We start from the raw sequence: 57,671 nt of genomic DNA on the forward strand, positions 1-57,671 counted from the left end.
AGATCATGCGCCAGCTCCTCGAAGCACCCGGCGTTGAGCCAGCGCTGGGCCTGCTGGTAGACGGCGGCCCAGGGTGGCAGGTCGTTCGGCATCCAGCGCCAGGGGGCTCCCGTCTTGATGATGTAGCGCAGGCCGTTGAACACCTCACGCAGGCAGTGCTCCCGCTGGCCGGCCTCTTCGGGCAGAAGCGTCAGGTAGGGCGCCACCAACGCCCATTCTTCATCAGAGACATCGGAGGGGTATGGTTTGCGAGGTGAGGTCATCAGGCCTCAACGAGACAACCTCAATCCAGGTCCATAACAGCCTCTAGAGACAGACCGATTACTCGGGCAGATGCTACCAGGGCGACATGTAAGCAATGCGACGCTCGTCAACTGATGATCAAGGGTTACCTTCAAATCAAACTGCGAAGTCCGCAGTCCTTGTCCATGACCTAGTGTTTCCTCCTTGAGTTGGCGTTCGCCCTAGTTCTGCTCAGTGCTACTACCGGAACCTTTTGGTTCCCGGTTCAGCGTCATGTGAGTGCAGTCATTGAACCGCGGCTCATGATTTCGTTCATCGTTGAGTCAGTTTGTGGAATCCGCGCAATTACCTTGATCTCAAAGTCGAAGCCGGCGAGCCAGTTCACTCCAACAGCCGTCCAATTGGGATAAGGCTTTTGAGGAAACACCCTGCTCTTGACAGCCATGACAGCGCCAAATTGTGTTTCAGGGTCGGTGTGGAATGTCGTCACGTCGACAATATCATCAATCGTGCAGCCTGCTGCTGCGAGGACTGCTCTCAGATTGTCGAAGGCTAGTTGGACCTGTCGCTCGAAATCGGGCTCTGGTGACCCGTCCTCACGGCTACCCACCTGCCCTGACACGAATAAAAGATCCCCAGTGCGTATGGCGGCCGAGTAACGGTGCTCGTCATAGAGAGTGTGTCGGCTGGCTGGAAAGATCGCCTGAGGTTTGGACATTCTCAAACTCCTGTTCAAATAAGATATAACCCGAAACAATTGCTCGTCCTGACTGAGCGTCGGGATTTGCCTTGCCGGAAGACAAGATAAATGCGCTTGGCGTGAATGATTAGACGTTGAAATTGGCATGAGTTGATGCGAAATCCCCATCAATGAACCGGCCGTCCCTCAACGATCTCACCGCCTTTATGGCCGTAGCCACCCATCGCAGCTTTCGCCGTGCCGCGGATGAACTTGGTATGGCTCCATCAACCCTGAGCCACACCATGCGTGGACTTGAGGATCGGTTGGGTGTGCGCCTCCTCAACCGCACGACCCGCAGTGTTTCGCCAACTGAAGCGGGGTTTCAGCTGTTCAGTCGTCTGCGAGTGACGTTCACGTCGCTGGGCGAGGCCTTGGACGCCGTATCTGCCTATCGAGGCAACGTGGCAGGCACGGTTCGGATCAACGCGCCGCGGGTGGCTGCAGCCGTTGTTGTCCGCGACATCCTCCCGCACATGGCGGTGAGGTTTCCCGATGTGGCAGTCGATCTTGTCGTCGAAGGGCGCTTGGTTGACATCGTGTCGAAAGGCTTCGATGCCGGTATCCGGCTTATTGAGTCAATTCCAAAGGACATGGTAACGGTCCCCCTCGCACGCCCGATTGGGTTTGTTTGTGTTGCCTCGCCAGCCTATCTCGATCGCGCCGGTGAACCGCTAACCCCGTATGATCTTCAGCATCATCGCTGCATCGGCCATCGCATGCCGAGTGGCAAGCTGTACCGGTGGGAGTTCCAGCGAGCTGGGCAGGAACTAAGGATTGATCCGAGCGGGCCACTGGTTCTCGATGACGAGGGCCTGATGACAGATGCGGCCGCCCAGGGTTTAGGGATTGCATATGTGGCGAGCTGGGCTGCCGAAACTGCGCTTGCAGAGGGGCAATTAAGGACAGTGTTGTCAACTTGGACGCACGAGCCGGAGCTAGCGGCTGTCTACTACCCGGGACACCGGGCCGTGCCACCGGCCCTGCGCGCATTCCTCGATGTCGTCAGGGACGTTAAACCATCTAAGTAGCAGGCTCCCTCATTCTAGCTGAAAGGCACCTACGAGGAACTGGACCATCTGCCACTAAGTTGAGGGAATACTCCGGATATTCTCTCCGCGTTAAGGAAGGTATTGCGTTTGCTGCTGGTCATCCGATTTGGATTTCCGTTCAAGAAGGGCCTATGTCCAGCTCGCTTTGATGGCAGCTGCGATGAAGGCCGCCAGTTGATCGATTTAGACTCAGTTGGCACGTCCATCCCTGATGATCATTGCCTGCCGGATCTATCGGACAATGGCCCCTGGATGGCAGCCGTGGGAGCCGAATTGCTCTCCGTCTCTCGCATCGTGACCAGAATCTAATCCCTGAAGATACACGCAATCTTGGGCGTCCGGTTGCGCAGCGTCAGCGTAGCCGCGACGTCGGGCTTCTGGTCGTATTACGCAAAGCAACGGGAGAAGACACCGTTTTCCTAGATCGGTTGGATCCAGTTACGTTCGACGGAGCTTCGGATGGGATCTCTGCCGTCTACCTCGTCCCGCCATCCGACGTCCCTAGATTGATGAGAGCGGTGACGCCGATTCTTGAGCGGACTCTGGAAGTTGGGGTTGAGCATTTCGCTATGTTCAGCGCGTCATACCTGGAAGAAGGTGAGCCAACGATAGGTCCGTTCACGATTGGCTTCTCCGTCACGCGCTCCTCTAGGTCGTGAAGAATTTCTTCGCGCAGCAATATCCTCTCACCGTTTTGGAGGACATCATGATCTACTCTGCCATGGAGACGAACGGTCGGGTTTATCGATGCAGACGACATCGCGGCGACTGCCGCTGAAGCACTCATAGTTCCCTACATTCCCAACGGGATCTCGTTCTAACGGTCTTGAGACCTTGTCCTACGACAACGTTGCAGCTCCTATTTCATCAGCATCTGGTCTTAGAGTGGGTCACCACATGCTATGCAATCAGGAACCTGCCGCTCGCTGGCCGGCTGGAGGAACGGTTCTGATTTATGCGCACAGCTTAGCGGCCATTAATACGGCGACTTCACGAGGCGCGGAGAACCGATTGACTGATGCGGTCTTGCGGACCATCAGAAGCACACTCATGCGCTTCAATTATCTTGCTAACCGTGAAGCAACGGCCGGAGACAAATTTTGGTTTGAACTGGCTCGGTCCCAGTTGGATAACAGGCGCAGACGGCTCATAAGGATCGGTCGCCTTAAGCGCCCAGACCATTCATGCGCTCCATCAGAACACGAAAGCAGGTGGGTTCCAGCTCAGATCGGAAACCTTTGCCTAGCAAGACCTAAGCCAGCCGTGCAGGCTTTCCGGTCGAGAAGGTTGTAACCGAACTTGTTGCAGTGACATCTTCAAGCCTTGCAACCCGGCCTCCGGCATAAAGCTCTATCACGCCCATCTTGCGCCACGACATCAACCTTCGTCTCGGCGTATTCGGCTAGATTCTGTCTGACGGCCTGTGAACTTGCGTAGGGCTGCGACTCGGGCATGATCGAATAGTGCCTCGCCTTCGAAACCTTTATCGAAATGCGCGTCCATCGTCCCGCCGCGAACGTACGGACGAGCAGATCGGGAAGCTGACGGCGCAGCTGGCTTCGAAGGCGGCGTGAGAGTCCCTCACTGAAACTCTTGAACAGGGTGTCGTCCTGCCGGCCAAGACGGTGGGCGACAGGTGTCCGATGCAGTGCTGGAAGTCACGCAGGTCAGAAATGGAACACCTGAATTTCTTCTTGGGGTCATTCCGAGAAGGTTGCTGGGTCCTTATGAAAGTCCGGTTTTGACTCCCCGAGGCTGCATCAACCTTCTTCCGTCTGTTGCCGCAATCGGACTATTTCGACCGAAACGACAGCACTTAAGTTGAGCCGGATCCGGTTGAAACGCGAGCGACAAGACCTGCCTTAGTTTGTTAAGCGTTTAAGATGTAAATCATCCTTAACCCGGCTCATGCTGCAAAGAGTAAGTGATTGCGATGTCGCCAAGCGACTCCAAACCGTGGATTTTGAATAGTCTCGAACGACCCGCTCGGGCACTTGTCGTCGGCGCGTCTGGCGCCATCGGATCGGCTGTCACCAAACTTCTTATGTCCGAAGGTTTCGAAACCGTTCATGCACTTTCCCGCTCGGGAGTCGATCAAGGCTTGGCTGACGTGGCGGTCGGACAGATCGACATTGAGAACGAGGCCAGCATTGCTGCCGCCGCCGAGCAAATAATCGAGGGCGCTCCCTTACGTTTCATTTTGGTGGCAACAGGACTGCTCCACGATAGCGCCCTCCAACCCGAGAAGACCTACCGCACCCTTGATCCTGAGCATCTCCTGCGAAGCTTCCAGATTAATGCGATTGGTCCAGCCCTTGTTGGCAAGCATATGCTCCCGCTTTTGCCGAAAACGGGTAAAAGTATTTTTGCCGTTCTTTCTGCCCGCGTGGGCAGCATCGAGGACAACCGGCTTGGGGGCTGGTATGGCTACCGAGCTTCAAAGGCGGCTCTGAACCAATTTGTGCGAACCTTTGCGATTGAACTGAACCGCCAGAGGCCGGATGCTGTCTGTGTTGCCCTCCACCCTGGAACCGTCGATTCACCTCTGAGCCACCCCTTTCAAGGCGGCATCGACGTCAACAAGGTGTTCTCACCCACGTATTCTGCCGAGCGCCTGCTTGCCGTTACGGACGCACTGACGGCGGCAGACACTGGGCAATTCTTCGCCTGGGATGGACAGCAAATCCGTTTTTGATGGCGAACCTGAGGCCTGTGTACGATCTCCTGGGCCACCTCAGGGGCAGGCTCTCACGTTGCAAATATTCGACGAATGTCGGCTCACGAGCGCCGACGCGAAACAAGCCCTTACGTTTCAGATGTGCCATGAAGAGACGTAAAGGAACTGCTTCTCCAAGGTGTGATTGCTGCATAACCTTCCGATGGGCGCCAGCCCGCCCTCGGTTTAAATGGGGCGCACGCCGCACGGGAATAAGTACAGATTAGCTCTACCCACGCCAAAACTGAGGTAAGAGCAGGATCAGCACGGTGAAGAGCTCCAGTCGTCCCAGGAGCATGCCGAAGCACAGGAGCCACTTGGAGGCATCCGGGAGCGCGGCGAAGTTGCCGGACGGGCCGATGACCGCTCCCAACCCCGGCCCCACATTCGACAGCGCTGACACGGCGGCGCTGGCACTGGTCAGGAAATCGAGATCGAACGCCATCATAGCGACCGTGAGCGCGCTATAGCAGATGAAGTAGAGAGAGAAGTACACCACCACCGATCCGATCACGTCGTCCGGCAGCAGTCGGCCCGCATAGACGCGCGGAAACACGCCGCGTGGATAGAGCAGGCGCAGGAACTGGCTCTGGAGCATGCGGACCATCACCTGGAAACGGAAGATCTTCATCCCGCCCGAAGTAGACCCAGTGCACCCTCCTACGAACATGAGGCCGAAGAACAGGCCGATCATCAGGTTACCCCAGAGCGTATAATCCGCCGTGGCGTACCCGGTTGTTGTCACTACCGACACAACGTTGAAGGCGGCCAGCCGGAGAGCGTCGGCAACGCTGTGCCCAGCCACCAGGATCAGCCATGCCGCAACCGCCAGGATCAGAACAGCTAGGAGAGTGACTAGGAACCGGACTTGGCTGTCGCGCAGGGCATCCCGCTGTCCCTGGACTAGCCGCAGGTACAGCACGAACGGCACGGCGCCTGAGAGCATGAATAGGGTGGCGATCCAGTGCAGGGCGGCATTGTCCCAGTGGGCCATCGAAGCGTCCGATGTTGAGAACCCCGCGGTCGAGACGGTTGTTAGCGCATGAGCGACGGCCTCAAACGGCGCCATTGCCACCAGCCAGTATGCAAGTGCGCAGGCCACGGTGAGCGCGGCATAGATCAGCACGATGCCAGCTGCGATCTCCCGCACGCGTGGCATGACCTTCTCGGAGCGGTCGGAGGATTCTGTTCGGAATAGTTGCATGCCGCCGACGCCGAGGGTCGGCAGGATCGCGATCGCGACACCGATGATGCCGATGCCGCCTAGCCATTGCAGGAGCGCTCGCCACAGAAGAATTCCCTTGGGAGCGTCGTCGAGTCCGACAATCACCGTGGCGCCTGTTGTGGTCAAGCCGGACATGGATTCGAAGAATGCATTGGTGAAGTGGTCCCTCAGCTGGGAATAGTCAGAGATGTAGAGTGGGATAGCTCCAAAGAGGGCGATGGTCGTCCAGGCAACTGGTGTGAGGAGAAACGCTTGGCGCAGGGTCAGCCCGCCGGACAGCCGGCATTGGGTTAGACGGGTCAGGGCCGCGCCGCAGGTGAAGGTGATGCCGCTTCCGATGAGAAAGGCCCGCCAGTCCGGATCGCCCGTGAAGGCGTCGACGCCTACGGGCAGGAGCATGGCCGCCGCCAGCGCGAGCAGCATGCGGCCCGTCAGGTGGAAGACCGGACGGATGTAAGGTGGAGCCCATCCGCCGGGGAACGATCTCTCGCGCATCGGTTAGCCTTAGTGCCCAGTGTCGGAGGATGGGCCGGCCAAGATCGCCTCGGCCTTGCGCAGAGCCCGGTAGGCCACCACGGCGATGACGTTATCGCCGGGGTGCACCCTGGTCGAGCTGGTCGGAATGATCACCTGGCCGCTGCGGACAATAGCCCCGATCAGCATGCCATCGGGCATCCCGGCCTCCCGCAGAGTGCCTCTGACCAGTCGTGAGCCCTCCTGAGCTGTTGCCTGGATCACCTCGCCGAAATCCTCCCGAAGCGTATAGAGCGCGGAGACCGAGCGGTGACGCACATGCCGCAGAATGGTCGATATGGTGATGGTGCTCGGGCTCACGACCGCATCGATCCCCAGAGCGGGCAGCACATGTTCGTAGGAGGTCTTGTTCACCAGGGTGATGGCCCGGGAGCAGCCCTCGCGCTTGGCCAACACTGAGGCGAAGATGTTCGTCTCGTCGTCGTTAGTCACGGCGATGATCGTCTCGGCACTCTGGACATTCGCCTCAAGCAGAACCTCTTTGTCGAGCGCGTCGCCTTGGATTACCACGGCGGCGTCCCGCAGCTCGCGGGAGATGTACTCGGCCCGCTCGCGCGAATGCTCGACCATCTTGAGCGAAACGGAGGGCGTATGACGGGCGATCCTGGTCGCCAGGTTGAGACCCACATTCCCGCCGCCCACGATGACGATGCGGCGGGCGACCTGCTCCTTGTGGCCCAGGAACGCCATTACGTGATCCACGCGGTCCGTTTCGGTGATTACGTAGACATCATCTCCCTGCTGCACCTGATCTTCGGCCCGCGGCACGAACGCATGACCATTACGAACGATGACACCGACAACAATACCGGAGCCGCCAGACGTGGAAAGCTCCTTCATCCGCCGCCCGACCAGAGAGCATCCACTCGTGTTGCAGTGAACCCCGAGGAGGTGAATCCGTCCATCTGCGAGCGCTACTGTGTCGAAGGCGCCGGGCGTCTTGAGCCGTCGTACGATGCCATTGGCAACTTCCACCTCGGGTGAGATGATCACGTCGATGGGCAGTTGGTCGGAGGCATAGAGCCCCTGCCAGATCGGCTCCAGATAGCCGTGATGCCGGACGCGGGCAATGCGTCGTCGGACATTGAACAAGGAATAGGCCACCTGACAGGCGACCATGTTGACCTCATCAGAGCGGGTCACCGCGATCAACATGTCGGCATCGCGTACGCCGGCCCGTTCAAGGACCTCTGGATGGGAGGCGTGGCCGACCATTCCACGGACGTCGTAGCTCTCGTCCGCTCGCCGGGCCTGCTCCGGCGACAGGTCTACCACCGTTACATCAATACCTTCAGTGGCCAGATGGCGGGCGATGGTCGAGCCCACCTGTCCGGCACCGCAAACAATTACTCTCATAGCCCCTCATTCATCCGAACGGGTTTGGCTCCAGAGTCATATAGAGCATCTTTCCCATCGATGGCCTGGATACAGTCAAGCCATTCGTGCAGGAGCCTTTCCTTTCGGGTGCGCTGCTCCGGGCGCCTTAAGTCGTAGCACTGTAGCACTATTGAGATCCTGCCAGCATATAACCGGTAGTAACGATCAACCCGCGGCCAAAGGGAAGCCGAATGGTTTGAGTTGATTCACGAGGAGAAGATCGAAGCTAGGCTAAGAACGTCCAGCTTACCTCGGTAAGCTGACAAAGGCTTTGAGATGGATGCTCAGCGTGGGTTTCCCGTCGGCACAACTAGCCAAGGTTTAGTGCGAGGGCTTCGTTTCAGGAGCACTGCAATGCAAGACACAATCGCCAACCATCCCAGCGGCACCACCACACCGTGGAACCAGGGCAAGCTGATCGGCCCTAGGTCGCTAATCGCATCCAGGATTTGGCCCTGTTTAACCTCGCCCTCAACAGTAAGCGGCGAGCCTGTGACCTCATTGCGCCCGCGTCGATGACGTGGCCCTCAATGGGCGGGTGCGATCCCGAGCCACGATCATGCAGCCGAAGACCGGCCGACCCCTTTCAGTTTGAGGTCACGGAGCAGACCCGCGAGGCCGTGGGACGCTGGATCGGTTGAATTATAGCATCCAAATTCCTCTGAGGGTTGACGGTCCTTTCGAATTCATTCGACTTCCGGAATGAGTCATCCAAGGAAATTGCAAGCGTTTTGGGAGTGTCTGTTATCCGCTTCGCCAGCACACAGTTGGTATAATTCGCAAATGTGCCAGAAGACCTTCCCGGATCGTCATTATCATATCTGCTGGTCTATTGCGCTCTTTGCCTCAAGCGCGACCATCGGCAACAACCGGACAGCCTAAGCGATGGCCAACAAACCTGATCATACCGCATCCGCCATGGATACGTTCGGGAGTGGGTCAGAGGCCTTCACGTTCTTCGTCACGACATACGTGAAGTACCGCTCGATGCCCAGTTCAAGCCGCAACAACCTGTCGATCAGCCTCTGATAGGCATCTATATCTTCGGAGACGACCCTGAGAATATAGTCTACGCCCCCACCTGTGGCATCACAGGAGACGATCGCCGGTTCCTTAAGAATTACCTCTTCAAAACGCTCGAAGTCAGACTGCTGATGGCTCCTGAGCATGATTTCCACGAGAACAGCGGTTTGGCGGACGAATTTATCCGTATTGATGCGCGCCGAATAGCCGGCAATCACGCCGCTCTTCTCAAGGCGGCTAAGACGCTCCCAACATGCTGTTGGAGACAAGTTCACGGCTTCGGCAAGTCGAATCTTGGTCATCCGACCATCGCTCTGGAGAGCAGCAAGGATTTTCAAGTCGATTTTATCGAGTTTCATGGCTATCTCGCAGCCTCAGCACAATGTAAGGGTTTAACCATTACAATCATCCGAGACAATCCCATGCGTGAACTTCCACGCCCGTCTGAAAGTCAAAGCACCTTGTTTCAGCATGAGACGCGGATCGCGGACTGGCGGCCGAAACTGACCAAACGGAAGGGGATCACGAAGCATAAGCTTCTGACCGAGCGGATCATCGCAGATATCGATGCGGATATCTTGCCGCCCCACGCGCGCATGCCGACGCACCGGGAGCTGGCCCGGCAGCTCGGAGTATCCGTGCAGACCGTGAGCCTCAGCTATCAGGAGGCCGAACGGCGGGGCTATCTGCGAGGCGAGGTCGGGCGGGGCACATTCGTCCGCAGCCGGGTGACGGAGAAGGCTGACCGCTTCATGCTTGATCGCGACCCCGGCGCAACAGTCGATCTTTCCATCATCCGGGCGATCTACACTGAAGCGCATGAAGACGCCTCCCGAACGGTCATGAGGCGCCTCGCTCAGAGCGATAACAGCGCCTTCATGCGCCCCTGCCGACCTATTGCGGGGCTGGAGCGCCATCGGGCCGCGGCGCAACTCTGGCTAAAAGGCCTTGGCGTCGAGGCCGCGACGGACCGCATCCTAATCACGAACGGCGCCGCCCACGGCCTCTTCCTGGCGGTCGCCGCCATCGTTCAGCCGGGTGAGACCGTTCTCACGGAGAGGCTGACGGATCATGGCATCATCGGCCTCGCCAATGTCCTGGGCTTCACCCTGCGTGGCCTCTCGACCGACAGCGAAGGCATTCTCCCTGAGGCTTTCGAAGAGGCCTGTGCGGCCGGTGGGGTAACCGCCCTGGTGCTCATCCCGTCCCTGGGAAATCCGACCAGCCATGTGATGGGAGCGGAGCGTCGGCGGGTGATTGCGGCGATCGCCCGCCGATACGGCATCTATGTGGTGGAGGATGAAGTCTACAAGCCGCTCCTGGAGACCCCCCTTCCATCTTTTACTGATCTGCTGCCGGATCTCGGCTTTTTCGTCACCAGCTTCACCAAATCGGTCCTGACGGGCCTGAGGGTCGGATATCTCGTGGTTCCGCCGCAATACTCGATCCGGGTCGCGAGTATCATGCGCGTGACGAGCTGGAGCGCCACGAATCTTCCTGCCGAGATTGCGAGCCTGTGGATCGAGGACGGCACTGCCCTCAACCTAGTTGATCTACAGCGCCGGGAAGTCAGGGCGCGCCAGGCGCTGGTGTCGGAGACCCTTGGGGAGCACATCGCCGGGACCCACTCCCTGTCGCTGTGTGCCTGGCTGAAAGTGCCGCCCCGGTGGACCGAAGAGGGGCTCGTGCGGATGCTGGCGCAGAAAAACATCGCCGTCACCCCATCCGACCCGTTCATGGCCGGGGCGGGCGGAGCGGGCGGCATCCGCATCTGTCTCGGTGGCCGTTTGTCCCACGCAACTCTTGGCCGCTCGTTGCGGACGATCTCCGAAACCTTCGACCAATTGCCGCCTGTCTTCGACACCAGTTCCATTGCGTAGGGGCAGGCAGATGATCATCAAGAAGTATCATTAACTTGGTAGACCAAGGGACAGAGGTCCACCCAAGAAGCCCTCGATTGTTTCATGACAATATAATGATTGACATGAAAATTGATGGGACACACCATCGCTTCTATTGGCAGGAGGTGGTGAATGGACTCAGCGCCCGCGCGAAGACTTCGCATCAGATCAGTTCAATTTCGCCGGATCCGATGTAAGAATGTGGGCGGCCTACATCGCGCCTCGTTCGTCCTCATCCTCAAGAGCCTGCGCCTATGACTGCGGTCGGGCTCGACAGGATCGTGCTGGCTCAGAAGCGCATCAGCAGCCACATTCGGCGCACCCCCCTCTCTGTCTCCGACACCCTTTCCACCCACTGCGATTTTCCCATTCATCTCAAGCTCGAAAGCCACCAGTCAACCGGCAGTTTCAAACTGCGCGGCGCTACCAACGCGGTCTTGTCTTTTGACAGCAAGGCGAAGAAGGCCGGACTAGTGACCGCCTCGACAGGCAATCACGGTCGAGCCCTCGCCCATGCTGCGCAAGCGGAAGGCGTAAGGGCCGTAATCTGCATGTCGGCCCTCGTACCCGACAATAAGGTTGAGGCGGTGAAGGCGCTCGGAGCCGAGGTGCGCATTGTCGGTTACTCTCAGGACGACGCCCAGGAAGAGGTCGAACGTCTCGTGCGCGAAGAAGGCCTGAACCAGATCCCGGCCTTCGATCATGCGGATGTCATCGCCGGGCAAGGAACAATCGGCCTTGAGATCGCTGAGGCTTGCCCCGATGCGGAACTCGTCCTCGTACCGCTCTCCGGTGGAGGATTGGCCGCGGGCATTGCCGCCGCGATCAAAGGAAGGCTGCCGCAGGTGCGGGTGATCGGCGTTTCAATGGAGCGCGGCGCAGCCATGTATGAGAGCCTGCGCGCCGGAAGGCCTGTCACGGTCGAGGAATTGCAGACCCTAGCCGACTCGCTCGGCGGCGGAATCGGTCTGCAGAACCGCTATACCTTCGCCATGTGCCGCGATCTGCTCGATGACGTTGTGCTTCTGACTGAAGAGGAGATTGCTGAGGGAATCCGCCATGCGTTCACGGCGGAAGGCGAGGTCGTGGAGGGCGCGGGCGCGGTCGGCATCGCGGCCCTCTTGGCGCAGAAGGTTGATGTCAGAGGGCCGACCGTCGTTGTCGTCTCGGGCTGCAACATCGATGAGGAACTCCACAACAGCATCTTAAGCAGCGGCAGCAATGCTGTCTCCGCCGCGGGAGGGCGAGGCCGATGAGCCGCATGCTCATTCTCACCGAACCCGACCTCCGTCGCGTCGTGCGGCTCGACGCAAGCGTGGTGGACTGCGTAGAGGATGCCTTCACGGCACTGGCCACCAAGCCCGTGGTGATGCCGCCGATCCTCCGGCTCGATATTGTCGAGAATCGCGGCGAAGTAGACGTAAAGACTGCCTACGTGCCGGGCCTCGATGGCTTCGCCATCAAGGTGAGCCCGGGCTTCTTCGACAATCCGAAACTTGGCCTACCCAGCCTCAACGGCCTCATGATCCTCTTCAGCACAAAGACTGGCCTTGTCGAGGCTCTGCTGCTGGATAACGGCTATCTCACTGATGTGCGCACCGCCGCTGCCGGCGCGGTAGCCGCGAAGCACCTGTCGCGCGCTGATGCGCAAAGCGCCGCCATCTTCGGCGCCGGCATTCAAGCCCACCTGCAACTCGAAGCCCTCACGCTCGTGCGGCCGATCAAGCGAGCCCGGATCTGGGCGCGGGATTGCGGCAAGGCGGAAGCTGCGGCGCGGGAACTCTCGGCATCGCTGGGGATCAAGGTTGAAGCCGCGCAAAACCCGCAAGCCGCCTGCGACGGAGCTGACATCATTGTCACCACGACTCCCGCCGAGCAACCGATCCTGAAGGCGGAATGGCTGCGGCCCGGCCAGCATATCACGGCCATGGGCTCAGATTCCGAGCACAAGAACGAAATCGATCCTTCAATCCTGACTCAGGTCTCCTACATCGCCGACAGCGTCACGCAGACACGTCGCCTCGGCGAACTGCATCATGCCATCAAGGGCGGACTGATCGCAGCGGATCGGCCGTTCCCCGAGTTGGGACAGGTCATTGCCAGGCAAGTTCCTGGCCGTGAAGGTCCGGACGCCATAACCCTGTGCGACCTCACCGGAATGGGTGTGCAGGACACCGCCATTGCCACTCTCGCCCATGCACGCGCGCGCGATGCCGGTGCAGGCAGAACCATTAATACAAAAGAAACAACCGGAGGCTTCTCGTGAGCGCGCCCAATCTCAATTTCAGCCGAGCAGAATATGCCGAGCGTCTCGTCAAGACCCGAAAGGCCATGGAGAAAGCGGGCATCGATCTTCTGATCGTGACCGACCCGTCCAACATGCATTGGCTGACGGGCTACGACGGGTGGTCTTTCTACGTGCATCAATGCGTGCTGGTTCCGCCGGAGGGCGAGCCGATCTGGTACGGCCGCGGCCAAGACGCCAACGGCGCGAAGCGCACCGCCTATCTCGCGCACGACAACATTCTCAGCTATCCAGACCATTTCGTTCAATCCACGGAACGCCACCCTATGGATTTCCTGTCCGGCATCATTGCGGAACGCGGCTGGGATAAGGGCGTCATCGCGGTCGAGATGGACAATTACTATTTCTCCGCTGCCGCCTATCTGTCGCTCGTCAAGCACCTGCCGAACGCGAAGTTTCAGGATGCCCTGTCGCTCGTGAACTGGCAGCGCGCGGTCAAGAGTGCAACCGAAATCGAATACATGAAAGTGGCGGGCCGCATCGTCGAGGCGATGCATCGGCGTATTGTCGAAAAGGCCGATCCCGGCATGCGCAAGAACGATCTCGTGGCGGAGATCTATGATGCGAGCCTTCGCGGTGTCGACGGCTATGGGGGCGATTATGCCGCCATCGTCCCGCTTCTCCCGTCGGGTGAGGAGGCGTCGGCCCCACACCTGACCTGGGATGACAAACCCATGCGCAACAACGAGGGCACGTTCTTCGAGATCGCAGGCTGTTACAAGCGCTATCACTGCCCGCTATCGCGCACCGTCTTCCTCGGCAAACCAACGCAGGCTTTTCTCGATGCCGAGAAGGCCGTTCTCGAGGGCATGGAGGAAGGGCTAGCGGCGGCCAAACCCGGCAATGTCTGCGAGGACATCGCCAATGCATTCTTCGCCGTTCTCAAACGTTACGGCATCGTGAAGGACAACCGAACCGGCTATCCCATCGGTCTCAGCTATCCGCCGGATTGGGGTGAGCGCACCATGAGCCTGCGCCCCGGCGACAGGACCGAACTCAAGCCCGGCATGACCTTCCATTTCATGACGGGGCTCTGGCTCGAGAACATGGGCCTTGAAATCACCGAGAGCATTCTTATCACCGAAACAGGCGTCGAATGTCTCTCCAACGTGCCACGCCAGCTTTTCGTGAAGCCATGAACGTCGCGACGCCTCTTCAGCGACCCTCCCCGATTAGCCCCAGCGTCGATTTCGATGCGGACGGGGTGCAGCACGGATTCCTGCGCTTGCCCTATAGCCGAGACGACTCGGCCTGGGGCTCAGTGATGATCCCGATCACCGTCGTCAGGCGCGGCGACGGCCCGACAGCGCTGCTCACGGGAGGCAACCACGGCGATGAATATGAGGGCCCGGTGGCTCTCTTCGATCTTGCGCGAACGCTCAAGGCCGACGCGGTGCAAGGCCGTGTCATCATCGTGCCAGCGATGAACTACCCAGCCTTTCGCGCGGGAACCCGCACCTCTCCCATCGACCGCGGCAATCTCAACCGCAGCTTTCCCGGACGCCCCGATGGCACGGTGACGGAAAAGATCGCCGATTATTTCCAACGCGCGCTGCTGCCGCTCGCCGACATCGTGCTCGATTTCCACTCGGGCGGGCGCACTCTCGACTTCCTGCCCTATGCGGCGGCTCATGAACTGCCCGACAAGGAGCAGGAGAAACGTTGCTTCGAGGCCGTCGCAGCCTTTTCGGCCCCCTACTCGATGCGAATGATCGAGATCGACGCGGTTGGCATGTACGACACCGCGGCCGAAGCGATGGGCAAGGTGTTCGTGACGACCGAACTGTCGGGCGGCGGCACGTCCTCGGCTAAAACCGTAGGCATCGCCAAGCGCGGTGTGATGAATGTTCTCAGGCATGCAGGCATCGTTGCCGGTGCACAGGCGCTCGGGCCGACGCGCTGGCTCGACATGCCCTCTAGCGAGTGCTTCCGGTTTGCCGAGGATGACGGCCTCGTCGAGTTCTGCGTCGATCTCGGCGACGCGGTGCGCGCAGGCGACGTGATCGCTCGCATTCATCCCGTCGGACGAACAGGACAGGCGGGAGCTGAATATCGGACAGCCCTCGATGGCGTTCTCGCAGCCCGGCATTTTCCCGGACTAATCAAGACGGGTGACTGCCTCGCGGTGGTCGCCACTGCGGAGGACAAGAACTGAATCAGACGCCGCCAGCGACAACGCTGCAAGCCGGACCAACCGGCACGCGGTTCTTACAACACCAGAGGAGAAAACCAGATGAAAACCATGATCAAGTATGGCGTCGCCATTCTCACCCTTGCTGTCGGAATCGGCGGCGCACAGGCGCTCACGCTGGAAGAGGTGAAGAGCAACGGCTATATTCAGGGCGCTACCGCCAATGAAGTGCCCTACGGCTACATGAAGGAAGACGGCTCGGCTGCCGGCATCGGCCCTGATGTCGCGGTTGCCGTGCTCAAGCGCATGGGCATCGACGAGGTGAACTGGACGGTGACGCCGTTCGGAACACTCATTCCCGGCCTGAAGGCCCGCCGCTTCGCCTTCGCGGCGGCCGAGCAGAACATCTCGCCCGAGCGCTGTAAGCAGGTAGCGTTCACCGAGCCGAATTCCAGCTACGGCGAGGGCCTGCTCGTGAAGAAAGGCAATCCGAAGAAGCTGACCACGTATGCTGATATCGCCAAGGATCCATCCCTCAAGGTGGCGGTGGTGTCGGGCGCCAACAACATCGACTTCCTGCGCGCTGTGGGGGTGAAGGACAGCCAGATCGTCATCATTCAGGCCAATGCCGATGCACCGTCTACCGTACAATCCCGCGTGGATGCCTATGCGGCTACCGAGCTCACCGTATCCAAGCTTGCGGAAGGCAGTCAGAATGTGGAGCAGGTGAAGCCCTTCACGGACCCCGTCGTCGAGGGCAAGCCGGTGCGCAATTACGGCGGCTTCGCGTTCCGTCTAGAGGACAAGGAGCTTCACGACGCCTTCAACAAGGCGCTGGTCGAGTTCCGCAAAACGGAGGACTACAAGAAGATCCTCATGTCCTACGGTCTGAGCGAGGAGAGCATTAAGGCGGCGGCTGGCAAGAATGTCGCCGATCTCTGCGCCGGAAAGTAATCCACGACGTCGTTCGAACTGCCCGGCCTAGGCTCATCTGTCCTGGCCGGGCGGAACGTCCGCAAGGAGGATCCGACGATGACATGGACACAATATCTGGCCCCTCTGCTGAAAGGGGCGCAGGTGACGGTGATGATCTCGCTCGCATCGATCACCTTCGGCGTGATCCTGGCCTTCGCGGCCGGAATCGCGCGCATGTCGAGCAACCGGTTTGTGTCGGGTCTCGCCTTCGTTTACATCGCGCTGTTCCGCGGCACGCCTCTCCTCGTCCAGCTGTTCTGGTTCTATTACGCGCTGCCGCTGATCGGCATCTCGTTCGACCCGATCACGACGGGCATCATGACCCTGTCGCTGCTGACCGGCGCATTTGGGGCCGAGGTGGTGCGCGGAGCCCTGCTCGCTGTGCCCAACACGCAGCTCGAAGCCGCACGGGCGCTGAACTTCAGCAAGAGATACACCCTCTGGCACATCTCCATGCCCCAGGCAATCATCGAGATGATGCCGCCCTTCGGCAATCTCGCCATCCAGAATCTCAAGGACACGGCCCTGGTTTCCCTGATTTCGATCGCTGATCTGACATTCCAGGCCCAATCCATGCGTAATATCACCCTGGACAGCGCCACGGTTTATACTCTCACCCTCGTCGGTTACTTCATCATCGCCCTCTGCCTAATGCTGATCGTGCGGTTCATCGAGATGAAGCTGAGGCGCGGACCGGCCTTCCCGAGGGGTGCCCATACATGATGTACGGTTATGCCTGGGATACAACGACGCCGCTGACCTTCGCGATCTCCATCCTGCCAATCCTCGGCATCGGATTGCTGGTCACCCTCAAAGCGGCAGCCGTGGGCTATGCGATCGCGCTCGTTTTTGGCCTCGTGCTGGCTCTCCTGCGCCGCAGCAAGATCAAGATCGTTGCCTGGACTGTGGCGGGCTTCACCGAGTTCGTTCGCGACACACCGCTGCTGGTGCAGCTCTTCTTCCTCTACTACGTGCTGCCGGATTTCGGTATCGTACTTCCCGCGTTCATGACCGGGGCGCTCGCGCTCGGGCTGCAATATTCCGCTTATACGTCCGAGGTCTATCGCGGAGGTATCGACGCGGTTCCGCGCGGGCAATGGGAGGCGGCGACCGCTCTCAACCTGAGCCGGCTTCACACCTACCGTAACATCGTGGTTCCACAGATGATCCCGCGCATCGTGCCGGCATTGGGGAACTATCTCGTCTCCATGCTGAAGGAGACACCGGTCCTGTCTGTCGTCACGGTGCTCGACATGCTCGGCCTTGCCAACATGATCGGCGAGCGGACGTTCGAGTATCTCGTGCCGCTCTCCATGGTCGGCCTAATCTTCCTGCCCATGACCCTCATCTGTTCGGCTCTCATCTACGCGGTCGAGAGGGCCCTGCCCAAAACTGGGATTCCCTTGAGATGAACCCGATCATACGCTTTCAGAATGTCACCAAGCGCTTCGGTGCGCTGACCGTGCTCGACAACTTCAATTTCGAGGTCCAGCGCGGCGAGAAGGTGACGCTCATCGGCCCCTCAGGCTCTGGCAAATCCACCGTGCTGCGCATCCTGATGACCCTGGAGCCTTTTCAGGACGGCCTCTTGGAAACCGACGGGATCAGCTACCACGAGCCCAACGGACGGGGACCGTTCAAGGCGAGCGAGAAGCATCTTCACAAGATCCGCTGCAATGTCGGCATGGTGTTCCAGAGCTTCAACTTGTTCCCGCACATGACCGTGCTGCGCAACGTCGTCGAGGCGCCGGTCGCGGTTCTCAAGATGAAGCGAGAGGAGGCGGAAAGTCGCGCCACCGAATTGCTCCGCATGGTCGGCCTTTCCGACAAGAAGGACCATTTTCCGAGCCAGCTCTCCGGCGGCCAGCAGCAGCGCGTTGCCATCGCCCGCGCTCTTGCCATGCGTCCGCGCGTGCTCCTGTTCGACGAGCCGACCTCAGCGCTCGATCCGCAGCTGGTCGGCGAAGTGCTCGGCGTGATCCGTGATCTCGCGAGCGAGCACGATCTGACCATGCTTCTCGTCACACACGAGATGCGCTTTGCCCGGGAGGTCTCGGACCGGGTCTGCTTCTTCGACAAGGGGCGCATCGTCGAGCAGGGAGAACCGGAGCGCTTCTTCAGCAATCCACAACAGCCGCGGACTCGGGAGTTCCTGAGCTCTATTCTGGGTGAGCAGGAACCGATACGAGAAAGTATCTCCTGCGCCCGGTGAAAACCGAGATAATCTCTGCCTGCGCGTCGAAGAACAGACACTATCTCGGCTCGCAGGACGATAGTCTCCCCTCCTGCATCTTCCCAGGAGGGCGACGCGTGAACGCAATGACAGAGACCAGTGCTCCCATACCGGTCAAGGGAGATATTCACCCGGGCTTAAGCCGCCTGCGGGATCCCCGCCTGCTCCGCGAAATGGCCTATATCGACGGGCGTTGGACGGCAGCTGAGGGCGATAGGCGCTTCGAGGTCAACGATCCAGCAACAGGCCTGACGGTCGCCCGTGTGTCGCACCTCGGCGCGGACGAGGCAGGCCAAGCTGTCGCCGCCGCCGCCCGCGCTCTCCCCGTATGGAAGGCCTTGCTGCCGCAGCAGCGCGCCGCCCGCCTGCGCGATTGGCATGCTCTCATTATGGAATCGCTGGACGACCTCGCTCTGATCATGACGATCGAGCAGGGAAAGCCTCTTGCCGAGTCGCAAGGCGAGATCGCTTATGCGCTCTCGTTCGTGGAATGGTACGCGGAAGAGGCCAAGCGCCTGAACGTGGAGAGCGTCTTGAGCCATCTGCCTGGCGCGGAGATGCTTGTACGCCGTGAGGCTCTAGGCGTGGCGGCTCTGCTCACGCCGTGGAACTTCCCCTCGGCCATGCTGACCCGCAAGGCCGCCGCCGCCCTAGCTGCGGGCTGCACGGTAGTAGCCCACCCGTCCTCCTACACGCCCCTCTCCGCGCTCGCGCTGGCGGAGCTCGCCGAACGGGCGGGCCTGCCGCGCGGCGTCTTCAATATAGTGACGGGCGATGCCGAGCCGATTGCTAACCGCTTCTGCGATGACGAGCGCGTGCGTGTCGTCAGCTTCACCGGCTCCACGGAGATTGGGCGCAAAATAGCTGCGCGCTGCGCATCCACCATGAAGCGCCTCGTGATGGAGCTGGGCGGCCATGCCCCGCTGATCGTGTTCGACGATGCCAGCCTCGACAAGGCGGTCGAGATTGCCCTTTCGGCGAAGTTCGCGACTTCCGGCCAGGACTGCCTTGCGGCCAACCGGATCTATGTTCAGCGCGGCATCTACCAAGCGTTCTGCGAAGCCTTCGGCCGGCGTATCGTCAGACTGAAAGTCGGACCCGGACTTGAGGCCGGCACGGAGATCGGGCCGCTCATGCATGCCAATGCCGTATCAAAGGCCCAGGCGCAGGTGTCCGACGCCCTTGCTCATGGCGCCCGCCGGGTGACGGCGGACGATAGCGCCCTGGGGCCGCTCTTCGTGACGCCGACCCTGCTGACAGACGTGCCGGATGTCGCACTCATCATGCGCGAGGAAACCTTCGCACCGATTGCCGCCGTGACTCCGTTCGACACCGAGGATGAAGTGGTGGCGCGGGCGAACGCGACGGAGTATGGCCTTGTTGCCTATGTGGTCACCGAAAACGGGGCGCGCGCCCTGCGACTCGGTCGGGCTCTCGAATACGGAATGTTGGCGATCAACCGCGTGAAAATCACCGGGGCCCCGATTCCATTCGGCGGCATGAAGCAATCAGGCCTCGGCCGTGAGGGATCGCGCCATGGCTTGGAGGCCTTCACCGACCTGAAATACCTTTGCATCGACGTACAATGATCCGGAGTCAGACATGTTGAACGAAGCAAACACCCTCGATAACGAACTCGACGCCTGGGACCGAGATCACTTCTTTCATCCGTCCACCCACATGGCCCAGCATGCGCGCGGGGAAACGCCCAACCGCATCATTACCAGTGCCGAGGGCGTCTACATTGTCGATCGTCACGGCAAGCGCAGCCTCGATGCTTTCGCAGGCCTCTATTGTGTGAACGTCGGCTATGGCCGCACCAAAATCACGGACGCCATCGCTGCACAGGCTGCCGCACTGCCCTATTACCATGCCTATGTCGGCCACGGCTCCGAACCGTCAATTCGCCTCGCGAAGATGATCATCGATCGTGCGCCAAAAGGTATGAGCCGAGTGTTCTTCGGTCTCTCCGGCTCGGATGCCAACGAGACCAACATCAAGCTCGTCTGGTACATGAACAATGTGCTCGGACGGCCTGAAAAGAAAAAGATTATCTCGCGCTGGCGCGGCTATCACGGCTCCGGCCTGATGAGCGGCAGCCTGACCGGCTTGGCCGCCTTCCACAACCTGTTCGACCTGCCGCGCGCGCCGATCCTGCACACAGAGGCCCCCTATTACTTCCGTCGCCCCGACCGCGCCATGAGCGAGGAGCAGTTCTCGCAATATTGCGCCGACAAGCTCGAGGAGATGATCCAAGCCGAACGCCCGGAGACCATTGCGGCCTTCATCGGCGAGCCGGTGCTCGGCACGGGCGGCATCGTGCCCCCTCCGAAGGGCTATTGGGAGAAGATCCAAGCCGTTCTCGAGAAGTACGATATCCTGCTTATCGCCGACGAGGTCATCACGGGCTTCGGACGCCTCGGCACCATGTTCGGCTCCGACCATTACGGCATGAGGCCCGACCTCATCACCATCGCCAAGGGCCTGACCTCTGCCTATGCGCCGCTCTCCGGCGTGATCGTGTCGGAGAAGGTCTGGCGCGTGCTGGAGCAGGGTTCGGACACTCACGGTGCCATTGGCCATGGCTGGACCTATTCGTCTCATCCGCTCTGCGCCGCGGCGGGCGTGGCCAATCTCGAAGTGGTGGACGAACTCGATATCGTTAACAACGCCCGCGAAGTCGGCGCCTACTTCAACAAGGCGCTGAAGGATGCCGTCGGCACGAACCGCTTTGTCGGCGAGGTTCGCGGCGAGGGCCTGATGGCCGCTGTCGAGTTCGTACGCGACCGCGACGACCGCGTGTTTTTCGACGCATCCGAGAAGGTGGGTCCGCGTATCACGGCGGCCCTGCTTGAGCGGGGTGTCATCGGCCGTGCCATGCCGCAGGGCGACATCCTTGGCTTTGCTCCGCCGCTCTGCCTGACACGGGAAGAGGCAGATACGATCGTGTCAGCCGCCAAGGACGCCGTGGAGGCCGTGACCGCCACTCTCTGAGGCATCGCCATATCGCTCGGCCCGACCCTGTATCGATGGGTCGGGCGGATGCATTTTCCTTGTCTGATTCCATAGAGTGGACAGCCGGTTTCGCTTTTGGGCGCGATGGGATAATTGACGCCGCCCCGCGACGGCATCACTGGATTCAGCAAGCTCTTGCATCCTAGGCTTACATTCAAAAGGATCTCGCATTGACCACCGCAGCTCCAACCAACGATTGTTCAGCGGCCAATCCACTTTCAGAAGCAGAGCGGGAGCGTATCCTTTCCGCCGTCGACAAGGCCTTCGACGCCCAGGTCGGCTTTCTCTCGGATCTGGTCGGCTGCGCCTCGCTGCGAGGGCAGGAGGCCGAGGTCCAAGCACTCGTCGAGGCAGCGCTTCTGGAACGCGGCTACCGCGTCGAGCGCCAATCGCTCGATCCATCGCTCATCGGAAAGCATCCGGCTTTTTCCCCGGCGAACGTGAGTTATGAGAATTTCTGGAATGTGATCGGGATCCGCGAACCGGCGGCCACGCAGGGTCGATCCCTCATCCTGAACGCTCATGTCGATATCGTACCCACGGGCGATCCGAAGCGTTGGCGATATCCCCCTTTTGAGCCGGCGCAGGACGGCGAGTGGCTCTATGGCCGCGGCGCGGGAGACATGAAGGCGGGTTTGTCGGCGGCGATCTTCGCACTCGATGCGATAAGGGCTGCAGGGCTTGAACTGACGGCCCCTATCCAGATCCACTCGGTGGTGGAGGAGGAGATCACCGGGAATGGCGCCGCAATGGCGTTGGCCAGCGGCAAGATTGCCGATGCGGTGCTGATCCCGGAACCGACCGACGAAAAGCTCGTCCGCGCGAATTCCGGTGTTATCAAGTTCGGCGTCGCGATCGACGGCACTCCTGCGCACCCGCGCGAGGTCAGCGGGGGCGTGAGCGCGCTTGATGCAGCCATGCGGCTTATTGAGCTTTTGCGTCGGCTCGAGGCCCGCTGGAACGAGGAGCGGCCGACGAAGCCGTTCTTCGAAGACGTGGACAATCCCGCAGCCCTGACGATTGGAACAATCAATGGCGGCGAGTGGATCGCATCGGTTCCGTCATCCTGCCGATTCGAGGGCCGCATTGGCTTTTATCCCGGCGATGACCCGCATGAACGCGTGAAGGAGTTCGAGGCCTTTGTCGCGGCTGCGGCAGTGGGCGATCCCTTGCTGAAGCGCTGCCCGCCTCCGATTGTGGAATGGGTTGGCGTCGTGCATGCGGGCTACACCCTTGCGCCCGGTTCGGATGCCGAGGCCGTCCTTGCCGAGGCTCACGCGGAGGTCAATGCACCCGGTACTGCGCCACTAACGGCATATGTCATGGCCTGCTACCTGGATGCCGCCGTCTATGCAGTCCACGCAGGAATACCATCGCTGGTCTATGGACCCATCGCCGAGAACATCCATGCCATCGACGAGCGGGTTTCCCTTCCTTCATTGCTCCGCGTGACCAAAGCAATCGCACTCTTCGCAGCGTCTTGGTGCGGCGTTCGCCCTCTTGAGACGACCGCTCTCACCTCTACCGGAGGGTTGGAGCTTGATCGCTAGGCTGTAGGGCAAGACCATCGAAAACGTACCGTCACGGTCACTATTATGGAGCAGATGGAGTTTACCGCTCGTGAGAGAGCGAGACAGTGCGCAACAGCCCTACGTCGAGCTGGGTTGCCGGATCGACTATTCTTGCGGCGCTCTACGGGCCGTATTCATGTTCGCTGCGTCGCTGGTACACTGTGACGGGTCTGACGATCCTGCCAGGTGTTTCGGTACATGAGGTGCAGCCCGAACTCTCGGAAGAGCGGGATGCGGCTTTTGCAAGGTTAGTGATATGAGAAGCGAAGTTCGGCCCAACTGACCGTATGTTGCCGTAACAACAAGAAAGGCCGTCCACACAGCCGGCCTTTCTTATGCAAGCACGAAACTTGACCCGGTTACCTTAGCTCGCAAACTAATTGGGAGCGACTCACATCTGAGGCTGCCCGGTTAGTTTAGGGGACCAGCATGTATAGAGCCAAGTCGCTCCATATTGATAGGTCGGTTGTGCGCTCTAGGCGGCCTTGACGCCTGAGAGGAAGCTGTTCAGCTCTAAGCTGAGCTCGTTGGAGTGGCGCGCCAGTTCCTGGGCAGCGCCCAGAACCTGGGTAGCGGCGGAGCCAGTTTCGCCTGCGCCCTGCTGCACATCCATGATGTTGCCGGTCACAGATTCCGTTCCGCGTGCTGCTTCCTGCACGTTACGGGCGATCTCGGCGGTGGCCGCGCCTTGCTCTTCCATCGCCGCTGCAATCGAAGTCGAGATCTGGCTCATCTCGGCGATCGTGTGGGCAATCTCCTGGATCGCGCTTACAGTCTGCTGGGTTGCCTGTTGCACACCGGCGATCTGCGCTCCGATCTCCTCTGTTGCCTTGGCGGTCTGCGAAGCCAATTCCTTCACCTCGGTGGCCACCACGGCAAAACCCCTACCGGCCTCACCCGCGCGGGCTGCCTCAATGGTAGCGTTAAGGGCGAGAAGGTTGGTCTGACCCGCAATGGTGTTGATCAACTGCACCACGTCGCCGATCTTGCCGGCCATAATAGCCAGCTCCTGCACCGTGGCGTCGGTCCGGTGGGCACCCTGAACAGCCCGATCAGCAATCTGCGAGGACTGGCCCACTTGATTTGCGATCTCGCGGATCGAGATTGAGAGTTCTTCGGTGGCAGCCGCCACGGTTTGCACGTTGGCTGAGGTCTGCTGGGCGGCCGAAGACACGGTTGCCGATTGCTGGGTGGTCTGGTTGGCGACTGCGCTCATAGACTGGGCGGTCGCCTCCATTTCAGTTGCGGCCGAGGACAGGCCGTGTGTGAGCGCGGAAACCTTCGTCTCGAAGGAGCGGGTGAGTTCATCAAGCATCTGTGCGCGACGCATCTTGGCCTCAGCCTCATGGGCTGCAGCTTCATCAGTTTCTTTCTTAGCTATCAAAGCGTCCTTAAAGATCGCCATCGCAGCCGCCATCGAGCCGACCTCATCCCGGCGACCGACACCTGGAATGACAATATGCAGATGATTTGACGCAAGGCTGTTCATCGCCTCAGTCATCAGCCTGATGGGATGAGCAATTGTCTGACTCAAGGAGAAGCCCGCCGCAATTGCGAGACCAATGAGTACGCCCATCCCAATTAGTGCTGTCATCATTGAGGACGAATGAGCCTGCTGCGACTCCTCTGCGCGCTGGCTGAGGAGAGTGCGTTCCGCCTGATCAATTTCTTTTGCTTTCTGACGGATGCCATCCATGGCAGCCTTGCCGGCACCACTTGCCTCCAGAGCCCGGGCTTGCTCGCGGGTGTCCGCGCTCGCCATCAAGGCAATCTCCTTCTCGGCTACGTCGGTGCGCCAAGCCAGTGCAAAACGATCGAGTTCTGCGAGGCGTGCTTGTTGCTGCGGATTATCGGCGGTCAACGCCTTAACCTCGTTGAATGCACGGTTGTAGCTCTCGACACCGTTCATGTAGGGGTCAAGGAATTTCGGATCGGCTGCAATCAGGTAGCCGCGGATACCAGTTTCCTGATCGACCATGGCAGCGGTAATCCCGTTCAGCTTCTCAAGCACCTGATAGGTATGGCTCGTCCACCTTTCAGCATCGCGAATGACATTCAGATTTTGGTAGTTCAACAAAGTCGTCGCAGCCGATATCAAGGTAATCAGTAAAAACGCGCCTAACAATTTTTTGCCAATGGATATGTTGTTCAACATGTTCATGATTATTGTGCCTGGTAATGATTCTAGTTTCGGCCGCATATCACTCCAGGCTGGTCTGGCGCTTTCTGATAAAAATCTTATGATCAGGAAATTCGGCCGGAGAGATGAATGGATAGCGCGCGCGGCAATCGAAGTCTTTGAGGGCAATTCCCAGAAACGGACCTATTCCTGCAAATGTCCGTTGTTCGTTTCTGGTGTGGACGCTTTGCCTTAGTTTCGAGCAGCGCCAGGATTTGTCATTCGCGACCATCCGGATCTGCTGCACATTGTCAGGCGAAGGCATGGCCGAATTAAAAAGCCCGAACTTCGGGCAAATGGACCGGACACATTCACATTTCTGCCTCGTGCACGCCGGGCCAAGGCTGATCGGGTACAGGTTATGCGCCTGTATCGTCAGGCGAGCACAGTAACAAACCGGGCTGGAGTACAATAATTTTGGAACGGCATCATCGGGGATGGCGCTGACGTCCAGCGCTTCGAATTCCGCATCCAATGTTCGTTGAGGTAAACCTGATATGGCGATCGAAATAAAATTGGCGAGAGGCACGGGGGCATTGCAGCCAGAATGGCCACTATAATGCTCATCGGAGCAACAGGCTTAGTCGGCGGGGCTGTCCTGCAGCAAGCGCAGGATGATGCCCGCGTGACCCGGATCGTTGCTCTGACCCGTCGCAAGCTCCCCCCGCACCCGAAACTTGAAAACCCACTCGTCGATTTCCAGAATTTGCCCGCCGATGCCGAATGGTGGTCGGTCGATGGCGTGATCTGCGCCCTTGGCACTACGATCCGCAAGGCAGGCTCGCAGGAGGCGTTCCGCCGAGTTGATTTTGACTATCCGCTGGCCGTGGCGCGCCTTACCCGGCAGCATGGCGCTCATGCTTTCGCGCTGAACTCCGCAACGGGTGCTGATCGCAGCTCTTATTTCTTCTACGACCGGATCAAAGGTGAGGTGGAAGAGGCAATCCGTGGTGTCGGATTTCCGTCCCTGACCATCGTTCGCCCAGCCCTAATCGGTGGCGACCGGGAGGAGTTCCGTCCCGCAGAGTTCGTGGCCATGCGACTCCTGCGGCTCGCCGAACCATTCCTCCCGTGGCGCTACCGGGTCGTGCCGCATGGGTGCATCGCGAGGGCGCTGCTGGAGGCGGCTGTCACTGCTCGAAGCGAGGAGCATATCATCGAGTCCGAAACCCTGCTCAGAAACGCTGTTAAATAGCCGAAACCTTTCCTGCATAATCCGCCACCACGTTTAACCTGGGTCATGGTCTGGCCGCCCTGGATGAGGTAGCCTTAAGATACTTCAGGGCTCTTCTTCCCTCTGGAACCTTCTTCCTCTCCGGGACTACCGGAGAGGAAGCTTTTTAGATATCGTGAGCTGCGTCGGCTCGGCACTTCAGCTTCACCGGGATCACCAGGTAGTGGACGCCGTTCGCTTTCGATGTCTGGAACTCGCCGGCCCAGACGTTGGTCTGGTGGACGGCAGGAGCCGCAGTTCTTCTCGTTCGCTCTAGCGTGACGCATCCGACCTGAGCACCTCAGCGATCCTCACTGGGTGCAAACGTGACCATAGGTTGGCTCGGGATGCCCATCAGGACATCTGCGCCTCTTCCATCAGCCAGTTCCGGAAAGTCTTCAGCCCTGGACGCATTGGGCGATCCTCCGGTGTTGTGAACCAATAGGCGTTGCGGCTTTTGAAGCCAAGACCTGCCGGATTGACCAATCGTCCTGCCTCGAGTTCTTCCTGTACGAGCCGGCGCGGAACGAGCGCAAGGCCCTGACCAGCTATCGCCGCGCGGATGACAAGGGAATAGAATCCGAACCGGGTCTTGTGAACTGGCATGAATTCCTCAAGCCCATGCGCTTCGGCAAACTCTCTCCAATGCAGAGGCGTTTGAAAATGATCAAGCACGGTATAGCGGCGCACATCCTCCGCCGTCCCGATGCCACCCAGGCGCGCAACGAAGGAGGCTGCGCCGACGAGAGCAACATCGCGGCCAAACAGGTAGCTGGCTTGGTGACCGGACCACTCGCCTTCCCCGAACCGAAAGACCCCATCAGCGGCTTCCGCCGTATCCGTGGTTACGAAAGTCGTGAATTGCACGTCGATCTCAGGATGGCGTTCGGCAAAGCGCGAGAAGCGCGGCACGAGCCACCGATCGCCAATGATTGGCAGCACATGGAGCCTAACTGACCAAGGCGAGGCCTTAAGAGCAGAGACCTGCGCATTGCCCGTTTCAAGTTCTGCCAGGGCCTGGCGAACATGCTTCACATAGATCCGTCCGGCTTCCGTCGGAACGAGACCGCGGTTGCTGCGAGCGAACAGAGAAATTCCCAAGGTTTCCTCCAGCCCGCGTAGATGTTTGCTTACTGCACTTTGGGTCAGGTTGACAGCCGCTGCAGCTGCGGAGGCCGTACCGTGCTCGGCAACGGCAAGAAGGACACGCAGAGCAGTCATGGAGCTTGGAAGGCGCTGAATCGTCATGGAACAAATTGGCTAGAAGAGAAGAGCTGAGATTTGCTTCTATTCTAAAAAGGAATACCAAGACGACACAATTTCAATTGCCAGTCGAGGTTCCCCTTGGGAAACCAAAAGGAAAGGAGATCGACATGGCATCGAACACCGTTCTGTGGGCCTCGCGCTTCCGCTCAGGTCCTGCCCCGGAGCTCATGGCTCTCTCACGCTCCGACGCCAGCCACTTCCGCCTCGCGGCTTATGATCTCGCTGCTTCCTTCTCCCATGCGCGCGAGCTTGTGAGAGCCCAGCTGCTCACCCCTGATGAGGGTGAAGCGATTGAGGCAGCCCTTGTCGAACTCCAGGCTGAAGTTGCAGCCGGAATCCTCAAGCCATTGGAGCAGGACGAGGATGTGCACACCTTTCTGGAGCGTAAGCTCACCGAACGGCTCGGGCCACTTGGCGGCAAGCTTCGCGCCGGACGCTCGCGTAACGATCAGGCGGCCAACGACCTTAAGCTTTATCTGCGGGATCAGGCCCGTCGCATCGTCATCGACTTACTAAGTTTGCAGGAGGCCCTCGCGCTGCAAGCGGACGAGCACATCGAAACCATAGCCCCAGGGTTTACCCACCTTCAGCCCGCTCAGCCGGTGAGCTTTGCGCACCAGCTCCTTGCACATGCGCAGGGCTTCACTCGTGACATCAACCGCATGCAGGATTGGGATCGGCGATCGGCGCGCTCCCCGCTTGGGGCGGCGGCTCTTGCAGGATCCGCCATTGCCAAATCACCCGAGATCTCCGCCCGTGAGCTCGGTTACGACGCACCTTGTGAAAATTCCATTGATGCGGTCGGAAGCCGCGACCATGTAACGGAGTTTCTATTCGTCACAGCAATGATCGGTGTAAACCTGTCACGCCTGGCCGAGGAGATCTTCCTCTGGTCTTCGCGCCAGTTTCGTTGGATCTCGCTAGACGATGCCTACGCAACAGGCTCATCCATTATGCCGCAGAAGAAGAATGCCGACATTGCGGAGTTGACTCGTGGCCGCGCCGCGCGCCTCATCGGTGCCGTCGGTACCATGCTGACGGCCCTCAAGGGCTTGCCCTTCGCGTACAATCGCGATCTCGCCGAAGACAAGCGGGCCGCATTCGAGGCCGTCGACACCCTCGCTTTGGTGCTTCCAGCCATGGCTGGAATGGTTCGTACTATGCAGGTCGATGTGGATGAACTGCGCCGGCAGGCAACGGATGGATTCACGCTTGCCACTGAAGTGGCCGATTGGCTTGCCCGACAGGGGGTTCCATTCTCGGAGGCCCACGAGATCACAGGCCGATTGGTTCGCTATTGTGAGGACCGCGATATCGGTCTCGAGGATCTGAGCGCGGAGGATCTGTCGACCGTGGATTCACGCCTGGACCCATCTCTCATGACAAGCCTGACGCCTGATGCAGCCATAAGAGCTCGTGATGGCTATGGTGGGACGGCTCCACTCCGAATAGCTGAACAGCTTTCCCGCCTACGCTTGGATTTCAATGCGCAGCGCGAATGGGCAGTGCATTATGACGGCCCGCGGGTCTAAACGGATAGGAATGGAGAGAACCGGAATGAGCACCACCGCACCCTCCCCAGTAGGTACAGGGCAGACCGCACACTTCGATCCGTCGATCGCGCACCTGACCCATGTGCCACGTCGTCATTACGGACGCTGGATCGCCAGCGCCCTGATCCTCGCGGCGTTTGCCCTTGTGGTGAAGGCATTCGCTGAAGGGCAGATCGACTGGGCCGTGGTCGGCCAGTTTTTCACGGCTCAATCCATCATTAGCGGCCTCGGCAACACGATCATCATGACAGTTTGCGCCATGGCCCTAGGCATCACACTCGGCGTTTTATTCGCAATCATGGTGATGTCGCCCAATCCCGTCCTGAAAGGCGTCGCCGTCTTCTACATCTGGTTCTTTCGTGGAACGCCGCTCCTTCTTCAGCTCCTGCTTTGGTTCAACCTTGCTCTCGTGTTTCCGCGCATTGGCATCCCTGGATTGTTCGAGGCGCGCATGGTCGATGTAATGACGCCGTTCGTAGCAACCCTGCTAGGCCTCGGCATCAACCAGGGCGCCTACACGGCCGAGGTCGTCCGATCAGGCATCCTATCGGTCGATGCGGGCCAGACGGAGGCTGCCAAGGCCATTGGCATGACGCGCCTAACAACCCTACGCCGCATCGTCCTCCCGCAGGCTATGCGTGTGATTATTCCACCTGTGGGCAATGAAGTGATCAGCATGGTGAAACTCACGTCTATCGCCAGCGTGATCGGCTTTGCCGAGGTGTTGCGCAACGCGCAAACGGTCTATTATGCCAACGCGCGAGTGATCGAGCTTCTGATCGTATCCGCCGGCTGGTATCTAATCATCGTGACACTGCTCAGCATAGGTCAGCATTTCCTTGAACGCTATTTCGCCAAGGGCACTGGCCGGAGATCTCGCCCTGCAATGCGACCGGCTGTGGAGGGTTGAGCCATGATGCCTATCGTCGTTACAACAGATGTGCGCAAAAATTTCGGCTCCGTCCAAGCGCTCGACGGAGTATCGATCCAAATTCCCGCTGGTCAGGTGCTCTGTATCGTCGGGCCCTCTGGATCCGGAAAGAGTACGCTCCTTCGCTGCATCAACCAGCTCGAGCGGATCGATTCCGGAGCAGTCTGGGTCGACGGCGAATTAATCGGTTATCGCCGCGTCGGCGACAAGCTTTATGAACTGACGGACGCCGAGATCGCTCGCCAGCGGCTGACGAGCGGCATGGTCTTTCAGCGTTTCAACTTGTTTCAGCATATGACAGCGCTTGAGAACATCATTGAAGGTCCAGTGACAGTGCAGAAGCGTCGTCGCACCCAAGCTATCGACGAAGCCTTGGTATTGCTGGAGCGCGTTGGGCTATCTGCAAAGCGCGATGCCTATCCGTCGGAACTTTCGGGCGGGCAGCAGCAGCGCGTGGCGATTGCCCGCGCGCTTGCCATGAAACCGAAACTGATGCTGTTCGACGAGCCGACCTCAGCGCTTGACCCGGAGCTGGTCGGCGAAGTTCTTGCTGTCATGAAAGATCTAGCCCGTTCGGGTATGACGATGATCGTCGTAACCCATGAACTTGGATTTGCACGTGAAGTTGCGAACGAGGTCGTCTTCATGGATCGGGGAGCCATTGTGGAACGAGGCTCGCCGCAAGAGGTGCTGGTGCACCCGAAACAACAGAGAACTCGCGATTTCATCGCAGCAGTTCTCGCCTGACAAACGTTCCCTAGAAAGGACCGACGGAAATGAAACTGACAGCAGGTTTGCTTGCGAGCGTGATCGCCCTGGGCTTTGCAGCCCCATCCCATGCAGCGGAACTTCCAGATCGTATCAAGAAGGCTGGCAAGATTGTCGTTGCGACGATGCCTAACTATGCGCCGATCACTTTCAAGGATCCAGCCACGAACAAGCTGACAGGCTTTGACATCGACCTAGGCGAAGCCCTCGCGAAGGAACTCGGTGTCGGCATCGAATGGCAAGAGATCGCTTTCGCTCAGATGATCCCGTCACTGCAGACGGGGCGCGTCGACATCGCGCTCGCTGGTATGAGCGATCTTCCGGCCCGTCGTGAGATCGTCGATTTCGTCGACTACATGAAATCCGGTGCGCAATTCTACACCTCGCCCGCGATGGCGGCGACTCTCAAGACTCCAGAAGACCTTTGCGGCAAGAAAGTCGGCGCGAGCCGCGCCACCAACTGGCCACGTCAGATCGGTGAATGGAGTCAGGCCAACTGCGTGGCGAAGGGAAAGCCCGCCATCGAGGCCATTGGCACAGAAGGGTCTGCTGATGCCCGCACTCAGCTGAAGACGCAGCGTTTGGATGCAGCAGTTCAGGGCAACGAGACCCTTCCATACTTCCAGTCGCAAGAGCCCAACAGCTATGTGCTCATCGGCGATGCCTTCACAGTCTCCCTTTCCGGCATTCCCGTGCTCAAAACCGAAACTCAGTTGCGCGACGCTATCAAGGAAGGCCTCGAGCGTCTTCAGCAGAAGGGCGTATATGACGAGATCGTAAAGAAGTATGGTCTCCAAGCCAATAAGTTGACGCCCATCGGCATTAATCAAGGCACAGATTAAACCCCGACAAAGGCTCGCGCAGTGGTGCGTGAGCCTTTCCTCTTGCTAGGTTCACGGTAGCGAATCTCTCTTATCGTTCAGGATGCTTTTCCGCTCCTGGGCCAGGAACGCGGGCAGATCATCCCAGACATAAAGATAGTTCTGAGAGCGCCATACAGGACCCGGATCGGTATAGCTCCCCACCTTTTCGCCCCCCAATTTTTCATAGAACGCAATAGCTGGATCGTTCCCGATAACGACACCAAGCCCTATGCCGTTGTAGCCGGCCTCCATCATACAGCGTGCAAGGTGAAGCAGCAGCTTACGACCGATGCCCATACGCTTGAAGACGGTTCCTACATAGAGGAACTTGATCTCGGCTCTGTCCTGATAGATCTCGTGCGAGGCTGGTCCGGCTGCACCGAAGCCTGCCAACTGCCCCTCCGCCTCGACAACCACTATAATCCGCTCGCTCTCAGCGTGTGAAAGCATGCTCTGCCAACGGGCCAGCCTGGCTTCCTCCGTCATCAAGTCATATGCCGTTTGCGGAGCAAGAGCACGATAGGTCTCTCGCCAGGTAAGATAGTGCAGCCGCGCAATCGGCAGAGCATCAACTTTCTGTGCTAGACGGATCGTGATAGACATTTTATCTCTTGTTATCCTATGGCGATTGTTGCCAAGGTTGATCTGGGATCTGCTGAAGGATCCTTTTACGAGCTGAGCGATGTTTATCGAGAGCTAAAGTCCGATTTGAGGCTAAGCAAGTGGAAAGCGAGCAGTTGGATAGATCCTGATCCAAGAAAATCTTGATTGGGCCAAAGAACGAGTTTCCGCACTTGCGAAGATCGGCTTGCTGTAATGGCAGGGCCAAGACGCGAGGTCCCATTTGCGGCGATAGGCGACCTTCCCATACGCACACCGCAACTCTTCATACGAGAGCTTTGGCTATGACTACAGGTTGGGATCGCTCGCTGGCTGCTTGGCGTCCGCCGCTCCGAGTTGCAGTGATCAGGGCCCTTTGCAGCTGAGTGCTGCCCTGCGCAACACCCGAGATAGCTCCTCGGCCGCATAGGGCTTATGCAAGAGCTCGAAGCCGTGACGGCCTTCCTCTGCCAGCACATGACTGTAGCCGGATGTCAGGATCACGGGCAAGCCAGGGTGGCGCCGCCGGATCTCCTCGCCGAGTTCCACACCGCCCATGCCTGGCATTACGACGTCCGAGAACACAACATCGAAGCCGTCCGCCTCGCCTAGAAGTTCGAGCGCTTCGCGAGCATTTGCAGCCCACGTCGTCACATACCCGAGGTCTTGGAGCAGCTGTGTGGAGAATCGCCCTACCTCGACGTTGTCCTCAACGACCAGCACCCGTCGACCTCTTCCCTCCGCTGATGCTCCCTCGTTGAACTTAGCACCCTGCTCCTCTGGCGCTTTTTCGACCTGAGGCAGATAAATCGTGAATGTCGCGCCGTGGCCAATCTCGCTCGAGACAGCAATATCACCGCCCGACTGCTTGACGAAGCCATAAACCTGGGACAGGCCAAGACCAGTTCCCTTGCCGACCTCCTTGGTTGTGAAGAAGGGCTCAAAGATCTGAGAGAGCTTGTCGGCTGGGATCCCTGCACCGGTATCGCTGACGGACACCGCCACGAATGGTCCCAGGCTGCCGGCATGGCCTCTCAAAGGTGGCAACATAGGGATGCTCCGTACCTTCACCGCAAGCCTGCCCTCGCCATTCATAGCGTCGCGCGCGTTCACGGTCATGTTGACCAACGCTGTCTCAAACTGGCTCACGTCCGCCTGGGCGAAACAGCCCTGCGCATCGAGGTCTGTGACAATCTCGATGCGCGACCCCACAACCGTACGCAGCATGTCAGTGACAGCTTCCACGCGCTTTGGTACGTCGAACACCTCAGGCTTCAGCGCCTGCCGGCGTGCGAACGCGAGGAGCTGACCGGTGAGCTTCGATGCTCGGTCAACAGTGTCAGAAATTGCGTCCATGTAGCGGCGCCTGCGCTCTTCCGCCAAGTCAGGCCGGCGTAGGAGGTCGGTCGAGCTCTTGATGATCGTCAATAGGTTATTGAAGTCGTGCGCCACACCGCCGGTCAGTTGGCCCACCGCCTCCAGCTTCTGTGACTGGCGCAACGCGTCCTGTGCGATGGTGAGCTCCCTCTCCCGTTGTTTCACGATGCTGACATCACGCCCCACCGCGATGAAGTTGACGCCCTCGGCCTCGGGCGCGACGGTCCACTCGATCGGCTTCCACCCACCATCCTGGGTCGCAATGCGATTCTCGAACCGCGTCGGCTGACCGGTTTCGCTCATGCGAGCCAAAGCGGCGAGAGTCGGGCCCATGTCGTCAGGGTGCATGAACGTTGCGTAGGGTCGCGTCAGGAGCTCTGCCTCGGACCATCCGAGCACCCGCGTCCAGGCGGGGCTGACCGCTGACATCATGCCCTGATAATCGGCACGCGCCAGCATGTCTTCAGAAAAGGTCCAGAGCCGGTCGAGCTCAGCCCTGCGTTCGGCGAGCTCAGCTGCTTGATCCTTTTCCACCGTTACATTACGCCCGCTGCAATAGAACTCCTCGCCCTCGGGAACAGCGACCCACGAGATCCAGCTGTATGTTCCATTCTTCGCTCGGTAGCGGTTCTCGAACCGCAACACCGGCTGGCCCTTCTTGAGCATATCAAAGGCGGCGAGCGTCGGCCCGACATCGTCCGGATGCAGCAGCTCTACGAAGGGCGTTCGGGCAATCTCCTCTTCTGTCCACCCGAGAGCTTCCTCCCAGGCAGGGTTGGTACTCGTGAAATACCCCGCACTGTTCGCGACGCCGAGGAGGTCCGGGCTCACCTGCCAGGTGCGGCTGCGCTGCCGCGTGCGTTCTTCCACCTGATGTTCAAGTTCCACATTGAGGGCTCGCAGGCGTGCCTAACTCTCGCGCAACGCCAGCTCGGCCTGCCTGCGAGCCGTGACATCTCGAAACACCACCGCGACCTGACGACGGCTCGCAGGCTCAACCCGGAAGGCGGCCAGCTCGAGATATCGGTGGGTGGCGACGAGCTCCCGCTCAAACCGAGTGGGCTCGCCGGTTTCCAGAACGCGGCGATAGAGCGCCACCCAGCCCTCCGCCTCGTCAGGCACCATCTCGCGCACATTTTGCCCGACGACATTCTGGATGCCAGCATGGACGGCGTAAGCTGAGTTTGCCTCGACATGAATGTAGTCGCTCAATGGGCCGTGAGGTCCATCGAAAAACTCGATGATGGCAAAGCCTTCGTCGATATTCTCGAACAAGTTGCGATAGCGCGTCTCGCTTTCGCGCAACGCTTCAAGCCGGCCCCGCGCCTCATATTGCCGCCGCCGCGCGCGCAGCGCCGAGCGAGCGAGGCTGACGAGAGTGGTTGGGTGAAAAGGACGCTCCAGGAACGAAACGTTGCCGAGCACGTCGAGATAACGTCTGGCTGCGGGATTGCGCTCAACTCCGCCGCCTCGCATCGTCAGGACGATGAAGGCAAAGTCCGACCAGGGTGGCTGCTGGTCAATCCACTGAGATAGATCTTTCAGATCGGCGGTGCGCAAGGCCTCGTCTGTGACAAGCACGAATCCTGCACCCTGAGCGATCTTGCTCACCAGCACCGGTAGGTCGGGGCAGATTTCTGCCGCCATCCCGGCAGCGTGTAGGATGTGTACTGCAATCGCCGCATCCCGCCCGTGCGGAGCCAAGATGAGCGCCCGCTCCGACTGGGATAGAAGTATGTCGCTCATAGCCAGCGATCTTCGAGGAGCCGGGCCCGGTCAGACTCGGCCAGGATGGGAGTACCACGCAGAACTCCTTGGAAACCCTCCAAGGGTTCGCCGATGACAATACCTCTACTATCGATCCGGATCTCGCGGATGGTATTCTCGTGCATGCCGAACCGCTTCTTGATGATCGAGATCGCTCTTCGAACCTGGCCGAAGGCCTCGAAATAGCGCAGCAGGATCACCGTGTCGGCGAGATAAGTGATGTCGACTGGCGACTTCATGTCGCCGACGAGCCCGTGTTGGGCAACCGTCAGGAAGGTCGAGGCGCCCTGACGGTTCAGGTACTGCAATAGCTCATGGATGTGGAGGATCAGGAAATTTTCCTCCGGCATAGCCGATTGGTAGCCGTTAAGGCCGTCGATCACGACTGTTTTGACGCCGCTGCGATCAACCCTAGCCCGAACCTTATGGGCAAATTCTCCCGGTGAGAGCTCGGCGGCATCGACTTGCTCGATAAACAGGCGGCCACTGGCGCACAGCGCGTCGAGATCGATCCCCATCAGCTTGGCCCGGTCAATGAGTAGACCAAGCTCCTCATCAAAGATGAACAAGGCTGCCTTCTCGCCCCGAGCCGCGGCAGAGATCGCGAATTGCACTGTCAGAAGGGATTTACCTGATCCAGCTGGTCCCATGACCAACGTGCTGGAGCCTTGCTCAATGCCACCGCCAAGGAGCGCGTCGAGTTCAGCGATGCCACTGGTGAGCACCTCGCGGGCAAAGCCCGTCTTGTGCTCGCCAGAAATCAGGCGTGGGAAGACCTGGACACCACCTTCAGCGATGATGAAATCATGAAATCCGCCCCGGAACGACTGCCCACGGTACTTGATAACCCGCAGGCGGCGGCGCTCGGACCCATAGCTCGGGGTAAGCTCCTCTAGGCGGATCACTCCATGGGCGAGGCTGTGAACGGTTTTATCATTGGTGTCAGTGGTCAGATCATCCAGCATCAGCACCGTTGCACCCTGCTTGGCAAAATAGTGCTTCATCGCCAGGATCTGACGGCGGTAGCGCAGGGAGCTCTGCGCTAGGAGCCGGATCTCAGATAGGCTGTCGATCACGATGCGAACCGGCTGGGTTTGGTCGATGGCTTCGAACACGGCCTTGGTAGTCTCACCGAGCTCAAGATCGGACGAGTAGAGCAGGCTCTGCTGGTGCTCGTCATCAAGAAGATTCTCGGGCGGGACGAGTTCGAACACCTGAACGTCTTTGCCGATGGTCCAACCATGTGAGGCTGCTCCCTCGCGCAGCTCACGCTCGGTCTCTGACATAGTAATGTAGAGCCCGATCTCGCCGATCTTGGCTCCCTCGAGCAGGAACTGGAGCGCAATAGTGGTCTTGCCGGTGCCGGGGCTGCCCTCCAGAAGGTAGACATGTCCAGGAGACAATCCCCCGATGAGGATGTCGTCCAGCCCTGCAACCCCCGTGCGCGCTTTTGAGGTGGGCTGTGGCTTAACATTCATAACGAGGTCCGATCTCTTTTTTGAAGAGCGGGTGGAAAAGTTTGGGCGTGGATCAACCCGACAACGTTAGCAAGCGCCTGCTCGGCGTGCCAAAGGCCATACTGCTGCTGGCGGCCAAGCCAGAAGTGGGGCATCGTGCATGATAGATGAGCCAGACGCTTAGCCATCTCGGGACTGACTGCGACCGTGCTGGCGAGAACCCAGTGGAGCGCCTGCCGTGCTATGCGCAGCTCCCGGGACGCTTGGCTGACGGAGAGGCCAAGGCCAGGTAAGATCCGAACACGTAAGAACCACCCTGGATGGGGTGGGGGCACCGGGAGGGCGTCTCGGGAGAGGGACATGCTCTTAACTTGGGCTAAGCCGACTGTAGCGTTATGGGCAACAAGGTCCCGAAAACAAGGTCAGCGGCATTCTGGGAATAAGCGATCGATCTATTTGCTCAGTTTTAGCCCTTCCGGATCCTCAGGTTTTCCTCATCTATCAAGGAGCACGAAGGTCGGCGGGTCATCCGAAGAAACTGCCAAGATTTCAGGAATGTCTGGTAGCGCCTTCGTTAACAGACACGATGACGGAGACAGGGGCCTCGCGATCTGGGTCAACCAGGCGTGGAGTAGGCTCGCTCAGATGCTAGCCGTCGAGCACGGCGAAGAGTTCAACCAGGATCCAACGATCAAGGCTGCTCTTCAAGGGACGCTTAGGGACTGACAATATTCAGGCCCATTCAAGGACACATGCTATCCTGCTCGCTTTCCTTATGAGCCCACCACTTCATGAACGTGCCTAACGAGGGTTGCAACATGGTACGTCTTCTGCACAAACCGGCCATCGTCGGGGATCTCATGAGGTTCGGGGACGTGCGTAATCCGAGGCGATCAGCAGCCGGACGTGCGGCCAGCGGGCATGGACCTGTCGGGCCAATTCCATGCCTTCCATGGAGCGGGCATAGGCACGTCGGTAAACAGCACCTGCACCTCATCCGAGCGCGCCTCCAGCACCTTGAGAGCTACGTTCGCATTGGCCGCTTCTATCAGTTGGAAGCCGGCCTCCTCCAGTTCGTCGATGGCGGTCATCCGCACCAGCAGTTCGTCCTCCACGAGAAGGACAACGGGTGGGTGGTTGCTTGCGCCGTGCCGCATGTCACGTCACCGGTGGCTGAGGGTGATGAATTGCCTTTTCGGCCTGCACAAGGACATCGAGCCCGCGCCAGGGCTTCGGCATGAAGGTGACGCACTCCGGCAGATCATCCAACTGGGTACCAGGATCACCGGAGGTGAGCACGATCCTGACCGTCGGCCAGAGCTTGCATGCGGCGCTTGCAAGCTGGACCCCGTCCATCTTTCCAGGGAGGCGCACGTCGGCGAACATCATGGCTATATCGCCTCCACGCTCCTGGAGGAGGTCCAGAGCTGCTTCCGCACTGTCGACTTCCACGACCTCGAGAGGCGTCTCTTCCAGCAAGGCGCCTGCAAGCGCGCGGACATCGGGATCATCCTCGACGATCAGTGCCAGATACGGCTCAGGATGGAGTGTGTTCACAGCCATTCCCTCTGATTTCCATCTGGCGAAGGATTGCGACAAGCGGGGCAGGAACAGGTGCCTCAAGCACGTCCCGGTAAGTCTCCGCGAAAGCGCGTGCGATCATGAAGGTCGCGACGTCCGGATGGAGGTCGTTGACATGGGGCAGACGCACATTGCCTGCGGAATCACGGAGCATCGGCTCTCTCCTTGATACTATCTCATGGATCCGGCGTGGCGGTTCAGGCCGCCTGCCGGTTATCTCAGGGTAGTGAGAGGAACCGCTGACCCCACCATGGGTTTCAGCGTGGCGGCAGAATGTCTCGATCGTTCACGGTGTTCGTGACGTCTACACCAAACACCCTGTGTCGAGACTCTCGATGGATCTGTGAGGCGTGATGAGTAAGTCCCTTCAGAACGAGAACCCTGAGCATGCTTTCGCCACTGCCTAGACCGACGGGTGAGCCAGACGGTCGACTGCATGCTCGTTAAGGCCGATGTACGAACTTGTGTCACTCGCCGTCAGGCGCCAGTAGGCGCCGTACATCATTGTCAGCAGCCGCCTTACCGGAGGGAATCGTACAGCCACGTCAGGCTGCGGTGATAAGCGGACGCGTCTCTCTTCGCCCGTGGTGTCACGCCATCGGACGGGCCTCTCACATACCGATAGGTTCGCTCCCACGTGGCCATCACTAACCCTCCTCACGACTTGCGCCGGTCGTATTTGAATCGACCAATTTGCTCCGCCTAGTCCCAAACATCGAGGGACTCGGCGCATTTACGAGGCGGGCAAACCCTAGTTACCTTCAAATATTCCGGCACTGAGACCATTCCCATCCTCGGATGGATCTCTGCCTCTGAGCGACTGCCCTTCTAGCTAGGCATGTCATCGGTTCAAGCTCGGCAGTGCTGGTTTGTCTCTTCTACCACGGATGGAATAGGAACCCAGCAAGCGGGACCACGTTGCTCCTCATCAAGGGAGGCGGGAATGTCAAAGCTCCGAAGCAAGCTCGCATCATTAGCGAGATCATGTAGCTTGATAGCCGTGGCTCTTACCCTCCCGCTTGCGAGCGCTGCCACTCCTGCCCAAGCGCAAAGCATCTTCGGGCTCTTCAGGGTCTTCTCCCAGCCAGCAGCCCCTACTCCGGTACCTCAGTCGTCCGGATATCAAACCGATCCAGGAGCCGAGAGGCCCCGACGCAAGGCCCCTCCGCGTCCCAAGCCTGTGGCTGTCGAGCGGCAGGAGATCAAAAAGCCCATAGAACCGAGACCTATGGGCGAGATCAACAACCCCGTTCCGGCGCTTCTCGCCGACAGCACGTTGCGTCGGGGCGACATGGTGATGTTTCCCGATGGGCTCCGAGTCTTTGCAGGACGCCCTGGAGGGCCACACAAACTTACGGACTTCAAGCCCCTGGCGCAGGCCGGAAAACTTCTCTCGCGTGAAACACGAAAGCTGGTCAAGCATCTGCTTCCGGCAGAGAACGTTGCCTGGAGCACGGATGCGATTAGGTCCGGCGGCAAACTTGCCGCCAACACGGACGATGTCGCCACGACCGGGAGCATAACCCAGCCTAAGGGTCGTAAGGGTTCAGGCTCCCGCTGATTGGCGCACGCGCCATGTCGAACAGGAATCGCTTGGTATCGTTTTCGATGGAGTGACTAACTCCCGATTGGGCTACCGCAGCGAGAGCGCTGCGCTGATACGGCCTTGAAGGCCGTCCCGCGCAACGGTCGTCTCGACTTCACCGTCCAACTGCCGTCGAAGGGCCTGTTGAACAACACCGAGCCGAACCCTTGCCACTTCGGTTCCTTGACGGTGGGTCCCCTCTGCTCTTGCCATTCCAAGGTCAGCTTGCACCCGCTTCTTGAGATCGACCCAAGCCGGCAGGGGCCAGTCCCTTGATTAGGCGCGCCCGATCCTAAAGGCGGAAGAAGGAAGATATAGAATTCTGAAGTTGTGCAGATTGCTGGATCAAGCCCTCAGGCGGCGACGGGGAACAGGGTTGCCAGATCCTCTGCCGTGTAAATCGGAGCTTGATATTCCTTCAGGTCCCCGCGCGCGACACGCTCCTCAAGCATCTCGAGTGCCACGGGGACATCCTCGAATGGAACGCCCGCCATATCGTAGAGCGAATAGCACCACCACCGCATGGTGAGGAGCCGCTCAACTATAGGCTCAGGAAACCGCTTCCGCACGGGCTTGGCCGGCGAGCCCGCGACGATTGTGTATGGTTCTACATCTTTAACAACCACTGAGCGCGCCCCGATTACAGCGCCATCACCAATCCTCACACCGGACTTGATGAACACGCCTTGGCCGATCCAGACATCGTTGCCAATCTCGGTAATCGGGCAAGCGTGGCTGAACGGCCGCCGCAACGCTGCGGTCACCTCAGGGCTGCCGTCGCCGCAGAACTTGTGCCATTCGTGCATCTGCGGGAAGTGGGTGATGCGCGAGGAGCTAAGCCAATCGACAGGATGGTTATGCATCCCAATCGTCACGCCGGCCGCTATCGAGACGTAGCGCCCGATCCGCACATTCCCCATCGTACCCCCATGCGCTAGTGACGCAAATGCGCCGACCTGGATGAGTGTAGAAGCGTTCAAGGATGGCTGTATCGATCCAGGTGCTTCGAAATAGCTACCTTCTCTGAGAGACAGTTCGCCACGCGCGGACGCGATTTTGAGCCCAATGGACTGAAGTTTGTTGGCCGCTGTTGGCCCAAAATTGATACGGATGACGCTCATGCCAGCCAAATACCCTTATAGATGCATTCACCCAAAAATATAAAGTTCAATTTTACTTATCCGATCGTGGGACAAATCCGTCGCTAAGACTGAATACAAAACATAGTGATGAAGGTGACTCGTGGAGCCAAATTGTTAATGAATCAACAGATCGTTCATCAACGCATCTCGCACTCCAGAACCTTACGCTTAGTCTATGAGATCTCGCTCGAATGTAAGCATTCTCCCACCGCAATCAGTCCACTGTGACTTTGAATCTTACCAGATCCCGGTCCATGCGGACCTTGGGGTTCTTCCAGTTGAAGCGGGTCAGGTATAGGTAAAAGCTGTCGCCTACGGTTTGGAAGATGGTTGACCGGCTGTTGTGGTCGATAGCCGAGGGATAGTCGTAGAACACGCCAATCTTGCCCGAGCCCCATGGGGGCTCAACCGCAGCGATTCTGGTGGCCGATGACCATTTTCTGAGGTCAGTTGACGTCGCGTAGAAGACGCCGACCTCCTTGGCTCGAGCTGTCCAAAGGAACAGCCATTGCTTCTTACTTTCGAGCCAGACCAGTGACCTCGCCTTTCCGGACATGCCGGGTCCACCGAGGCGGTCGCACTTGGCCCGGATTGGTTCTCGCCCATCGGTCGGATAGGGGTCCGGTGGTTGCACAAACCGGCCGCCGCTCAACATCTGCCAGCCATTCATCAGGTCGTCCCGAGGCGCCCTGAACAAGCAATTGCCGCGATGACCCGGTTCGGCGGCATCATCGGTCCATGCGATGAAGTACGCGTAGTCGCCATCGAAGACGGTATTGGTGACCGTCTGGAACCCCGCGGCCTTAATGGACGAGTCGAACTGGCGGTTGGACCCGGCGATCACGCGTTGATCGCGCGGCCGGAGTTTGAAGGAGAGATCGCGCTCGTTACCCTCCAGCCCTACGACGGAGACATACCAGCAAGTCGGAAACGCACCCTTCTCGCAAACGCCTGCGTGTCTGTATCCCATGTACTCATGGCTCGCGAGAGCCATGATGCGGCCGCCACCAAGCGGGATCAGGCTCTGGATCCAGAAACGGTCATCGAACTCGCTTGGGTCGCCAGATTCCGCTCCCTGCGAAATGACGTGGCAGTTCGGACTGAGGTGGTGGAAGTCACTCCCCTCAAGGAACCTGTTGTTGAAATGCGCAGCGATCATGACAATCGACCCGTCAGCGCGGCGATAGGCCCTGGCCGGCGAGTCGGGGATTGTGAGTGTATCGCAGCGCTGCCTCTGGTAGCTGTATACGACCTCTGGTTCACGTGAGACACTGAACTTGACGGCATCTCCTGCAATTGCCGACTTTCCGATCGAAAGCAGGAGCGCGGCCACACACGTCAAAAGACGCAAGATCGGGTAGTTCGAGAGCAGGTTTGCGGCATTGGTCATGCCCAATTGCTCCTTTCGTTCTAATGAGGTGGTTGGCTTACCTGCCTGCGGCGATGGCCTCCAGAAAGGGGGCGGCTTGAGCATTTCGCTTCAAGGAAGGCGAGATACTCCGTGGCTTGGTCGGCCTGATGGCGTGGTAGATACGATCGAACTCGGCATTCGAATAGTGGCCGAGCGACGGATACTTCCAGAGGATCGCGACACTCAAAGGTTTCTTCGACAGCGCCTTCGCCAATGTCTGTTTCTCGGAAGAGGCCGGGTGTGTGACACTCTCTGCATCTGCGTTCTCCGGTTCGGGAATGGCTAACGACTAGCGGTTGGAATAACCTAAGTTTCAACCGCCGCCGTCGGCATAGTTACGTTCAAGCCGCATTGCGGGTCTTGAGGCTTGCCTCCCACGCGAGAGCATGGGTGATGATGGTCTCAAGGTCGTCGAGGGTAGGTTCCCATCCGAGCGTGTTACGGATGCGGTCAGCCGCGGCAATCAGGGTCGCGGGGTCTCCGGCGCGACGGTCGCTGAGGCGAGTTTCGAAGTCGACGCCGGACACCCGCTTGACTGCCTCGATGACCTCGAGGACAGAGTAGCCCATGCCATAGCCGCAGTTCATGACAGTGCTTTCGCCTCCATAACGCAGGTAGTCGAGCGCCAGCATATGGGCGTTGGCGAGATCCGAAACATGGATGTAATCGCGTAAGCAGGTCCCGTCCGGTGTCGGATAGTCGGTACCGAAGACGTCAATGCCGTTCCGCCCGCCAAGGGCCGCTTGGGTCGCCACCTTGATTAGGTGGGTCGCCCGCTGGCTCGACTGGCCGCTGCGGCATTGCGGGTCGGCACCGGCTACATTGAAATAACGGAGCGCCACATAGCGCATCTGATGAGCAGCCGCGGTGTCGCGCAGCATTAGTTCAGTCATCAGCTTGGATGTGCCATAAGGCGAGACCGGGTTGAGCATCGCCGTCTCCACGATCGGACTTTCCTTGGCGTCACCATAGACGGCTGCGGTCGAGGAGAAGATGAAGTTGCTGATGTTGTTCTTGACGGCGGCGCTGATCAGGGCGCGCGACTTCACCGTGTTGTTGTAATAGTAGCCGAGCGGATCCGTTACCGAGTCTGGCACCACGATCGAGCCGGCGAAATGGACGATTGCGTCAAGGCAGTAGTCGCGGATGATTTCGGACACCAGACCCTCGTCTCCGATGTCGCCCTTCACGAACTGGGCTTTGGGATGAACCATCCAGGGGAAACCAGTGCTCAGATTATCGAGCACCACGACGTCCCGGCCAGCGTCAACCAGTGCTAGAACCATGTGGCTGCCAATATAGCCGGCGCCACCCGTTACCAATACAGTCATGATGTTCCCCTTGAGCCTGATCCTGTCGAGAACGAACGCAGACTTATGACCCGCCACCTAGAACAGGATGCTCAGGTGACGGGCAAAACTACGCTTTGAAGAGACGGACGACCGATCACGCTGCTTTAATGGCAACGGTCTTGTCGGCGGCCCTCGTGGGCTTCTTCATCACGTCGACCATCTTCGTGTCGGCGCCGTTTTCAACGAGGAACTGCCGCATCTCGCGATACATGAAGCGGTAGGCGCGGTTGAACTTGTCGAACAGCGACTGGTCCCAGTACTCCTCGAGTGAGAACGTTTTGCCTGAGAACACGTCGAAGCTCGGGATCTGGTAAGTTTCAGCAAATTCTACCGTGCGGCTGTCATAAGTAAAATAGACCGACGGCGTGCCATTGGCGAGCGCCATCAGATTTCCGTGCAGGCGATAACCGAGGACAAGGTCTTTCTGCTGCACGAGGTCCTCGTAGTCGGCCACGACGTCGGAGTAGAAGAGGCGCTCGCGGTGCAACTTTTCCATAGTTTCGTCTAGATACCACTTGCTGACCCACCCATTGGCCTTCAACTCGGCGATGCCTTCCTCGCGCTGCTCAGGGGTTCCGAAAACGATTTTCTTTTCCTCGACCTCTCCCTGCGCCATGAGCACTACGTCGAAGCGAGTGGCCATCTCCTTCACCATGTCGCGGTGGAAGGTCAGGTACTGCTCGATGTTGCGCGCGTATGTGCCCGACACTTCACGGCGAAGGGTAATGCCAGCTGTCCTGATCTGGTCAAGTGGACGCAGCTTGATCTCGAGGTCGGGTTTATTGCGGCGGAAGGCTGTCGGGCAACCGACGATGCGTACGTTCTTGATGCCAAGATCCCAGAGGATCTGCGCAGAGTAGGCACCGCGCACCCCGATGGACGTGGTGGAATCGGCCATCAGGCGAAGCATGGTTTTGGATTGCTCAGACAATTCCAGCTTGCCCTTCACCGGAGCCTGAGCACCGATTCCCCACGCGATCACCGGAATCTTCAGGCGCTTCAGGACCTCGACCGCGTTCTCCCAGTTCATGTCCTTATGAATGTAGTTGGAGCCGCGCAGGAAGACGTAATCGTACTCGGCGTTGATCCGATCGATGTCAGCCAGGTTCGGTTTGGCGATCTCGAGAGCATCGAGCTTATCGTAGTTCAACAGCTTGAGCGACGAGTCGAAAACGAAGGCGTCGCCGATGTTGTGGTAGTGGTTGATGCTGCGCTGAGTGTCCTTGTAATTATACCAGCGCACATTGTCGTGATCGTAGACTTCACCCGAGGGACTGATGACGAGGATGCGTTGCATGAATTCATCTCCTGGACGTGCCAGATTGGTTTTCTGTTGTTAAATCGTCTCACGCTGAGAGCGCAGCGGTGGGAAACTTTGACGCCTTCTCGACGGCAAGCTGGTGATAGAGGTCGAGGTGCTGCTGGGCGCATTCCTCATACGAGATCGGGCGCTTGATGCCCGCGCGAAGCTGCTCCCAGAGACCCGGTGTGGTCAGGGCTTCGGTGAAGCGATCAACGAGATCCTCCGACGAGCCTACACGGAAGTGCAAGCCGTCGACCCCGTCGGTGATTTTCTCGGCCATACCGCCGATGTTCGAGCAGATCATCGGGCGGCCGTGGAAAAACGATTCCTGGATCACAATTGGCGAGTTTTCCCACCAGATGGAGGGGATGATCGTCCAGTCGATGTTGCGCATCAGGCGCGGCATGTCGCTGTTCTGGTAGGCACCGTAGAAGCGAACCCGATTGCCAGCGCGCTCCACAAGGTTCTCGATCTTCTCCTGGAACTGCTTTGGCTGCCGCTCAAGGTTGCCACCAAAGATCATCAGCTGAGAGTCTTCTCCCCAAACCGAATCCGGAACGCGGGCCACGGCGTCGAGTAGGACGTCCACGCCTTTGAACTGAGTGATCTGACCGAAATAGGCGAAGCGGGAGCGGCGCGCCTTTTTGCCCTTCCCAACTAAAGGCAGGTCCCGTGGCGGCGTGAGCTGTCCGATGTCGAGGCCGTTCTCGATGACGATGAAACGCGAAGGATCAAGGCCCCAATCCACGTAACGGTCGACGAGGAACTGGCTCGGCGACACGAAGTAGTCCGCGACCTCCAGCAATCCTCGCACGAAGTGCTCGCGGCGTAGGAAGCGGGCCGGTGAAACCTCAGGGAAGCAGGCGTTGCAGTCCGACGGCGAGGCCCGATGGCAGAGCTTCGTGCCGCCTGTCTTCACCATCTGGCCGTGGTGGTGGCAAATGGATAGGAACTCGTGGAACGTGATCACGATCACACAGTTAGGGAGCGCTCGGCGAACAGCATAAATCGTCTCAAGCCCTAGCCCAATGAAGTGATGAAAATGCACCACGTCAGGCTTGAGGTCTTTCAGGACACGAACGAAGTCGCGCTCCAGCTCTTCCGTATTCCGGTTAGAGATAAGAAAATGGTCGTATTCGTCGGCGTGATAGAGGATGTCGCCGCCCTTCTGACGCAGGCTCATGAGGGCGGTGCCACTGTGACGCACGATTGGATAACCAACACGGGCGAGAAAGCGCGACTCCGCGGTACCGATCTTGTTGAGGCCCTTGTGCAAGTTGTAAGCGGCGATCTCGGCTCCTCCAAGCGAATAGCTGGGATGGCCGTGGGAGACGATCAGGACGCGAGGCTTCTTTTGTGTCATGGCAACATCACCGCATGTTGTTGACGAGGAGCGACCACTTACGGTCGAAACTCCAGCGATCAATTCGTTGGGCCAAGCGACGCATGGCAGGGCTGGAACCACCGCCGCTGTCCTCGGCCGAAATCATTTCCACGTTCGGCAGCCACACTGATGGGGTTCCAGCGAGCCGTAGCTTGAGACAGAGGTCTCGCCCCTTGTCGCTGGTGCCAAGATAGGAGCGAGTGAACCCGCCTGCGGCCTGGACGGCTGCTCGGGAAACGATGCAGCAGGCTGTCGATCCGGCCATCACCTCCCTGGGGTCGGATCCCTGTACGACGTCGCGTGGGTAGCCGATGTAGCGGTCGACTAGCTTCTGCTCTTCAGCGTCGAACCAAGTGCCGGCGAAGCGGATGGATTCGTCCTCGTAAACTAAGGTCGGGCTGACCAAAGCCTTTCCTCCGCGCTTCCGGTAAGCACGTTCAAGAGAAGACAACCAGCCTGACTGACGCGGCAGGACATCGGCGGAGAGGAAGACCAACGCATCGGCCGTCGATGCCTGAACCGCCGCTTCAAAGGCGTCGCAGGCGTCCTGCACCCCCTCGGATCCGATGACCCGAAGCTTGAGACCGTAGAAGTGGGCCAGCCGCTCGGCCTCCGGCGCGATGCTCCCGAAGGCTTCAATGGAGGTAGACAGGATCACCGGAACATTGCGCGTCTCGGCGTCGAGGGCCAGAAGAACCAACGCGCTGGCAGCCTCCTCGGCATCATGGACGGCGCCGACGACGAGCGCCTTCGTCGTGCCGGCCTCATCGAAGCTGAAGTCGCGCGCCTCAACTACCTCGGGGGCCGGAGCGGCAAGCGCCTGCATCATCGGGCCGATATGCCGCTCGATGGCGACGCCGGCTGCTGCCGTGCGCGGGTCCAGGGGCGCCACGAGGCGCTCGAAGGCACGCCGTGACAGGTTCCGCATAGGTGTCAGCGGGTAGTAGGCAACGCTGTCACCCACTGTGAACTCGAAGTACACAGGGACGTTGCCTGTGCAGGAGAGCCCCGGTACGAAGGCGAGGAAGCCATGGTCGATCCGGTGGGGATCGAGGCGTCCAGCGAACAGGTCATTCTGCTGGAACGCCGTCGCGACGTCCGGACGCGGTAACCGCGTCCAGCTGTCGTCCACGCGTGCTGTTTCCGCACCGGCCCGAAGGACGACAGACTCCGCATGCCCTTCCGGATCGAGCATCCAACCGGCAACAAGGAGGCCGCCACCCGGAACTTCGACGACCATATCCATGCCGATCCGGACCGGCTGCTTGAGGTTCGAGACGGTGTCGCGTCCGTCGAAGCGCTCTCCCGCACGGCGAAGGGTGCGCAGGGTCTCGGGATTTGCGGTAGCGCGAACCAGGCCGTCGCGAATATGGGCGGGAACATCGGTCGGCTCAAGGAGCACCCGCCGATCGTAGACCTCGAGGATCCGCCAGCCCTGTGTCGAACGGAAGAATAGCTTCTGAAGTTTCTCGGTTTCAACGGTGATCTTACCTGTATCAAGGAGACCGACGAAGCCTGTGCCATTGCCGCCGAGATCGTTGCGTGCGATCGACGCAACCTTGAACTCACCGGTCATCAGACCACCCTGTGCGACAAGGACGCGTACCTGATTGGACGGAAGGTCGGCCGCCCAGCCCTGCAAGAAGATCTCGCCAGTGTCGAGCGGCCCCATAACTTCGATCCAGCCATCCGTCTTGGCTGCAGTTGTCAGAACTGACAAGGCAGCCGCCAAGCGCTTCGGATGGTTCTTGCCCACCATCAGAGCTTGAGCAACTCGGTCGGCCACTTCAGCCATCCGATCGCTGGCGTCGTTGGCGATTACTTGCACAAGGTCCGTAACGGAAACTGCGGGCTTCACCAAAGTATAGCGGATGGGATGCCCACCGCGTCGCATAACAATTGAGCGCAGACGAACTTTGGATGCCAGCTTGATCGGCACCAATGCGACAAAGCCAGTCGCCGCCTCAGATGGCGCGCCATCCCTACTCCAGCTGACAACACCGGCCTTCATAATCATAGAGGGATCGCCGTTGAGCAGAACCTCAACCGTTGCAGGCATTACGTCGGCAACACCAGTGATGAGTGCGAGATCTTCTCCAATCGGCGTGGCGAGTGCGGTCTCGCCATCTACAGGTATGCTGAGATTTTCCTTCACGTGTCTGCTCAATAATGTTGTTGGACCCCTCTGTGGGATCTCACTGCTTATAATTCTATGTGACGATACGGTCATTGCAGGCCGTGCCGCAGGACGACCACCAATGTTGCGATTGCGCAGGCCGCGGAGAGGCCCCCGAACGCAATAAGCATGGCCACAGCCCGGCGCATGGGCCGGTCAGCCGCTGTCGTTAATTCTCGAATGCGTTCGTCGAAGTCGGCCAAGACCTTGTCGAAACGAAGATGGAAGACCTCGATACCGGAAATTTTCTCAGACAATTCTGCCTGATTGGCGCGAACGAGTTCGAGGGCAGCCCCAATGCCATTTTCCTGACCAACGATTTCATCAATCTGTTTGGACGTCGCACGCAACGTTTCGGCTGCCTCGCGCTGCGTAAGCTGCGAGCGTCTTTGCGCTTCGATGAGAAATTCGAGCCGGTCCATGGCACGGTTCAATGGGGCGCTGATCGACGCCTCGGCCACGCGCTGGTCATGATTTGGAGCCTGCAGGACAATCTCCTCGCCGGTCGACGGCGAGACCGCCACCACGGTAAGGTTGGCCGACATGTTCGCGACTGCCTCTGGAATATCGACTTCGAAGGCGTGGCTACCGTCGCCAATTCCATTCCGACGCAGGTCGACACGCGCCATGTTCGCGGTACCAGAGGAGATCATGCGACCTTCAAGAAGAACTCGTACAAGAAGCCGTTCCGCCGGGCGGGAGCGATCCCACACCCACCCGAAGACGCGACGGTCTTCGATAGCATCCATCCGTCCCTGGATCTGGGACGATACCGACGCTTCGGTGACTGCATGCTTCGACTGTGGTGTGCTCATGCCGCGTTCGCCTTCAGTTCAATGATGTCAGCTTGTTGCCCAATCTCGCGATAAACGGCGAGATGACGGTCCGCGACCGCGGAGATATCGGCTGGCGGAACGATGCCAGAAACGAGATTCTCCCAGAGGCCTGGTGTAGCGATGGCCGTGCGCATGGCGTTCGCCAGGGAGACCGGATCGTCCGGACGGACGTGCAGACCGTCGACCCCGTCGCGCACGGCCTCGGCCATCCCACCGATGTTGCTCGCAATGACCGGACGGCGATGAAGGAATGACTCTTGGATCACCAGTGGGGCATTCTCCCACCAGATCGATGGCATGATCACCCAATCGACTGCCGCGATGAGGGCCGGAAGCTCGTCCCGGCGATAGGGGCCCAGGCGAACTACGTGGGAATCGGTCTCGTCGAGCAGGCCCTCAACTTCCTCGACGAATTCCTTCGCCTGGAACGGGGCGCCGCCATGAAGTCGCAACTCGAAATCCTCAACCTCGGACGCGATGAGTCGCTGGGCGGCCTTTAGTAAGGTGGGGACGCCTTTCCAAGGATTAAGATTGCCGAAATAACCGAACACTGGGCGGCGCCCATCGGCGGATGGACGATGCGGGGCCGGCTCCACCGCCGGGCGCCCATTCGACACGACCTCGATGATATTTTCAGACAGCCCCCAGGCGACGAAGCGATCTTTGATGAACCGGCTCGGCGCGATGAAGAGGTCGACTTGGCCGAACAGGGTCTTGATGAACTGCTCACGCAGCAGAAAGCGGTCGGCGGTAGTGTCTGGGAAGCAGTTGTTGCATCGGCTTGGGCTCGCCCGGTCGCACCGCTCGCGCCCCTTCGTGCGCATCATCAGTCCATCGTGGGCGCAGATCGCATAGTAGTCATGCAGTGTCATGACGATCCTTGCGTTCGGCAGGATCCGGCGCACCAAGCCAATGAACTCGACTCCGATGAGGAGGACATGGTGGATATGAACTACGTCCGGCCTGAACTCTTCCAGCAAGTTCATGAGGTGCGGCACAGTCCCATAGCTGTCGATCTGGCTGAGATAGAAGCGGTCGAAATGCCCGCTCCACATGATGATCTCGTCCGGGGCGTCGCCGACCGACTGAAAGCTCGTGCCGGGGCGTTGTTCGCGGTGTAGATGATTGGTGGCGGCTAGGAAGAGGGCCTCGACGTCCGGACGTGACCGGTACTCCCGGAAGAGGTCGTGGGCAAAGATTTCAGTTCCGCCGGGATGGAGGTCCGGATGGTTGTGGGCAACGATGAGGACGCGGGTGCTCAAGAGACTCACTCCGGCTTCACGGCAATGATGACGTCTTGGTAATGAGTGCTCTCGATGCCTCGCCAGTGGCCGAAGCTGACGCGTTCGAGCTTGAGCCCAGCAGACACAAGAATGTCCTGGAGGATACCGTCGTCGAAGCCGATCGCGCCAAGCGGTGCGGCCGGGTCGGCAATCCAGGTTCCGGAGCGTTCGCCTCTAAGAAATTGCGGACGTGCGTTCGCCCGCTCAGGATCACATGCAACGACGATAAAAGCCGTCAGAAACAGGCGTCCGCCTGGAGCGAGCAGCCTCATGATCTCACGGGCGTAGGATACAATCTCGTTGACCGGCAGATGCGTCGCAACAGAGGTCATGAACGCAAAGTCGAAGCTATTTCCTGCAAAAGGTAAAGCGATCTCGTTCCCGGCCATGGTCCCTTGCGGGTTATATAGCTCGTGCGCAACGTCGAGATGACAAAACCGGAAGTTGGGATAGACCGACGAGATGTTCCGGACACACCATTGGATGCCCTCGTTGACGGGATCGATACCTTCATAGGACGCCGTCGCGTCGAGATACTGGGTCAGCGGAACTGCCATGCGGCCGATACCGCAGCCGATATCGAGGACGCGGTGATGCGGCTTGAGACCACCAATGCGTACGAAATGCCCGAGATACTCTAGACCGATCGCCCGATAATCTCCGTCACCGACGAAGATACTCTCGGGGTCCGGTTCAGGAAGGGTGTCGTCGGTGGCGATCTCGGCTATCAACTTCGAGAGAAGCGCCTCTTCGGCAGGAGACAAAACCGGTTGGAGATCATCGGCTTTGATCTTGAGTTGGGCGTTCATTACGCAGCATTCCTTGATTTGCGCTGACGATTGGCATTCTGCATGATGGAGGTCATAAGACTGCTCCACCGCTCCGTATGGAGAGCGCAGTTGTACTGCCAGGCGATCCCGCGCATGTACTCGCTGTTGAGGGACATCGATTGGCGCTCAAGGTGGTAGAGCTCGATGTCGGGAACGTAGGCGATCTTACGTTCCGTCATGGTGATTTTGAGGCATAGATCACTGTCTTCGTAATCGCCAACAACGTAGTCTTCAGTAAAGCCGCCCACGGCTTCGAAGACGGACCGTGGCGTCACGATGCATGCTCCGGTAACAGCCGGCACGATGCGCTCCTCGCAGGCGGGAGGATAATCGCGGGGCATGCCCTTGTGGAAATGCTGGTTGAGCCAACGACCGCGATGATCTTTCCCGAAGTACATGCCCGCATGCTGGATCGAGCCGTCCTCGAATAGGAGCTTCGGTCCGACAGCGCCAATGCTGCGCCGGCGGCCACTCACCCGCGTAACCAAGGCCTCCAACCAACCAGCCTTCGTGGGGATGATGTCGGAGTTCACCAAAGCCAAAACGTCACCACGGGCCAGAGAAACGCCGACGTTGTTTGCCCGCGCGTAGCCGCCGTTACGCTCCATGACGGCGAAAGTCATAGGCAGGCCATAAACAAGATGAAGCCCGCCAAGAAGGTGTTCGACTTCCTGTGCTTGCTCTGGCGAGTCGAGGACATAGATCAGCTCCGCATTTGATTGGAACCAAGGATCCGTCGCAAAGGCCGCGATTTGAAAGCGCAGGAAGTCGAGCGCCTTGTAGAGCGGTACGATCACCGAAACCTTCGGGCGGACAACGGGAACGCCAATCGTGATGACAGATGGATGTCCAATCCTCTGCCGCGCCTGCTCATGCAGGCTCGCGATGACGGGGGTCATGACTTGCGCCAGGAGCTTCTCGTCGACGTGCTGTGGCGGAACGGCGCGCAGGGCGGCCGCGCGTGCCTCGACTGAATCGGCAGGCTGCAACCGCGGAATTAAAGGATGAAACGCCCCCGACTTAAGGCGCAGACGGAAACGTGGCTGAAGCAAGGGTGCCGAACCTGTGGAGGTGGGGGCGAGTACCGCAAAGCCTGTAGCAGGAAGACGAGATCCATTGCTTGGCCCAGCGACCTCGACCGGGAAGCGGTGAAGGTCGGGCGTCAGATCGCGGATGCTCTCATCTCGACCAACGGCATCGATGCCGGCGAAGAGATCGACTGGATCCCGGTACCAGCCCGTCACCAGGGTGCCGGTTGGGGTCGAGAGAGCGGTGACGATCTCGGCAGAGGGCGTGGTCAGGCTGTTGACGGCTCGCTTCGGCTGGAGGGGAGACCGCAGTTGCGCCTCGAGCGCCATGGCGCGGCCGGCTGGCGAGCGCTCGGCAATCTCGATCAGTATATGCTCGCGCAGGCTTGGAGCTGCCTGACCATACTCACGAAGCCAGCGTTCAATCGACGGCAGGCCAGTGCCGACTGAGAGCTTGCGGATCGATAGGCCGCTTGGTCCGATCAAAATTAGATGAGCGTCGCCGGGCGGAACGAGGACACGCTCGGCCAGGAAATGCACCGCCTCGCGCGCGCCCTTCTCGGAAGCGATCCGGTGGGCGCGGGCCACAAGACGGGCCGGGCCAGAGTCACTAAGCAGATAAATGGCGTCGACCTTGCCGAACCCGCTCGACAGCACAGTCCGTAGCAGAACGAGATCCTCGGCCACATGTGCAACTGCCGTCGCCGGCCCTGGATTGGGAGTGAGGTGGCGAAGGATATCGCGAAGAACTCGAATGAAGGTTCTGCTGCGGTGCAGACGAAACATCACGCTCCAGACATTAAAGAATGCGGAAATAAGCGCCACGCGGCCCGAGGCATCAATGCCCTCGAAAAGGGCCTCGGCCGCGGCCGCGGCAATCGGTTCGCCGGACTCGATCACGACATCTGTCCGCAATCCGACCGGTCCGGTTGACAACTCGACCTCGAATGTGCCTTCGCTGGGGCGGCGCAGAACCCAGAACAGACGCATGCCGCCTTCCGCACGAGTTACGCGCAAGGAAGCCAAGGGCGAAACGAGGTCGTCTTCAGCCACCAGCTTCGGTGACGTGAAGCGAACGGCCTGCGGCACATCCCATGCGATGAGGATCACATCGCGTCCGAGGTTTGAAATCCTCGGGCGAGCGACGTGCTCGGATGATGAAGCGGAAACAGCAACCTCAGACATGCTCAAACTGCCAAGCTAATGCTTAAAAAGATGATGCCGCAGCTTGAAACCGCGGCATCCGTTACTTGCATCCTTCGGCCAGTCCTTACTGGACGGAGAAAAAGTCCGCTGGATTGCTGTTAACGTCGTCGGCGTCCACCCCGCGCAGTGTGATCGTGTCGCCGTTGCCGAGGTCCACGACTGTGTCGTTGCCAACCTGCTGGACACGCGAGGCGAGGTCGTCGGCCGACTCGATGTCGGTGCCGTTGATGCCCTTCGAGATCTGGAGGATGTCCTGGCCAGCCTTGAAATCGAGGATGACGTCGTTGCCGCCGCCACCGGTGAAGACGAAGGTGTCGCTGCCGGCGCCGCCCTGGAGGATGTCGTTGCCCTCGCCGCTGATTAGCATGTCGCTGCCGTTGCCGCCTCGCAGGACGTCATCGCCAGCGCCGCCCACGAGGACGTCGTTGCCATTGTTGCCCTCGAGGATGTCGTTACCCTCGCCACCGAGCACGATGTCATCACCGTTGCCGCCACGAAGGTAGTCGTTGCCGCCACCACCCTGAAGGACGTCGTCAGCGTTGTTGCCGAATAGGACGTCGTCACCGTCGCCGCCCTGAAGAACGTCAGCGCCGTTGCCGCCGAACAAGGCGTCATTGCCCTCGCCACCCGACAGCCAGTCGTCGCTGTTGCCACCGAAGATGACGTCGTTGCCAGCGTCTCCTGAAAGTAGGTCGCTGTCATTGCCGCCGAAGATCAGGTCGTCGCCGGCGTTTCCGAAGATCACGTCGGGACCGTTGGTACCATAGAGGGTGTCGTTGAGGGCACCACCACCGATAGTCGCCATAGAATTTTCCTTAATATTTGTGCCGGGAGAACAGATGAACGTCTGGTCGCATGCTCTAAATAGTTTCGAGCGCTCACTGTGCAGGGGGAAAGCCGGGGTGACATAAGTCGCGCTATACCACCTTGCAGGGATCTACCTACTTTGAGTAGGCACTTTTGTAAACAATAGATCGCAAGAAATATTCACCAGATCTGAAGAACAACTTTACATATAAAGTAATAATAAATTCAATATGGATTATATGAGTATTATGTGCAATTTAATTTGAATTTAGAACAATTTATGCTTGGATATATCTAGGATATAATCTCAATTTAATCTTGATTTAAATCAAGATACTTGCGGGTCGTCCCAGTTGTAGCGGCGCCAATTTTACCAACTGCGAACGCTAGTCTTCACGGAAGGCGCGATTGAAGCTCTCAGTGATTGGCGAGAGTAGATAATCAATCGCTCGTCGCGGCTTGTTGACGATTAGAACCTCAGCCGGCATGCCTGGATAAAGAGCCGTGTTCGGGCTTGCCTTTAGGCTCGCCGGATCGATCTCCGCACGCGCGACGAAGTAGGCATACTCGTTCCGATCGTCCATCTGCTGATCAGCCGAAAGATAGGTCAGTTTTCCGGCAAGTGGCGCAGTGCTACGGTGATTGTACGCGGTAAGCCTAATCTGGACGGGTGCCCCAACATGGACCGCATCAACGTCACGCAGGCCGACCTTCGCCTCAACGATGAGAGGCTCATTCTCCGGCACGATATCAAGGATCGGTTGCCCGGCTGAAATCACGCTCCCTGGTGTATGGGAACGGATGTTAGTCACAATGCCGTTCTGAGGAGAGGTCACAGCCAACCGATTGAGAACGTCGGCGGCCGCTGTCATGCGCTCAGTCGTATCGGCGAGCTCAAGTTGCGCTGTCTGAAGATCGTTGGCGACCTGCTGCTGGAAATCCGTGCCGATGGACAGGATTTCGAGTTCGGCTGCGGCCTTGCCCTGCTCCGCCTTCGCCTTGCGCGAGGCAAGCTCGCCGGCGTCACCGATTAACTCACTCTCCCGGGTCTGCATCTCCGTCAGGCGTGGGCGTGGGGCATAGCCCTTCTCTACCAGACTGGCAATCGCCTTGAGCTCACGGTCGAGGAGTTCTGACTGACGCTTGTTGGCGTCAGTCTGTGCTTTCACGGCGTCGAGCTCTGCCACCTGCTGCGCGATCGTCTTGCGCTGAATGTCGATCTTGCGCTCCTGCATCTCGCGTCGGGCGTTGAAGAAATTGCGCTCGGCCTTGAGGATATCGGCTGTGGTAGGGCCGCCCGCATTCTGCAGGTCCTCTGGAAATGTCAGGCTCTTTAAGCCGGTCTGCTCGGCACGGAGGCGAATGAGGCGTGCCTCGAGGCCAATTCTCTTCGAGCGAAGCTGCTCGAGTTCCGCTTTGGCTCTCGTGTCATCCATCATCAGAAGGGGTTGCCCGGCCTTTACAACCTGGCCCTCCTGCGCCAGCAGGGTTTTCAGAATTCCGCCTTCGAGATGGCTGACCGTCTTGCGCTTGGAATCAACCACAACCGTTGCCGCAGCGATCGCGGCGCTGTCGAGCTGAGCCGTGAAGCCCCAGGTCGAGAACCCTCCAAGGCCGAGAAAGATCGTGGCCACGCCAGCAATGACCGGCCCGCGATAAGTCGGCTCTCGCGGCTCCTCGTCGTGATATCTCTCGGTCCACGGCTTGAGTTCTACCGGCCTGTAGGGCGCTGCCTGGGATGAGGGAGCTTTGATGATGTCGACGGATTTCTTCATGCCTTCCCCCTTAGAGTCATCACTGCCCCAACAGTTTTCTCGCCAGGTGTGATTGCGCCGACAACGGCGGCGCGCGGGCCAAGCTGGGTGATCTTACCGTCCTGCAGAACCATGAGCTTGTCGGCTATCTGCATGATCGAGGGACGATGGGCGATGAGGATAACGATGGCACCGTCTGCCCGTAAGGCCTCAATCGCGCGGATGAGGGCCCGTTCGCCGTCGGCGTCCAAGTTTGCGTTCGGCTCGTCGAGTACGACTAAACGTGGTCGGCCATAGACCGCACGGGCTAGCCCGATGCGCTGCCGCTGCCCCCCGGACAGGACGTAGCCGCTGTCTCCGAGACGAGTGTCGTAGCCAAGGGGCAGACGGCCGATCATGTCATGGACGTCGGCCAACCGAGCTGCCTCGAGCACCAGGCGGGGATCGGCATCGCGCATCCGCGCGATGTTATCCCGAATGGTTCCATCAAGCAGGGACACGCTTTGGGGCAGGTAGCCGACCATGTCTCCGAATGAACCGCGTTCCCACAGGTAGACATTGTTGCCATCAAGATAGACGCCACCAGTCGTCGGTTTTGTGACGCCGATGAGAAGGCGGGCCAGGGTGGATTTACCGGCAGCCGAGGGACCGATGACGCCAAGGACCTCCCCCGGGGACAGTGAGAAGGATAACCCCTTGAGAATCGGCACATCCGAGCCAGGCACAGCATAGACCAAGCGGTCGATCGAAAGTTCGCCTTGAGTGGGCGGCGTCGGCTTCGTCTCCCGCTGCGGCGCCTGGTTCTCAAGCAGGTCCTGAACGTTGCTCCATGCTGTCATGGCTAGAACCCACTGTCGCCAACCGTCGACCATGGAGTCAAACGGAAGCAGCATACGCCCCATGATGATACTCGACGCCACCATCGATCCGGCGCTGACTTCCTGTTGAATGACCAAAATCGCGCCCGTGGAGAGGACGG

The 57,671-nt window shown here is 59.3% G+C and carries 49 protein-coding genes and 1 pseudogene (1 of these 50 running past the window's edge); 20 read left to right on the top strand and 30 right to left on the bottom strand.

Annotation, left to right across the window (positions count from 1 at the left end):
* Positions 1-263 (bottom strand): transposase (locus tag BLP10_RS21200; RefSeq protein WP_139165560.1); only part of this gene is annotated, 263 nt, incomplete at its 3' end.
* Between the two features lie 251 nt (positions 264-514).
* Positions 515-961: a RidA family protein gene (locus tag BLP10_RS21205; RefSeq protein ID WP_091139260.1), complete on the bottom strand. Its 447-nt coding sequence runs from the start codon at positions 959-961 to the stop codon at positions 515-517.
* A gap of 152 nt (positions 962-1,113) precedes the next feature.
* On the opposite strand from BLP10_RS21205, the gene BLP10_RS21210 reads away from it, so the two are divergent.
* Together BLP10_RS21210 and BLP10_RS21215 are read left to right on the top strand one after the other, a co-directional pair.
* A complete protein-coding gene (locus tag BLP10_RS21210) occupies positions 1,114-2,013 on the top strand; it encodes a LysR family transcriptional regulator (RefSeq protein ID WP_091139265.1) in 900 nt (299 codons plus the stop codon).
* Positions 2,014-3,967: 1,954 nt separating this feature from the next.
* Positions 3,968-4,729 (top strand): SDR family NAD(P)-dependent oxidoreductase, encoded by a 762-nt coding sequence (locus BLP10_RS21215; RefSeq protein WP_091139268.1) that lies wholly within the window; start codon positions 3,968-3,970, stop codon positions 4,727-4,729.
* 250 nt (positions 4,730-4,979) lie between these two features.
* Here the strand turns inward: BLP10_RS21215 and BLP10_RS21220 are convergent, their stop codons facing one another.
* The 3 genes from BLP10_RS21220 to BLP10_RS21235 all read right to left on the bottom strand — a co-directional run bounded on the left by BLP10_RS21220 (position 4,980) and on the right by BLP10_RS21235 (position 9,268).
* Positions 4,980-6,470, bottom strand: a complete 1,491-nt coding sequence (locus BLP10_RS21220; protein ID WP_091139270.1) for a TrkH family potassium uptake protein — start codon at positions 6,468-6,470, stop codon at positions 4,980-4,982.
* A gap of 9 nt (positions 6,471-6,479) precedes the next feature.
* On the bottom strand, positions 6,480-7,865 hold the full coding sequence (gene trkA, locus BLP10_RS21225; protein WP_091139273.1) for a Trk system potassium transporter TrkA: 1,386 nt from the start codon (positions 7,863-7,865) through the stop codon (positions 6,480-6,482).
* Between the two features lie 923 nt (positions 7,866-8,788).
* Positions 8,789-9,268 (bottom strand): Lrp/AsnC family transcriptional regulator, encoded by a 480-nt coding sequence (locus BLP10_RS21235; protein ID WP_091139276.1) that lies wholly within the window; start codon positions 9,266-9,268, stop codon positions 8,789-8,791.
* A gap of 63 nt (positions 9,269-9,331) precedes the next feature.
* On the opposite strand from BLP10_RS21235, the gene ehuR reads away from it, so the two are divergent.
* The 12 genes from ehuR to BLP10_RS21295 all read left to right on the top strand — a co-directional run bounded on the left by ehuR (position 9,332) and on the right by BLP10_RS21295 (position 23,019).
* Positions 9,332-10,789, top strand: coding sequence for a MocR-like ectoine utilization transcription factor EhuR (ehuR, locus tag BLP10_RS21240; RefSeq protein WP_091139278.1), 1,458 nt, complete (start codon positions 9,332-9,334; stop codon positions 10,787-10,789).
* A gap of 275 nt (positions 10,790-11,064) precedes the next feature.
* The gene (eutB, locus tag BLP10_RS21245; protein WP_091139281.1) at positions 11,065-12,066 is read left to right on the top strand and encodes a hydroxyectoine utilization dehydratase EutB; all 1,002 of its coding nucleotides are present in this window, start codon (positions 11,065-11,067) and stop codon (positions 12,064-12,066) included.
* On the top strand, positions 12,063-13,076 hold the full coding sequence (gene eutC, locus BLP10_RS21250; protein ID WP_091139283.1) for an ectoine utilization protein EutC: 1,014 nt from the start codon (positions 12,063-12,065) through the stop codon (positions 13,074-13,076). The genes eutB and eutC overlap by 4 nt, the downstream gene beginning before the upstream one ends.
* On the top strand, positions 13,073-14,254 hold the full coding sequence (gene doeA / locus BLP10_RS21255) for an ectoine hydrolase DoeA (RefSeq protein WP_091139285.1): 1,182 nt from the start codon (positions 13,073-13,075) through the stop codon (positions 14,252-14,254). The genes eutC and doeA overlap by 4 nt, the downstream gene beginning before the upstream one ends.
* Positions 14,251-15,270: a N(2)-acetyl-L-2,4-diaminobutanoate deacetylase DoeB gene (doeB, locus tag BLP10_RS21260; RefSeq protein WP_091139287.1), complete on the top strand. Its 1,020-nt coding sequence runs from the start codon at positions 14,251-14,253 to the stop codon at positions 15,268-15,270. Before doeA ends, doeB begins: the two co-directional genes overlap by 4 nt.
* A gap of 87 nt (positions 15,271-15,357) precedes the next feature.
* A complete protein-coding gene (ehuB, locus tag BLP10_RS21265) occupies positions 15,358-16,200 on the top strand; it encodes an ectoine/hydroxyectoine ABC transporter substrate-binding protein EhuB (protein ID WP_425286972.1) in 843 nt (280 codons plus the stop codon).
* A 78-nt stretch (positions 16,201-16,278) separates the two neighbouring features.
* On the top strand, positions 16,279-16,944 hold the full coding sequence (gene ehuC, locus BLP10_RS21270) for an ectoine/hydroxyectoine ABC transporter permease subunit EhuC (protein ID WP_091139291.1): 666 nt from the start codon (positions 16,279-16,281) through the stop codon (positions 16,942-16,944).
* On the top strand, positions 16,941-17,633 hold the full coding sequence (ehuD, locus tag BLP10_RS21275) for an ectoine/hydroxyectoine ABC transporter permease subunit EhuD (protein WP_091139294.1): 693 nt from the start codon (positions 16,941-16,943) through the stop codon (positions 17,631-17,633). Before ehuC ends, ehuD begins: the two co-directional genes overlap by 4 nt.
* On the top strand, positions 17,630-18,433 hold the full coding sequence (gene ehuA / locus BLP10_RS21280) for an ectoine/hydroxyectoine ABC transporter ATP-binding protein EhuA (RefSeq protein ID WP_091139296.1): 804 nt from the start codon (positions 17,630-17,632) through the stop codon (positions 18,431-18,433). Before ehuD ends, ehuA begins: the two co-directional genes overlap by 4 nt.
* 107 nt (positions 18,434-18,540) lie before the next feature.
* Positions 18,541-20,043, top strand: coding sequence for an NAD-dependent succinate-semialdehyde dehydrogenase (locus tag BLP10_RS21285; RefSeq protein WP_091139298.1), 1,503 nt, complete (start codon positions 18,541-18,543; stop codon positions 20,041-20,043).
* A gap of 13 nt (positions 20,044-20,056) precedes the next feature.
* A complete protein-coding gene (locus tag BLP10_RS21290; RefSeq protein ID WP_091139301.1) occupies positions 20,057-21,448 on the top strand; it encodes an aspartate aminotransferase family protein in 1,392 nt (463 codons plus the stop codon).
* 191 nt (positions 21,449-21,639) lie between these two features.
* Positions 21,640-23,019 carry an ArgE/DapE family deacylase gene (locus BLP10_RS21295; RefSeq protein WP_091139304.1) on the top strand — a complete coding sequence of 460 codons (1,380 nt, stop codon included), beginning with the start codon at positions 21,640-21,642 and terminating at the stop codon, positions 23,017-23,019.
* 496 nt (positions 23,020-23,515) lie between these two features.
* On the opposite strand, the gene BLP10_RS21300 is transcribed toward BLP10_RS21295, so the two are convergent.
* The gene (locus BLP10_RS21300; RefSeq protein WP_091139409.1) at positions 23,516-25,201 is read right to left on the bottom strand and encodes a methyl-accepting chemotaxis protein; all 1,686 of its coding nucleotides are present in this window, start codon (positions 25,199-25,201) and stop codon (positions 23,516-23,518) included.
* Between the two features lie 40 nt (positions 25,202-25,241).
* Positions 25,242-25,748: a hypothetical protein gene (locus BLP10_RS21305; protein ID WP_139165561.1), complete on the bottom strand. Its 507-nt coding sequence runs from the start codon at positions 25,746-25,748 to the stop codon at positions 25,242-25,244.
* Positions 25,749-25,844: 96 nt separating this feature from the next.
* On the opposite strand from BLP10_RS21305, the gene BLP10_RS21310 reads away from it, so the two are divergent.
* Positions 25,845-26,414: a Rossmann-fold NAD(P)-binding domain-containing protein gene (locus BLP10_RS21310; protein ID WP_244510741.1), complete on the top strand. Its 570-nt coding sequence runs from the start codon at positions 25,845-25,847 to the stop codon at positions 26,412-26,414.
* A 372-nt stretch (positions 26,415-26,786) separates the two neighbouring features.
* Here the strand turns inward: BLP10_RS21310 and BLP10_RS21315 are convergent, their stop codons facing one another.
* A complete protein-coding gene (locus BLP10_RS21315) occupies positions 26,787-27,680 on the bottom strand; it encodes a LysR substrate-binding domain-containing protein (protein ID WP_091139311.1) in 894 nt (297 codons plus the stop codon).
* Between the two features lie 125 nt (positions 27,681-27,805).
* Here BLP10_RS21315 and argH point away from each other — a divergent pair, with 125 nt between their 5' ends.
* From argH to BLP10_RS21335, 4 genes are read left to right on the top strand one after another with little or no spacing between them, the layout of a single operon-like run.
* Positions 27,806-29,230 carry an argininosuccinate lyase gene (argH, locus tag BLP10_RS21320; protein ID WP_091139314.1) on the top strand — a complete coding sequence of 475 codons (1,425 nt, stop codon included), beginning with the start codon at positions 27,806-27,808 and terminating at the stop codon, positions 29,228-29,230.
* 25 nt (positions 29,231-29,255) lie between these two features.
* Entirely contained in the window at positions 29,256-30,161 is a 906-nt protein-coding gene (locus BLP10_RS21325) for an amino acid ABC transporter permease (RefSeq protein WP_091139316.1), read from the top strand.
* Positions 30,162-30,164: 3 nt separating this feature from the next.
* Positions 30,165-30,929, top strand: a complete 765-nt coding sequence (locus BLP10_RS21330) for an amino acid ABC transporter ATP-binding protein (protein WP_091139319.1) — start codon at positions 30,165-30,167, stop codon at positions 30,927-30,929.
* 29 nt (positions 30,930-30,958) lie between these two features.
* Complete coding sequence (locus BLP10_RS21335) at positions 30,959-31,792, top strand: ABC transporter substrate-binding protein (RefSeq protein WP_091139322.1); 834 nt, start codon at positions 30,959-30,961, stop codon at positions 31,790-31,792.
* Positions 31,793-31,843: 51 nt separating this feature from the next.
* Here the strand turns inward: BLP10_RS21335 and BLP10_RS21340 are convergent, their stop codons facing one another.
* The 8 genes and pseudogenes from BLP10_RS21340 to BLP10_RS21375 form a co-directional block, all read right to left on the bottom strand.
* Positions 31,844-32,416: a GNAT family N-acetyltransferase gene (locus tag BLP10_RS21340; RefSeq protein ID WP_091139325.1), complete on the bottom strand. Its 573-nt coding sequence runs from the start codon at positions 32,414-32,416 to the stop codon at positions 31,844-31,846.
* A gap of 363 nt (positions 32,417-32,779) precedes the next feature.
* Complete coding sequence (locus BLP10_RS21345) at positions 32,780-34,678, bottom strand: hybrid sensor histidine kinase/response regulator (protein ID WP_091139327.1); 1,899 nt, start codon at positions 34,676-34,678, stop codon at positions 32,780-32,782.
* 27 nt (positions 34,679-34,705) lie between these two features.
* Positions 34,706-35,536 (bottom strand): annotated as a pseudogene (locus BLP10_RS24110) (PAS domain-containing protein); the annotation flags it as partial.
* Entirely contained in the window at positions 35,533-37,035 is a 1,503-nt protein-coding gene (locus BLP10_RS21355) for an ATPase domain-containing protein (RefSeq protein ID WP_091139330.1), read from the bottom strand. The gene BLP10_RS21355 and the pseudogene BLP10_RS24110, both read right to left, overlap by 4 nt.
* Positions 37,032-37,376, bottom strand: coding sequence for a HigA family addiction module antitoxin (locus BLP10_RS21360; RefSeq protein WP_091139332.1), 345 nt, complete (start codon positions 37,374-37,376; stop codon positions 37,032-37,034). The genes BLP10_RS21355 and BLP10_RS21360 overlap by 4 nt, the downstream gene beginning before the upstream one ends.
* Before the next feature lie 531 nt (positions 37,377-37,907).
* Complete coding sequence (locus tag BLP10_RS21365; protein WP_244510742.1) at positions 37,908-38,171, bottom strand: response regulator; 264 nt, start codon at positions 38,169-38,171, stop codon at positions 37,908-37,910.
* Between the two features lies 1 nt (position 38,172).
* Positions 38,173-38,577 carry a response regulator gene (locus tag BLP10_RS21370; protein WP_175494000.1) on the bottom strand — a complete coding sequence of 135 codons (405 nt, stop codon included), beginning with the start codon at positions 38,575-38,577 and terminating at the stop codon, positions 38,173-38,175.
* The gene (locus BLP10_RS21375; protein WP_091139334.1) at positions 38,552-38,749 is read right to left on the bottom strand and encodes a hypothetical protein; all 198 of its coding nucleotides are present in this window, start codon (positions 38,747-38,749) and stop codon (positions 38,552-38,554) included. The genes BLP10_RS21370 and BLP10_RS21375 overlap by 26 nt, the downstream gene beginning before the upstream one ends.
* Positions 38,750-39,823: 1,074 nt before the next feature.
* On the opposite strand from BLP10_RS21375, the gene BLP10_RS21380 reads away from it, so the two are divergent.
* Positions 39,824-40,156: a hypothetical protein gene (locus tag BLP10_RS21380; RefSeq protein ID WP_091139338.1), complete on the top strand. Its 333-nt coding sequence runs from the start codon at positions 39,824-39,826 to the stop codon at positions 40,154-40,156.
* 377 nt (positions 40,157-40,533) lie between these two features.
* Here the strand turns inward: BLP10_RS21380 and BLP10_RS21385 are convergent, their stop codons facing one another.
* The 14 genes from BLP10_RS21385 to BLP10_RS21450 all read right to left on the bottom strand — a co-directional run.
* On the bottom strand, positions 40,534-41,301 hold the full coding sequence (locus tag BLP10_RS21385) for a CatB-related O-acetyltransferase (protein WP_091139340.1): 768 nt from the start codon (positions 41,299-41,301) through the stop codon (positions 40,534-40,536).
* A 235-nt stretch (positions 41,302-41,536) separates the two neighbouring features.
* Positions 41,537-42,712 (bottom strand): hypothetical protein, encoded by a 1,176-nt coding sequence (locus BLP10_RS21390; protein ID WP_091139343.1) that lies wholly within the window; start codon positions 42,710-42,712, stop codon positions 41,537-41,539.
* A gap of 37 nt (positions 42,713-42,749) precedes the next feature.
* The gene (locus BLP10_RS21395; protein ID WP_091139346.1) at positions 42,750-42,947 is read right to left on the bottom strand and encodes a hypothetical protein; all 198 of its coding nucleotides are present in this window, start codon (positions 42,945-42,947) and stop codon (positions 42,750-42,752) included.
* Between the two features lie 127 nt (positions 42,948-43,074).
* Positions 43,075-44,064, bottom strand: coding sequence for a UDP-glucose 4-epimerase GalE (gene galE / locus BLP10_RS21400; RefSeq protein ID WP_091139416.1), 990 nt, complete (start codon positions 44,062-44,064; stop codon positions 43,075-43,077).
* Positions 44,065-44,179: 115 nt separating this feature from the next.
* The gene (locus BLP10_RS21405) at positions 44,180-45,382 is read right to left on the bottom strand and encodes a polysaccharide pyruvyl transferase family protein (RefSeq protein WP_091139349.1); all 1,203 of its coding nucleotides are present in this window, start codon (positions 45,380-45,382) and stop codon (positions 44,180-44,182) included.
* Positions 45,383-45,431: 49 nt separating this feature from the next.
* Positions 45,432-46,751 (bottom strand): glycosyltransferase family 4 protein, encoded by a 1,320-nt coding sequence (locus BLP10_RS21410; RefSeq protein WP_091139351.1) that lies wholly within the window; start codon positions 46,749-46,751, stop codon positions 45,432-45,434.
* 7 nt (positions 46,752-46,758) lie between these two features.
* On the bottom strand, positions 46,759-48,927 hold the full coding sequence (locus BLP10_RS21415; RefSeq protein ID WP_091139354.1) for a glycosyltransferase family 2 protein: 2,169 nt from the start codon (positions 48,925-48,927) through the stop codon (positions 46,759-46,761).
* Positions 48,928-48,998: 71 nt separating this feature from the next.
* Entirely contained in the window at positions 48,999-49,763 is a 765-nt protein-coding gene (locus tag BLP10_RS21420) for a hypothetical protein (protein WP_091139357.1), read from the bottom strand.
* The gene (locus tag BLP10_RS21425; protein ID WP_091139419.1) at positions 49,760-51,046 is read right to left on the bottom strand and encodes a glycosyltransferase family 4 protein; all 1,287 of its coding nucleotides are present in this window, start codon (positions 51,044-51,046) and stop codon (positions 49,760-49,762) included. The genes BLP10_RS21420 and BLP10_RS21425 overlap by 4 nt, the downstream gene beginning before the upstream one ends.
* A 5-nt stretch (positions 51,047-51,051) precedes the next feature.
* Positions 51,052-51,876, bottom strand: coding sequence for a class I SAM-dependent methyltransferase (locus BLP10_RS21430; RefSeq protein ID WP_091139359.1), 825 nt, complete (start codon positions 51,874-51,876; stop codon positions 51,052-51,054).
* Positions 51,876-54,110, bottom strand: a complete 2,235-nt coding sequence (locus BLP10_RS21435; protein ID WP_091139361.1) for a glycosyltransferase family 2 protein — start codon at positions 54,108-54,110, stop codon at positions 51,876-51,878. The genes BLP10_RS21430 and BLP10_RS21435 overlap by 1 nt, the downstream gene beginning before the upstream one ends.
* Before the next feature lie 85 nt (positions 54,111-54,195).
* Positions 54,196-54,936 (bottom strand): calcium-binding protein, encoded by a 741-nt coding sequence (locus BLP10_RS21440; RefSeq protein WP_091139363.1) that lies wholly within the window; start codon positions 54,934-54,936, stop codon positions 54,196-54,198.
* 388 nt (positions 54,937-55,324) lie between these two features.
* On the bottom strand, positions 55,325-56,713 hold the full coding sequence (locus BLP10_RS21445) for an HlyD family type I secretion periplasmic adaptor subunit (RefSeq protein ID WP_091139365.1): 1,389 nt from the start codon (positions 56,711-56,713) through the stop codon (positions 55,325-55,327).
* Positions 56,710-57,671 carry the 3' portion of a type I secretion system permease/ATPase gene (locus tag BLP10_RS21450; RefSeq protein ID WP_091139368.1) on the bottom strand. Its footprint extends 769 nt past the window's final position, so only the last 962 of its 1,731 coding nucleotides appear in the window; the start codon falls outside the window, past its right edge; its stop codon occupies positions 56,710-56,712. The genes BLP10_RS21445 and BLP10_RS21450 overlap by 4 nt, the downstream gene beginning before the upstream one ends.

The organism is Microvirga guangxiensis, assembly GCF_900102135.1.
Classification (GTDB): Bacteria; Pseudomonadota; Alphaproteobacteria; order Rhizobiales; family Beijerinckiaceae; genus Microvirga; species Microvirga guangxiensis.

Bases quoted from the DNA above. Each gene is read 5' to 3' on its own strand.
- BLP10_RS21205 (WP_091139260.1), bottom strand. From the start codon at position 961: ATGTCCAAACCTCAGGCGATCTTTCCAGCCAGCCGACACACTCTCTAT.
- BLP10_RS21210 (WP_091139265.1), top strand. From the start codon at position 1,114: ATGAACCGGCCGTCCCTCAACGATCTCACCGCCTTTATGGCCGTAGCC.
- BLP10_RS21215 (WP_091139268.1), top strand. From the start codon at position 3,968: ATGTCGCCAAGCGACTCCAAACCGTGGATTTTGAATAGTCTCGAACGA.
- BLP10_RS21220 (WP_091139270.1), bottom strand. From the start codon at position 6,470: ATGCGCGAGAGATCGTTCCCCGGCGGATGGGCTCCACCTTACATCCGT.
- trkA (WP_091139273.1), bottom strand. From the start codon at position 7,865: ATGAGAGTAATTGTTTGCGGTGCCGGACAGGTGGGCTCGACCATCGCC.
- BLP10_RS21235 (WP_091139276.1), bottom strand. From the start codon at position 9,268: ATGAAACTCGATAAAATCGACTTGAAAATCCTTGCTGCTCTCCAGAGC.
- ehuR (WP_091139278.1), top strand. From the start codon at position 9,332: ATGCGTGAACTTCCACGCCCGTCTGAAAGTCAAAGCACCTTGTTTCAG.
- eutB (WP_091139281.1), top strand. From the start codon at position 11,065: ATGACTGCGGTCGGGCTCGACAGGATCGTGCTGGCTCAGAAGCGCATC.
- eutC (WP_091139283.1), top strand. From the start codon at position 12,063: ATGAGCCGCATGCTCATTCTCACCGAACCCGACCTCCGTCGCGTCGTG.
- doeB (WP_091139287.1), top strand. From the start codon at position 14,251: ATGAACGTCGCGACGCCTCTTCAGCGACCCTCCCCGATTAGCCCCAGC.
- ehuB (WP_425286972.1), top strand. From the start codon at position 15,358: ATGATCAAGTATGGCGTCGCCATTCTCACCCTTGCTGTCGGAATCGGC.
- ehuC (WP_091139291.1), top strand. From the start codon at position 16,279: ATGACATGGACACAATATCTGGCCCCTCTGCTGAAAGGGGCGCAGGTG.
- ehuD (WP_091139294.1), top strand. From the start codon at position 16,941: ATGATGTACGGTTATGCCTGGGATACAACGACGCCGCTGACCTTCGCG.
- ehuA (WP_091139296.1), top strand. From the start codon at position 17,630: ATGAACCCGATCATACGCTTTCAGAATGTCACCAAGCGCTTCGGTGCG.
- BLP10_RS21285 (WP_091139298.1), top strand. From the start codon at position 18,541: ATGACAGAGACCAGTGCTCCCATACCGGTCAAGGGAGATATTCACCCG.
- BLP10_RS21290 (WP_091139301.1), top strand. From the start codon at position 20,057: ATGTTGAACGAAGCAAACACCCTCGATAACGAACTCGACGCCTGGGAC.
- BLP10_RS21300 (WP_091139409.1), bottom strand. From the start codon at position 25,201: ATGAACATGTTGAACAACATATCCATTGGCAAAAAATTGTTAGGCGCG.
- BLP10_RS21315 (WP_091139311.1), bottom strand. From the start codon at position 27,680: ATGACGATTCAGCGCCTTCCAAGCTCCATGACTGCTCTGCGTGTCCTT.
- argH (WP_091139314.1), top strand. From the start codon at position 27,806: ATGGCATCGAACACCGTTCTGTGGGCCTCGCGCTTCCGCTCAGGTCCT.
- BLP10_RS21325 (WP_091139316.1), top strand. From the start codon at position 29,256: ATGAGCACCACCGCACCCTCCCCAGTAGGTACAGGGCAGACCGCACAC.
- BLP10_RS21330 (WP_091139319.1), top strand. From the start codon at position 30,165: ATGATGCCTATCGTCGTTACAACAGATGTGCGCAAAAATTTCGGCTCC.
- BLP10_RS21335 (WP_091139322.1), top strand. From the start codon at position 30,959: ATGAAACTGACAGCAGGTTTGCTTGCGAGCGTGATCGCCCTGGGCTTT.
- BLP10_RS21340 (WP_091139325.1), bottom strand. From the start codon at position 32,416: ATGTCTATCACGATCCGTCTAGCACAGAAAGTTGATGCTCTGCCGATT.
- BLP10_RS21355 (WP_091139330.1), bottom strand. From the start codon at position 37,035: ATGAATGTTAAGCCACAGCCCACCTCAAAAGCGCGCACGGGGGTTGCA.
- BLP10_RS21360 (WP_091139332.1), bottom strand. From the start codon at position 37,376: ATGTCCCTCTCCCGAGACGCCCTCCCGGTGCCCCCACCCCATCCAGGG.
- BLP10_RS21365 (WP_244510742.1), bottom strand. From the start codon at position 38,171: ATGCGGCACGGCGCAAGCAACCACCCACCCGTTGTCCTTCTCGTGGAG.
- BLP10_RS21370 (WP_175494000.1), bottom strand. From the start codon at position 38,577: ATGGCTGTGAACACACTCCATCCTGAGCCGTATCTGGCACTGATCGTC.
- BLP10_RS21375 (WP_091139334.1), bottom strand. From the start codon at position 38,749: ATGCTCCGTGATTCCGCAGGCAATGTGCGTCTGCCCCATGTCAACGAC.
- BLP10_RS21380 (WP_091139338.1), top strand. From the start codon at position 39,824: ATGGGCGAGATCAACAACCCCGTTCCGGCGCTTCTCGCCGACAGCACG.
- BLP10_RS21385 (WP_091139340.1), bottom strand. From the start codon at position 41,301: ATGAGCGTCATCCGTATCAATTTTGGGCCAACAGCGGCCAACAAACTT.
- BLP10_RS21390 (WP_091139343.1), bottom strand. From the start codon at position 42,712: ATGACCAATGCCGCAAACCTGCTCTCGAACTACCCGATCTTGCGTCTT.
- galE (WP_091139416.1), bottom strand. From the start codon at position 44,064: ATGACTGTATTGGTAACGGGTGGCGCCGGCTATATTGGCAGCCACATG.
- BLP10_RS21405 (WP_091139349.1), bottom strand. From the start codon at position 45,382: ATGCAACGCATCCTCGTCATCAGTCCCTCGGGTGAAGTCTACGATCAC.
- BLP10_RS21410 (WP_091139351.1), bottom strand. From the start codon at position 46,751: ATGACACAAAAGAAGCCTCGCGTCCTGATCGTCTCCCACGGCCATCCC.
- BLP10_RS21420 (WP_091139357.1), bottom strand. From the start codon at position 49,763: ATGAGCACACCACAGTCGAAGCATGCAGTCACCGAAGCGTCGGTATCG.
- BLP10_RS21430 (WP_091139359.1), bottom strand. From the start codon at position 51,876: ATGAACGCCCAACTCAAGATCAAAGCCGATGATCTCCAACCGGTTTTG.
- BLP10_RS21435 (WP_091139361.1), bottom strand. From the start codon at position 54,110: ATGTCTGAGGTTGCTGTTTCCGCTTCATCATCCGAGCACGTCGCTCGC.
- BLP10_RS21440 (WP_091139363.1), bottom strand. From the start codon at position 54,936: ATGGCGACTATCGGTGGTGGTGCCCTCAACGACACCCTCTATGGTACC.
- BLP10_RS21445 (WP_091139365.1), bottom strand. From the start codon at position 56,713: ATGAAGAAATCCGTCGACATCATCAAAGCTCCCTCATCCCAGGCAGCG.